The sequence below is a fragment of the Paraburkholderia silvatlantica genome (genome assembly GCF_003096715.1).
Taxonomy (GTDB): Bacteria; Pseudomonadota; Gammaproteobacteria; order Burkholderiales; family Burkholderiaceae; genus Paraburkholderia; species Paraburkholderia silvatlantica.
Window position 1 is genome coordinate 229,893 of sequence record NZ_QEOL01000002.1, and the last position, 54,530, is coordinate 284,422.

Genomic DNA, 54,530 nt, shown 5'->3' on the forward strand with positions numbered 1-54,530 from the left:
CACGAGATTGCGCAGCGTCGGCATCATGTCCTTGATGCGATCGACGATCTCCAGCGTCGACGTGTTGCCGCTCTTGTTGATGGTGAGCAGCGAGGCGCGCTGGCCGTCCACGCGCACGATATTGGTTTGCGGCACGTAGCCGTCGCGCACGTGCGCCACGTCGCGGATGTAGATCGTGCCGCTCGCCGTGGTTTTCACGGGAATGTCGTTCAGGCCCGCTAAGCTGTCGGGGCTCGCATTCATCGTCACCGAATATTCGGTTGCGCCTATTTTGGCCGTCCCCGAAGGCAGGATGAGGTTCTGTGCGCTGATCGCGCTCACCACGTCCATGGGGGAGAGATTGTGCTGCTGCAGCGCGCGCTGGTCGATATCGACCATGATCTGCCGCTGCTTGCCGCCATAGGGCAGCGGCGCGGAGGCGCCCGGCACGGTCGCGAGCTGCGTCTTCAGGAAGTTGTTGCCGTAGTCGAACAGTGCCTGCTCGGTCAGCTGCGGCGAAGAAAGCGACAGGCGCAGGATCGGCACCGTCGAGGCGTTGTAGCGCAGGATGAACGGCGGCTGGATGCCGGGCGGCAGCGAGCGCAACTGCGCCTGTGACAGCGCCGTGACTTCGGCGAGCGCTTCCTGGATATTGGCATGCGGCTGGAAGAAGATCTTCACGACCGCAATGCCGTTAAGCGACGTCGATTCGGTGTGCTCGATATCGTTCACCGCAACGGAAAGGCCGCGCTCGTAGTTGAGCACGATGCGCTTTTCCATCTCGTCTGCGGGCAGACCCGTGTAGGTCCAGATCACCGAGAGCACCGGAATGTCGATGTTCGGGAAGATGTCCGTGGGCGTGCGCAGGATCGTCAGCGGCCCGATGATCAAAAGCAGCAACGCGAGCACGACAAACGTGTACGGGCGCTTGAGCGCGAGTCGAACGATCCACATGGAACGACAGGTTCCTTCGCTGATGGTGGAGTGTGGCTCGCGCGGCTGGTCTGGCCGCGGTGGCGAGCGTTCAGGTTATCGGTATCGCGGCCGGCTGTGGTGGCGCGCGCGAGGGCTTTGCCTGTGCTGCGCCGGGCCTTTGTGGTGCACGGTTGGGACAGGACTATAGCGCCAGACAGCATGCGTCAGCGTACTTTTTCAGGGACTGCCCTGGCAATGCCGCGAAGAATGGGGTTTACCATCTGTTACAGTCAGCCTTTCGTAAGTTGCGCGAACAAGACTGGGCGGGGTTGTGACGGCACGAAGCGGCTTCTGCACGCGCCCGTTGATACACCCCCCTATTTTTTTGCTTTGCTCGCGCGCTCAAACAGGCAACAATGGGGAAGCCAAGGGTCCGGCCGTGCTTGAGCGCGCGGCGAGAGCGGGTCGCCCGAGGCGGGTTTGGATGCGCGCGCAACCGATGGTGCGCATCGGTTTTTTTGTCAGCATGCCGACCGGACTTCCTTCGAGGGAGCCGGCGAAGGTAGCGAGGTAACGGGGAAACATCATGCAAATCGGTTCTATCGTCCGTTCCGTTCATATCGCGGTGCCACAGGGCGCGCGCGGCATTGTGATGCGCATTCTCGGCGACATGGCGATGGTGACGTGGTATGCCGGAGAGCCTGGCTCGTCGGCGCAGCTCAACACCGAGCCCTTTTTTCTCGAAGATCTGATCGATACGGGCGAGCACGTCATGCCCGCCGGCGCGCAGCTCCACTGAGCCTGGGCCCTGTGACACGTTGACGAGGCGCGCAGCGCCTCGTCGCGGGGTTGCGCGCGGCGCACTCGCCGGCACTGCCCGCAAGAGGCACAATTGCGGGTATGAATCACGATCCTTCCTTTATCCCGGGCGAGCCCGGCGATTCCAGCGACCAGCAAGCCGCGCCCTACGCGCGCCTCACGCCCGAATGCGTGCTCGACGCCGTCGACGGCGTGCTGATCCCGGCCGGTCGCCGCACCGATGGGCGCATGCTCGCGCTCAACAGTTACGAGAACCGCGTGTACCAGGTGGGCGTGGAAGACGGCCCGCCGCTCGTCGCCAAGTTCTATCGCCCCGAGCGCTGGAGCGACGAGGCGATCCTCGAAGAGCACGCATTCGTCGCCGAACTCGCCGCGCGCGAGATTCCGGCCGTGCCCGCGCTCGCCTTCGAAGGGCGCACGCTGCACGGGTTCGAGGGGTTTCGCTTCTCGCTGTTCGAGCGGCGCGGCGGCCGCGCGCCCGATCTGGACCGCAGCGACACGCTCGAATGGCTCGGCCGTTTCATCGGCCGCATTCACGCCGTGGGCGCGACGAGGCCGTACGAGGCGCGCCCCACGCTCGACATTCAATCCTACGGCTACGAGCCGCGCGCGTATCTGCTCGAACAGGGCTTCGTGCCGACAGACCTGCGCGAAGCGTGGCAGGCCGCGGTGACGCTCGCGCTCGAAGGCGTGGAGGCGGCCTTCGAGCGTGCGGGCGACGTGCGTTCGCTGCGCCTGCACGGCGACTGCCATCCGAGCAACGTGCTCTGGACCGACGCCGGCCCGCATTTCGTGGACTTCGACGACAGCCGCATGGGTCCCGCTATCCAGGATTTGTGGCTGCTGTTGCCCGGCGATCGCGCGGGCGCTTCGCGCGCGATGGCGGATCTGCTCGCCGGTTATGAGGACTTCTGCGAATTCGAGCCGCGCGAGCTGCATCTCGTCGAAGCGCTGCGCACGCTGCGCCTCATCCACTACTCGGCTTGGCTCGCGCGCCGCTGGCACGACCCCGCGTTTCCGGCCGCCTTCCCGTGGTTCAACACGCAGCGCTACTGGGAAGAGCGCATTCTCGAATTGCGCGAGCAGATCGGCGCGATGCAGGAAGGCCCGCTCTGGCCGGTGTGAACGCCGTGCGCCGGCTCACTGCGCGCTCGCCCGACTCTCCGGCGCGGCGCCCTGGGCCGACGGCTTGACGATCAACTGCGCGCGCAGGTCGCGCGCCATCGTCTCGAACGCGGGGCGCATCTGCGCGAAATCGTCGGCGCTGCATACGTCGCTCGCGAAATGCGTTTGACCCGTGCGCGTGACGCGCAGCACATTCGTTTGGGAATCGAGCGCGTACTGCGAACGGAAATCGATGAAACGGTTGCCGGCGTGCTGCGGCATCGGGACGTCGAGCACGCGCATGCCCGGCGGCAGCACGATGCGCGTGCGCTCGGTCACCACCACGTTGCGGCACACGAAGGGCTGCGTGCGCCGCGATTCGCCGAGCCAGTAGCGCAGATTCGCGTCGAGCCCGCCCACGAAGCTCGTGAGCGTGGGCACGGGCGTGGTCATTTCAGGGTCGACGAAGCCGTCGAAGGTACCCGTGAGCGTGAGCACGAGCGGGCCCGCCGTGGCGTCGAGCGGGCTGGACGCGAGCGCGGCGTTGCCGCGCAGGTTGGCGTTGCGCAGCTCCCATTGCAGCGACTCCTCGCGCTGCGCGGGCGTTTGCAGGCGCAGCACGCTGCGGGTCTGTTCGGCGGACCAGCCCTCTGACTGCAAGCGGTAGATGAAGCGCGCCGAGCCGTCGGGCGCGACCGTGATGTCGAGATCGCTCTCGCGCGTGGTCGTGGCAGTGGGAGGCGTGCGGACCCGCGTGCCGTCGCCGGCGAGCACGGCCTCGCGGTCCATGTCCGTCGACGGCAAATAGCCGAACTCGATATTGCTCGCCGTGGAGTCCGCGAACATCTGCAGATCGGGCAGCCAGGTGATGACGTGATTGATCACGCCGAAGCCCGGCACGCCCGGCAGTGTGTAGACCGTGCCGCTGTTCACGAGCGCCGGCGTGCTGCCGATGCCCACGGCGCCGAGCAGCGCGCCGTAGAGCGCGACGTGGTCCTTGCAGTCGCCGTAGCGGTTCGCGAGCACGTCGGTCGCGCGGTGCGGCACGATCTCGCCGCGGCCGATGTTCATCGCCACGTAGCGGATGTTGCGGCGCACCCAGTCATAGAGCGTTTGCGCCCTGGCGCGCGGGGTGTCGTCGTGCGCCGTGAGCGTCTGCGCAAGGCGCACGATGGCCGGGTCGCGCGCGCCGGGATCCACCGCCGCGTCGCGATAGACCTTCGCGAAGGCCGCATAGTCGGGGAAGGTGGACACCATCAGCCGGTCGCCGTAGCTCACGTAGGCGACCGAGCCATATTCCAGGCGCTCGAAATTCGCCTTGTCGTAGCGGTACTCGTAACGCGTGCGGCCGTTCACCGTGGCGGGCGGCAGCACGGTAAAGCCGCGTGCGTCGGCGTAGAGCGGCACCTTCGCGGGCAGGTCGTAGATCACGCGGAAGTTGTGTGTGGGCGCGAGGTCGGGCGGCGTGAAGTCGCTGAACCAGCCGGGCACGAGCGGTACGCGCTGGATCTTGCGCCACGTGAGATGCACGCGCGCGCCCGGCTCCACGGCCGGGAACACGATCACCTTGTCCTGCACGTCCTGGAACATCGGGGCGTCGAACGAGTGCACTTCCTGCACGTCGCGGATCTGCTCCGGGCGCACGTCGTGACGCCCGCCCCGGGCGTCTTCGGTCCACGCTTCGAGCACGTCCACGTGGGCCATCTCGCGGTTGAACCACACGTAATACTGGCCCGCGCGCGCAATGCCGGCTTCGGTGTTCACGCGCAGCGTGAGCGAGTCGAGCTTGGTGTACGAGCCGTCCGCGTTGACGGTGAAGGTCTGCGTTTCCGATTCGTTGGTGTAGGGCGCCTGGGCGGCGCTGCCTGCCGGATTCAGCGCGCCCGCTTCGAGGGGCACCGGTGTGAGCTGCGCCACGCCCGGGCGCAGGTCGGCGGCGAAGGTTCCCGTGGCGGGGCCGAGCACGGCGAGGCAAAGAGCGAGAGCGAGGCGCATGGGGGGCTCGGCAGGTGGCGGGTCGCGGATGAGCGCTACTTCTGCCACTTAAAAGTCATGCCACCCGCTTGTCAAGCGGATGGCCCGCACACCGCCCGCAGGAACTCCTTTTATCGAGGATCGAATCTACATGCCGGGCCGCGCGACGACATGCCCGCCTGCAACGTACACCGTGGCGTCATACGGCGCTGCCGCCGATTTGCTGCGCACGCAACCATCGGGGAAGCACGGCGCTGTATGGCATATGTATGTTTACCTCATATTGCCAAGGCGGCGCCTGGGGACTAAGGTTCGTGCAGCCGTCAAGCGGCAATTAAGTGTTCTTTGCGTTTGCGCATAAAAAGAGCACATCAGACCACGCCTACCAACAGCCATTTTGGATGGGACCGGAGCGAGCGTTCACCCCGCGCTCTCAACCTCTGGTCGATTCGGGAGATCCCATGAGCAGCGTTGCAGATTCGACGCGCGGTGCGCAAAGCGCACCTTTCTTTTCCAAAGAGGCGACTGTCGCCCCGCCGGGCTTTTCGCGCTGGATGGTGCCGCCCGCGGCGCTGGCCGTGCATCTGTGCATCGGCCAGGCCTACGCGTTTTCCGTGTTCAACGCGCCGCTCACGAAGGTGATCGGCATTACGCAGTCCGCGCCCGATGACTGGTCGCTCACCACGCTTGGCTGGATTTTCTCGCTGGCGATCGTGTTTCTCGGGCTTTCCGCCGCGTTTGGCGGCAAGTGGCTCGAACGCGTGGGCCCGCGCCGCACGATGTTTACCGCCGCGTGCTGCTTTGGCGGCGGTTTCCTCGTTTCCGCGCTCGGCGTGCATCTGCATCAGATCGCGCTGCTCTATCTCGGCTACGGCGTGATCGGCGGCATCGGCCTCGGGCTTGGCTACGTCTCGCCGGTTTCGACGCTGATCCGCTGGTTCCCCGACCGCCGCGGCATGGCGACGGGCCTCGCGATCATGGGCTTCGGCGGCGGCGCGATGATCGCCGCGCCGCTCTCTGTCCTGCTGATGAAGCATTTCGCGAGCGACACGAGCGTGGGCGTCGCCCAGACCTTCGTGGTGCTCGGCGTGGCGTACTTCATCTCGATGACGATCGGCGCCGTCACCATCCGCGTGCCCGCGCCGGACTGGAAGCCCGCGGGCTGGACGCCGCCCGTCGTGGCGAAGAAGCTCGTGTCGAACCAGCATGTGCATATCGACCAGGCGCTCAAGACGCCGCAGTTCTACCTGATCTGGCTCGTGCTGTTCCTCAACGTCACGGCCGGCATCGGCATTCTGGGCCAGGCCTCGGTCATGATCCAGGAGAGCTTCAAGGACACCGTGAGCGCCGGCGCTGCGGCGGGCTTCGTCGGCCTGCTCTCGCTCTTCAACATGGGCGGGCGCTTCGTGTGGGCTTCGGCTTCCGACTGGGTGGGCCGCAAGAACACCTACTTCATCTTCTTCGTGTTCGGCGCGGTGCTCTATTACGCGGTGCCGCAGTTCGCGCAGAGCGGCAACATCGTGTTCTTCGTGCTCGCGTTCTGCCTGATTCTCTCGATGTACGGCGGCGGCTTCTCGACCGTGCCCGCGTATCTCGCCGACATGTTCGGCACGGCGTTCGTGGGCGGCATTCACGGCCGTCTGCTCACCGCGTGGGCCGCGGCAGGCGTGGCGGGCCCGGTGCTCGTGAACTACGTGCGTGCGTACCAGGTCGCGCACGGCGTGGCGAAGGCCGATGCGTACACGATGACCGTGCACATCATGGCTTCGCTGCTCGTGATCGGCTTCATCTGCAATCTGCTCGTGCGCCGCGTGGACGCGAAGCATCACATGAGCGAGACGCAACTCGCCGCCGGTAAATAAGGAGGAACGCGCAATGACTACTCAAGCCGCCCCGAAATCGTCGAACAAGGCGCTGATGGCGATCTTCTGGCTCTACGTGCTGGTGCCGCTGGTGTGGGGCGTGACCAACACGCTCACGCAGGCGATGAAGCTGTTCGGCTGATGCCGTGACGCTCGAGTGAAGCGAGGCGGCGCGAGCCGCCCGCCAGAAACAACGTATTGCGGGCCGCCGGCGTGAGTCGCGGCCCGCCGTTTTTTGGGGGATGGCACGGGCGCTAGCGGGAACGGTGGCGCAAGACGGAGCAGGACGGGCGCTCGCCTCACGCGTGATGGCGGCCGCGAAGCGGCCTCAGACATCGCACATCGACCCTGCTCCCGCTGCCTGTTCCCGCGCGGCTTTTGCGCCTTCCACCTGGAGAATGGTCGGCAGCGAGACGCCGTTCTTCGCCGCCGTGACCTCGGCGAGGATCGACACCGCGATTTCCGGCGGCGTGCGGCTGCCGATGTAAATGCCCACCGGCCCATGCAGCCGCGCGAGTTCCGTCGCGCTCAGGTCGAACTCCTTGAGCCGCTCGCGCCGCGCCGCGTTGTTGCGCCGCGAGCCCAGCGCGCCCACGTAGAACGCGGGCGTCTTGAGAGCCTCCATCAGCGCGAGGTCGTCGAGCTTGGGGTCGTGCGTGAGCGCGATCACGGCGCAGCGTTCGTCGAGCTTCATGTCGAGCACCGTGTCGTCGGGCATGGTGCGCACGAGCGCCGTGCCGGGCACGTCCCAGGTGTCGGTGTATTCCTCGCGCGGGTCGCACACGGTCACCTGGTAATCGAGCCCCACCGCGATCTGGCAGAGATAGCGCGAGAGCTGCCCCGCGCCGATCACCAGCATGCGGTAGCGCGGCCCGTGTATCGTGAGCAGGCGCGCGTCGTCGAAGTCCACGCCATCGGTCGCTTTCGCCGGGCCGAGCGTGGCGCGGCCGGTCGCCATGTCGAGTGTGCGTGCAACGAGCTCGCCGCGCTCGACGGTTGCGAGCAGGTCGCGAATGCCCGAGGCCTCGGAGAGCGGTTCGAGCACGAGCTGGATCGTGCCGCCGCATGGCAGTCCGAAACGATGCGCCTCTTCCGCCGTGATGCCGTACTTGACGGCTTCGGGCTTCACGATCGTCACGCCTTCGCGGTGCACGCGGTCGATGAGATCGTCCTCGATGCAGCCGCCCGACACGGAGCCGACCACGAGGCCGTCGCCGCGCACCACGAGCATCGCGCCCTCGGGACGCGGCGACGAGCCCCACGTTTTCACCACTGTCACCAGCAGCGCGCGGTGCCCTGCGTCGAGCCATCGCACGCTGGATTTCAGGACTTCGAGATCCACGCTGTCCATGATCGTTTCCTCTTCGGTGTTTCCTCTGCGCCCTCGGCTTGCGGCTCGCCTTCTGCGTCGCTCGCGGCAGATTGCGCCGCCTCGTCGGTATTTTGCTGCGCGTCGCCACCCAGCTGTTCCCCGAAACGCCTGAAAAACTCGCCGGCGATCTTGCGCGCCGCGCCGTCCACGAGCCGCGAGCCGATCTGTGCGAGCTTGCCGCCCACCTGGGCGTTCGCAGTGTACGCGAGCGTGGTCGATTCGTCGCCGGCGGCTTCGAGTTTCACGTGCGCGTCGCCCTTGCCGAAGCCCGCTGCCCCGCCCTGGCCCTCGAAGACGATCGTGTAGCTGTTCGGGGCGTCGATATCGGCGAGCTGCATGCGGCCCTTGAAGCGCGCCTTCACCGGACCCACCGCGGCGGTCAGCGCGACGGTGTAAGCGTTCTCGCCGTCGGCTTCGATGCTTTCGCAGCCCGGTATGCACGCCTTGAGGATCGCCGTGTCGTTGAGCGCTTCCCAGGCGCGCTGTTGCGGCACCGGCAGCGTGTGGCTTTCGGTCAGCTCCATCGTGTTTCTCCTTGTGACGCTCGCGCCTGCACGCTGTGCAATGCGCGTGCCGCACGGGGCATATGCCCGGCCGGCGCGGCTTCGCACAGGCTGCGCGCGAACGCTTCGAGGCTGTCGAGATTGTGGACGGGGTAGTGCGCGTCGACGTGGGGCAGCATCGCCTGCACGCCGCGCGCCTTCGGCGCGAAATCGCGGTAACGCAGGAGCGGATTGAGCCAGATCACGCGATGTGCGAAGCGGTGCAGGCGCGCCATCTCCTCGCTGAGCAGGCCGCACTCATCGTGATCGAGCCCGTCCGTGACGATCAGCACCGTCGCGCGAGCGCCGAGCATGCGGCGCGCCCAGCGGCGGTTGAACTCCGCGAGCGTGGCGCCGATGCGCGTGCCGCCGGACCAGTCCGCGACCTGGCTGGCAAGCTGTGCGAGCGAGACGTCGGGATCGCGTTCGCGCAGCGCACGCGTGGCGTGCGTCAGGCGCGTGCCGAACAGGAATACCTGCAGCCGTTCGCGCGATTGCAGCAACGCGTGGCAGAAGTAGAGCACCGCGCGCGAGTAGCTGCTCATCGAGCCGGAAATGTCGAGCAGCAGCACGAGCGGCAGCTTGCGGTCCACGGGCGCGCGATATTTCCATACGGTCCAGTCGCCGCCCGCCCGCACCGCGTGGCGCGCGCTCGCGCGCAGATCGGCGTGCGTGCCGCGCGACGATGCCTTCAGGCGCCGCGTGCGAACCGTTGCGAGCGGCAGGCGGCGCGCGCGGATCAGGTGGCGCAGCGTGCGCCATTCGTCGGCGGTGAGCGTGTCGAAGTCGCGCTGGCGCAGGCGTTCTTCGGCGCTGAACGTGGCATGGGCGCGCAATTCGTGTTGTTCGTGCGAGGGCGGCGGCCTCGCGCCCGGGCGCTGGGCAGGGCGCGCCGCGAGCGCGTCGGCGAGACGGTTGTTGCGGCGCGGCGGCGGCACGCCGCCTTGCACCTTCGGCAGCAGGAGCGCGCGCAGCTTGCCTTCGAAATCCGGATCGCGCCAGAAGAGGGCGAATGCGGCGTCGAAGATTTCGCGCTCGTCGGGCGCGCTCGTGAGGAGCGCGGCGAGCGCGGCATGCACATCGTCGCGGCGGCCAAGGTCGATGTGGCGCAGCGCTTCGATTGCGTCGACGGCGCGCGTAGGCGACATCGGCAGGCCCGCGCCGCGCAGCACGCGCACGAAATGCACGACGTTGCGCGCGAATACGGGCGCGAGCGTGGGCATGACGGCGGGCGAGGCAGGCGGCGTAGTGCGGGTTCCGGGCGGCAGGGACGATGAGGCGCAGGCCATCGTGCTCACTCCGCGAGCGCGAGCGTTTGCGCGATGCGTTGCGCGTCGAGCTGCGCGAGGTCGTCCTGGTACTTCAGCAGCACGCCTAGCGTGTCCTGCACCGACTGCGGATCGAGTTCCGTCACGGCGAGCGCGCCAAGCGCCCGGCACCAGTCGATCGTTTCCGCAATGCCGGGCGCCTTGAAGAGATCCATCGTGCGCAACTGGTGCACGAACGCCACGGCGCGATGCTGCAATGCCGGCGCGGTTTGCGGCGCGCGCGCGGCCACGATCGCGAGCTCGCGCGCACGGTCCGGATAGCCGAGCCATTGATAAAGACAGCGCCGCTTGAGCGCGTCGTGCACTTCGCGCGTGCGGTTCGACGTGATCACGACGAGCGGCGGCGTGCTCGCGCGCACGGTGCCGTATTCGGGAATCGATACCTGGAAATCCGAAAGGAGTTCGAGCAGGAAGGCTTCGAACGGTTCGTCGGCGCGGTCGATTTCGTCGATCAGCAGCACGCGGCGCGCGGCGGGGTTGTTCGGGTCGAGTTGCAGCGCCTGCAACAAGGGCCGCTTGAGCAGGAACTCGTCGCGATAGAGCGTGTCGTTGCGCGGCTTTTCGCCGGCGGCTTCGGCAAGCCGCAGCGCCATGATCTGGCGCGGATAGTCCCACTCGTAGAGCGCGCTTGCCGTATCGAGCCCCTCGTAGCATTGCAGGCGCAGGAGCGTCGTGCCGAGCATGGCCGCGGCGGCCTTGGCCAGCTCGGTCTTGCCCACGCCCGGCTCGCCTTCGAGAAACAGCGGGCGTTCCATGCGCAGCGCAAGAAAGAGCGCCGTGGCGAGTTCGCGGCTCGCGAAATAGCCGCGCGCTTCGAGTTGTGCGAGGGTGTCGTCGATCGAGGCGGATTGCATTCGGGATTCTGGCAACGCGAATCAAAGGCGGCGAGCGCTTCCACGTCCGCCTGGAAGCGCTCGCCCTCGGGACAAGCCTAGCCGTTGGCCTTCGCCACCGCGCGCGCCGCGAGCACCGGTATGAGGTGCGCGCGATAGGCCGCGCTCGCGTGCAGGTCGGTGTTGAGGTCGTCGGCGGGGAGCTTCACCGCGCGTGCGGCTTCGGGCGCGAAGTTCGTCTTCAGTGCGCTTTCCAGCGCGCCCGCGCGAAATACCGAAGGCCCGGCCCCCGTGACCGCCACGCGCGCCTCCCCACCGTACTTCGCGACGAACACGCCGGCGAGCGCGAAGTGCGAGGCCGGATTGGGAAACTTCTCGTAGGCCGCGCGTTCGGGCACCTGGAATTCGACGGATACGATCAGTTCGTCGGGTTCGAGCGCCGTTTCGTACATGCCGAGGAAGAAGTCGTCCGCTGCGATGCGCCGCCGGTCCGTCACCACCGTCGCGTTCAGCGCGAGCACCGCCGCCGGATAGTCGGCGGCCGGATCGTCGTTGGCGAGCGAGCCGCCCAGCGTGCCGAGCGCGCGCACCTGGCGATCGCCGATCATGCCCGCGAGGTCCGCGAGCGCCGGCAGCGTGTTGCGGATCTGCGCGTTTTCGGCGACATCGGCATGGCACACGGCCGCGCCCACCTTCACCACCTGGCCGTCCACCTGCACGGCTTTCAGCTCGGGAATGCGCGTGACGTCCACGAGCGTGCTGGGCTGGGCGAGCCGCAGCTTCATCGCCGCGAGCAGGCTCTGGCCGCCGCCCAGGAATTTGGCGTCGGCGTCGGCCGCGAGGGCTTTCACGGCACCTTGCGCGTCGCTTGCGCGCTGATAGTCGAATGCGTACATGGAGCGCCTCCGCTCAAGGTTGTGAAGAGGCCTGCGCGGCCTGGATCGCTTGCCATACACGATGCGGCGTGGCCGGCATCTGGAGGTCCTTCACGCCCAGGGGGCCGAGCGCGTCCAGAATCGCGTTGATGACGGCAGGCGGCGAGCCGATCGCACCGGCTTCGCCGCAGCCCTTCACGCCAAGCGGATTGTGCGTGCACGGCGTGCCTTTCGCGGTTTCGACCGTGTACGAAGGCACATCCGACGCGTGCGGCATCGCGTAGTCCATGTACGAGCCCGAGAGCAACTGGCCGCTCTCGTGGTCGTACACGCACTGTTCGAGCATCGCCTGGCCGATGCCCTGGCCGAGACCCCCGTGCACCTGGCCCTCGACGATCATCGGGTTGATGACGTTGCCGAAATCGTCCACCGCGGTGAAGCGCTCGATACGCGTCTCGCCCGTCTCGGGATCGACTTCGACTTCGCAGAGGTACGCGCCCGACGGATAGGTGAAGTTGGTCGGGTCGTAGAATGCGCTTTCGTCCAGGCCCGGTTCGAGCGTCTCCAGCGGATAGTTGTGCGGCACGTACGCGGCGAGCGAGATTTCGGCGAAGGTCTTCGTGCGGTCGGTGCCCGCCACGCGGAACACGCCGTCGGCGAACTCGATGTCCTCCACGCCCGCTTCGAGCATGTGCGCGGCGATCTTCTTCGCCTTCGCTTCGATCTTGTCGAGCGCCTTCATGATCGCCGAGCCGCCCACCGAGATCGAGCGCGAGCCGTAGGTGCCCATGCCGAACGGAATGCGGCCCGTGTCGCCGTGCACGATCTCGACCTGCTCGATCGGCACGCCCAGGCGATCGGCCACGACTTGCGCGAAGGTCGTTTCGTGGCCCTGGCCGTGGCTGTGCGAGCCCGTGAACACGGTGACGGAGCCGGTCGGGTTCACGCGGACCTCGCCGGCTTCGAAGAGGCCTGCGCGCGCGCCGAGCGCACCCGCGATGTTCGACGGCGCGAGCCCGCACGCCTCGATGTAGCACGAGTAGCCGAGGCCGCGCAGTTTTCCCTGCGCCTTCGATGCGTCGCGCCGCGTGGCGAAGCCCTTCACGTCGGCGAGTTCCAGCGCGCGGCCAAGGCACGCTTCGTAATCGCCCGTGTCGTAGGTGAGGCCCACGGGCGTGGCATACGGGAACGTCGTGATGAAGTTGCGGCGGCGGATTTCGGCCGGGTCGATGTTCATCTCGCGCGCGGCTGTTTCCACGAGACGCTCGACCACGTAGGTCGCTTCCGGGCGGCCCGCGCCGCGGTACGCATCCACGGGCACCGTGTTCGTGAACACGGCCTTCACCTCGGCGTAGATCGCGGGCGTGGTGTACTGGCCCGCGAGCAGCGTGGCGTAGAGGATGGTCGGCACGCTCGAGGCGAACGTCGAGAGATACGCGCCCATGTTCGCCGTGGTGTGCACGCGCATGGCGAGGAACTTGCCGTCCTTGTCGAGCGCGAGTTCGGCTTTCGTCACGTGGTCGCGGCCGTGCGCATCGGAAACGAAGGACTCCGATCGTTCGGCGGTCCACTTCACCGGGCGGCGGATTTTCTTCGCGGCCCACGTGAGCGCGACATCTTCGGCATACAGAAAGATCTTCGAGCCGAAGCCGCCGCCCACGTCGGGCGCGACGACGCGCAGCTTCGTTTCCGGCAGCCCGAGCACGAACGCGGCCATCAGCAGGCGCTCGACGTGCGGATTCTGGTTCGCCACGTACACCGTATAGCTGTCGTCGTACGGCGAGTAGCTCGCGTTCACGGCGCGCGGCTCGATGGCGTTCGGCACGAGCCGGTTGTTGACGATGTCGAGGGTGGTCACGTGCGCGGCCTGCGCGAAGGCGGCGTCGGTCGCGGCCTTGTCGCCGTGGCCCCACGTGTAGCAGGTGTTGTTCGGCACGCCGTCGTGCACGAGCGGCTGGCCGGCGTCGGCGGCGTGCGCCGTGTCGACGGCGGCAGGCAGTTCTTCGTAATCGACCTCGACGAGTTCGGCGGCATCTTTTGCGGCCTTGACCGAATCGGCGATCACGAGCGCGACCTGGTCGCCCACGTGGCGCGCTTTCTCATGCACGATCACGGGATGCGGCGGCTCGTTCATGGGCGTGCCGTCGATGCTGTGAATGAGCCAGCCGCACGGCAGGCCGCCCACGTTTTCCGCCGCGAGATCCGCGCCGGTGAAGACGGCCACGACGCCGGGCGAGGCCTTCGCCGCGTTCGTGTCGATGCTCCTGATGCGCGCATGCGCGTGCGGCGAGCGCACGAACACGGCAAAGGTCTGCGCGGGCAGCACGACGTCGTCGGTGTACTGGCCGGCGCCGGTGAGGAAGCGGTAGTCTTCCTTGCGCTTGACGCTCGCGCCGATCATGCGATTGGGTTCGGGTGCGTTCATGGCGGCCTCCCGGTTCACGCGCTCGTGGCGGCAGCGGGGGCGCCCGCGCGCATTGCCTGCGCACCGGCGGCCACGGCCTTCACGATGTTGTGATAGCCCGTACAGCGGCAGAAGTTGCCGTCGAGCCCTTCGCGAATGTCGCTTTCCGTGAGGTCAGGGTTGGCGGCGGCGAGCGCGGTCGCGCACATCACCATGCCGGGCGTGCAGAAGCCGCATTGCAGGCCATGGCATTCGCGGAACGCGGCCTGCATGGGATGCAGCTCGCCATTTTTCGCGAGGCCTTCGATCGTCGTCACCTCCATGCCGTCGCACTGCACGGCGAGCTGGTTGCACGACTTGATCGCGCGGCCGTTCAGGTGGACGGTGCAGGCCCCGCATTGCGCGGTGTCGCAGCCGACGTGCGTGCCGGTGAGACGCTGCTGTTCGCGCAGGAACTGGACGAGGAGCGTGTGGGGTTCGACCTCGGCGGTCACGGGCGCGCCGTTGACCGTGAGGCTAATTCTGATCGCCATTGATGTGTCTCCAATGTCGACCGGAGCACGGCGCTGCGTGTGGCTCCGGTCCCATACCAGATGATGGGATAGAGACCTGCCTGGGCCCGTTCTTTTTTGCACTGAATCGACCGCCCTGACCGCCCGCAGGAAAACTCGCCCCTCCAACACATTGCGCCTCTTCGCGCGCGCAACTCACCGCGCCACGCCAACAACGCGGGGCGCTTCGGGCGGATCGAACCAATACGGGTGGAGCGGAATCTGGGTCCGGCTGGTGCCTTGCTGTTCAGTGAAGCCTGGGGTGACGCCCGGACAGTAAAGCACAATTTGCCGAATTTCGCTGCGCGGGTTTTACCTTCCAGAATGCCTGCAGCGTGCGAAAAGAAACGGCCCGCCTCGATGGCTCGGGGCGGGCCGTTGCGTTGCAGTGCAGCGATTAAAGGCGATCCGGACGCAAGCGAAGCGTCGCGAGATCACCCGCTAATCAATCGTGATGCACGCGCTCGTGCGGTGCGTGCGCGAGACGCGAATGGCGGCGCGAATAGCCGAAGTAGACGATGAGGCCGAACCCGGTCCAGACGAGGAACGCGGCCCACGTGAGCGGCTGGAGGTTGATCATGAGGAACAGGCACGAACCCACAGCGAGAATCGGCACCACGGGCACGCCCGGGCAGCGGAACGCGCGCGGCAGGTGCGGGTGCGTACGGCGCAGCACGAGCACGGCGATCGACACCATCGAGAAGGCGGCGAGCGTGCCGATGTTGATGAGTTCGGCGAGCACGTTCAGCGGCACGAGCGCGCCGATCAGGCCGAAGAAAATGCCGACGAGCCAGGTCGTGAAGAACGGCGTGGCGAAGCGCGGATGCACTTTCGAGAGTTTGGCGGGCAGGAGACCGTCGCGCGACATCGCGTAGATGATGCGGGTCTGGCCGTAGCTCATCACGAGGATCACGGTGAGCATGCCGAGCACGGCGCCCAGATCGATGAAGCCCGCGACCCAGTTTTCGCCCGCCACCTGGAGCGCGAACGAAACCGGGTGGCCGATATGGGCGAAGCGCGGCGAGGGTACGACGCCGGTCACGACCGCCGCCACGGCGACGTAGAGCACCGCGCACACGGCGAGCGAGGCGATGATGCCGATGGGCAGGTCGCGCCTGGGGTTCTTCACTTCCTCGGCGGCGGAAGACACCGAGTCGAAGCCGATGAACGCGAAGAACATCACGGCCGCGGCGCCGAACACGCCGCGCCAGCCGTTGGGCATGAACGGATGCCAGTTCGCGGGGGTGACATGGAACACGCCCACGGCGATCACGAGCAGCACCACGGTCACCTTGATCGCCACCATGATGTTGTTGATGCGCGTGGATTCGCGCACGCCCACGGAAAGCAGCGCCGTGATGGCCATCATCACGAGGAAGGCGGGCAGATTGAACAGCGTGTGCACGCCGGGGATGGCGCCGGGCGCTGCCGAGAACGCGGCGGGCAGCGTGAGGCCGAAGCCGGAAAGCAGCGACTGCAGGTAGCCCGACCAGCCAACCGAGACCGCGGATGTGGCGAGCCCGTACTCGAGCATCAGGTCCCAGCCGATCACCCACGCGGCCAGTTCGCCGAGCGTGGCATACGAATAGGTGTAGATCGAGCCGGCCACGGGAATGGTCGAGGCGAACTCGGCGTAGGCAAGCGCGGCGAAGCCGCAAGCCACCGCCGCGATCAGGAACGAGATCATGAGCGCCGGGCCGGCCTGCACGGCGCCCGTGCCGGTCAGCACGAAAATGCCGGTGCCGATGATCGCGCCGATGCCGAGAAAGGTGAGGTCGAGTGCGCCGAGTGCTTTTTTCAGGCCGGCGCCCTGGGCGCTCGCCTGCAACATGTGCTCGACGTTCTTTTTGCGAAAGAGGGACATTGGGCGGGGAACTCCACGTAAAACGCGCGAAGGCGGGCAGCCGCAGCCGTGGTTGACCCACGCCCGCCTGCGCCGGCTTCGCGTGCCGGATGTCTTTGGGGGAAACCCTAAATTTTAGCGGAAGTCGTGCGCGAGACCGCTCGATCAGGGGCGGAAACGCTCGTGTGACGCGGACGATTCCGCCGCAATCCGGCGCGCCCGAGCGCGATCCTTGCCGGGACCCGCGCAAACGGCGCAATTCATTTCCGGATCAACGGGTTGTGGCGAGAAGGCCGCCTTGATGCCGCAGGGGCGCCGCAGTCTCAGGCGCTGACCGTGGGCGAAAGGTCGACGAGCCGGTTGCTCATCACATAGAAGGTCAGCTCGGCGTTGTTGGTGAGCTTCATCTTTTCGAGCAGGCGCGTGCGGTAGACGCTCACCGTCTTCACTGAAAGCGAGAGCGTGTGCGCGATGTCGGTGAGACGCTTGCCCGAGGCAAGCATGCACAGCGTCTGGTATTCGCGGTCGGAGAGCTTCTCGTGGGGCAGCTGTTCGCCGTCCACCAGCACGTAGTCGGCGAGCGCTTCGGCCATGGCCGGGCTCACGTACTTGCGGCCCGCGGCAACCTGCTGGATCGCGGCGATCATCTGCGCGGCGTCCACCGTCTTCGAGAGATAGCCGGCCGCGCCCGCCTTCAGCGCGCGCACCGCGTATTGATCCTCGCGGTACATCGAGAACATCAGCACCGGCACGCGCGGCGCCTTTTTCTTCGCACGCTTGAGTACCTCCACGCCGTTCATGTCCGGCAGCGAAATGTCGAGCAGGACCACGTCGCACACATGCTTCGCGATCGCGGCGAGCGCCTCGGCGCCCGTTTGCGCCTCGATCACCTCGGCGGCAACGCCACGGTCGAGCAACAGCTGGCGAACGCCCTGGCGCACGACGGCATGATCGTCGACGAGCAGGATGCGATGGGTCATGAGCGGGCGCCTTCTTTGATGAGGAGGGGCGAGGCGCAATGGGAGCCGGCGAGCAGCGCGTCCCACGCGAAGCGTGCGCGCACGGTCGTGCCGCACGGGGCGGCTTCCTGCTGTGCGTCGTCGTGATGCGTGCGCGCGATGCCGCCCTTGACGGCGCGCAGCGAGCCGCCGAAGGCGGCGCAGCGCTCGCGCATGCCGGCGAGGCCGTAGTGGCCGGAGTAGCAGCTCTCGCGCCTTGCTGCGTCGTCAGCGCCGTGAGCGCTCGCCGGGCTGCGGCGCGTGCGGCTTGCGCTGTGCGCGAGGCCGATGCCGTCGTCGGCGATGGTGAGCGTGAGGTGGCGCGTCGTGCTTTCGAGCCGCACCTCGGCGCATGTGGCCTGCGCGTGGCGCGCCACGTTGGCGAGCGCTTCCTGGGCGACGCGGAACACCGCGAGCGCGGCCTCGGCGGGCAGGCGGGCGAGGCGCGCGTCATCGCTCGCGCCGGCTACGCGGGCGGCGAGACCGGTGCGCGCCGCGAAGCCGCACACCCAGTTCGAGAGCGCGGGAGCGAGGCCCGCATCGAGATGCGGCGCGTGCAGGCCGTCCAGCACGTGGCGCATCGCGCCGGTGGCGGCTTCGAGCGAGCGGGCGACGAGCGCGAGCGCCTCGGCGCACTGCGGCGGGGCGTTGGCGGGCAGCCAGGTGTGGACGTTGGCGAGCGCGAAGTGCGTGGCGGCGAGTTCCGCGCCCACGCTGTCGTGCAAATCGCGGGCGAGCTGGTGGCGGACGGCTTCGTCGGCGTGAATGGATTGGGCGGCGCTGCCGTGGGCAAGCGCCCGGCTCGCGCGCCGGCGTGCGCCGCGCGCCGGCGCGGCAATCTGCCGATGCGCGCGCTCGAGATTTTCGAGCGCAGCCACCGTGGCCGCCTCGTCGGCGGCGGCGGACCACGCGAGGAAAGCGAGGCCGTCGACGCCATGAGCGGCGCGCGGCGCATCGCCGGCTGGCGTGCGCGCGTTCGGCGCGGCGTATCTCGACGTATCCATCATTCCCCCGTTCAGGAACCGGTTCCTGCTGTCAGACGTCCGTCAGGATTTGGCCTCACCGACGTGACGGCGAACAGCACGGCGCAGCGTAACGAAATTTACAAACCGTAACAACCTGGCTGTGCCCCTGGACACGTTTCAGTGTGTCCAATGTTGCGCTGCGATAATATCTCAAAAAAATAAAAACTTCAGGCTGGACAAGGGTTAGCGGCCAAACTTCAGGTGCAGCATGAGGTCGCGGGGCTTTGTCATGTAGGAAAAATACTGACAGGAAAGGTATCGCATTTGTGTGACAACTGTAACGGCGTCATGGGCAAGCTCGCGACAAAATAAAGGGCCAAATAAAAATACGCAGGCGAAAAAAAACCGGAGCGCGGAGCTCCGGTTCTTCGGGTCGCGAGCGACCTGGCGCGGGCGCCTAACCGACGAACGCCTTTTCCACCACGTAGTGACCCGGCTGGTTGTTGCTGCCTTCCGTGAGGCCCGCCTTTTCGAGCAGCTCGACGGTGTCGCGCAGCATGTGCGTGCTGCCGCAGAGCATGATGCGGTCGCGCTCGGGCGAGAACGGCGGCAGATCGAGGTCTTCGAACAGCTTCTTCGTGTCGATCAGCTCGGTGATACGGCCGCGGTTGTCGAACACTTCGCGCGTGACGGTCGGGTAGTACACCAGCTTCTCGCGCACGATTTCGCCGAGGTATTCATGCTCGCGCAGTTCTTCGGTGATGAAGTCCTTGTACGCAAGTTCGTCGACGAAACGGCAGGTGTGCGTGAGCACGATCTTGTCGAAGCGGTCGTAGATGTCCGGGTCCTTGATGATCGACATGAACGGGGCGAGGCCCGTGCCGGTCGAGAGCAGCCACAGCACCTTGCCGGGCAGCAGGTTGTCGGCCACCAGCGTGCCGACGGGCTTCTTGCCGATCAGCACCTTGTCGCCGATCTTCAGGTGCTGCAGGCGCGACGTGAGCGGACCGTCCGGCACCTTGATGCTGAGAAACTCCAGATGCTCTTCGTAGTTCGCGCTCGCGAGCGAGTACGCGCGCATCAGCGGCTTGCCATCCACTTCGAGGCCGACCATGGTGAACTGGCCGTTGTCGAAACGCAGGGCCTGGTCGCGCGTGCAGGTAAAGCTGAAAAGCGTGTCGGTCCAGTGATGGACGCTCAGAACGGTTTCTTCGGTGAATTTGCTCATGGTTCCTGAAGTGCGAAACAAGCGCCGCCTGACTGCGGCGATCCTGCCGGCCTGCTGTCCAGTACAGCGTAGCTTTGACGATATGCCCGGGACCCGGCGGCCAGGCTTTACGCCACGGCAGGCAAGTCCCTGCGGTTTTCCTTGTCTTTTCCCTGTTGCTTAGCCAGATCGCCCCGCTGCGAACGAGGCGCAATTCGCCATTTTACCGCGCTCGGGCCACAAGGACCCGGTCGGTCCTGCTTGTCGAACTGCCTGGACCGGGTTGGGTCCCCTTGCACGGCAAGGGAACATGGCTCGCTGCGGCGGTGTGCTGGCATCCGCGCATGGGCGCAACACGCTTCGGCGGGAGGCTGCCAGCGACGGCAAAAGGGGGCGGCGGGTTAACTTCGCCCGGCCTCGCGGGCCGGAGCGGACCTTGCCAGGACCCGCGAGAGCGGGATCTCCTGCCGCTGGCGACACGCGCCAGACCGCGAAAGCGTGATCGGCGCGTGCGAATTTTCGGCTAAATGATACCGGAAGGTCTGACAGTCCGCAGCATTGACCCTGCTGGCGGGGCAGTTTCGCCGCGGCGTTTAGGCGCCGATGCATGCGTAATGACGCCATTTTCGACGCTGCAACGGTGGTGCGGCGGTGCGCCGCGCCGCGCGAGGTGCATGAGGTGCATGAGGCACGGATGCTTCGGGTGAGCCGTGCGCCGCCGCCCGGCGCGTCAGTCTTCGAGCCGCAGGCGCGCCATGTACGGCAGGTGATCGGAGAGCCAGGCGGTCTCTTGCGCGGGCTGGATCAGCTCGACGGGCTTGAGGCCCCGTACGAACATCTTGTCGAGCGCGAGCGCCGGCGAGAAGGCCGGAAAGGTGCGCGCCGGCTCGCCGAGCAGTGTCGCGACTTCCTGCAGCCCATGCTCCGCAAAGAGCGGCACGGAGTCGTTGCGCCAGTCGTTGAAGTCGCCCGCCAGCACGAGCGGCCCCCGGGGCGCTTCCTTCACGATCCAGTGCGCGATCCAGTTCATCTGCCGTAGCCGCGCGCTGCGCGTGAGCGCGAGGTGCGCGCACAGCAGCGTGACGGACTGCCCGGCTACGCTTGCGCGCGCAACGAGCAGCCCGCGCCGTTCGAAGCGGTGCGCGGAGATGTCCCAGCGTCCGCCCAGATCGAGCGGATGCGGCGAGAGAATCGCGTTGCCGTGCCGCCATGAAGGCTTGAACACGTTGGGCCCGAGGGCGATCTGCAATTCGAGCGCGGTGGCGATTTCGGTGGCCTGGCAGTGCCAGACGTCGTCGAGCGGGTCGCCCAGCTGCGCGCCGAAGGCCGAGGCGAGCACCGGTTGCGGCAAGCGGCGGGCCATCGCTTCCTGGAGAAACCAGGCGTCGGCATGAGTGGACTGCACCCAGCGCCGCATCGCCTCCCAGGCCTCGAAGCCCAGTGGCGAGCGGCCCTTGTGCAGATTCCAGCTCACGGCGACGAAGTCTTTGCTCAGAGAGGTGTCGATGAGCGGTTGTTCGGGATTTCGCATGCGTTTTTATCTGACGGATTGGGTCACGCCGGGTTATGCATGAGGCGCGGTCACTGTGCGGACGGCGGCGCCAGCGTGGCGCGCACCCGATACGCAAGCGAGGGGTTCTGGTCGACGATCTGCCAGGTCACCCACTGCCCGTCGGGCACGATCAGGCCCGGATGGCTCGCGTTCACCTGGCGCGGCTGCGGCGGCAGCCGGCACCCTTCGGGCGTAGTCGGCGCGGCGTCGTTTTCGAGCGTTTCCTGCGCGTCGATCGACAGAACGACTAGGTTCGCGCGCACCTGCAGCGGAGAAACGGTGATCGTGCGCGACAGATCGATGCTGCCTGCCGGCTGATCCTTGCAGCCCACGTTGTGCGAGACGACCTTGTGATGCGTGTCGGTGTGCGCCTGGCCGATCGAGGTCGTGCCGTTGAACGCGTCGATTTGCTGGCCGTCGCGCATCACCTGCAATTCCCACTGCACGGCGCCTTGCGTGACAGGCGCCGTCGCGGGCGCCACGGCGGCCGCGGCGGGGGCCGCGGGCGGCGGCGGGGGCGTCACGGCGCGTGAGGTCGGAGGCGAGGGAGGCGGAGGTGGCGAAGGCTGCGCCGGCGCTTGCGTGCCCGGCAGGATGGGCGGTTCCGCAGCCTGCGCATACGCCGGCTGCCCCGTTGCTTGCGCCAGCGCGCACGCACTCGTTCCCGCGAGGGCGGCGGACAGCATCAGGGCAAGACAATGTTTCCACAACTTCATATGGGTGGCTCCGTGCACGGCGCCGCGCGAGGCGACAGTGTCGGCAACGCTACGGCGGGGCGGATACGTTCTGACCATCGATCCTATACCGGGTTCGCAAACGCCGGACCGCAGCGGCTCATTAGAGATGGGGACGCGGCAGGCGCGCTTCAACCGTCGTGCGCTGTGTGATTGGTTATTGAAGTGCAACAGACATAAATCACCTAGGGTGATATGAAGGAGATTGTTGTTCTGACTGCAACGCTGACTTGTTGCTTATCGGGATGGTTTTTCGATAGCCCGTGTTTACACTGGCTTCGACGTGTCCAGCACGTTGTCCGGGATTCCGCCGGCCGGCCAGCATGGATTGCGAAGCTTGCTGGGCATCCCCTCGAAGGAGCATCGCCATGAAGAAGTCCGCTACGTTTGCCGCGCTGCTGGTCAGCGCCGCCACCGCCCTCGTTACCGCGCCCGCATTCGCCGGCGCCGATGCGACTACCCCGGCGGTTCAATCGCTGCCTGTCGCGGCGGTCGCCACGAACGGCCCGAAGACGCGCGCCGAAGTGAGGGCCGAACTGGCCAGCGCCCGTGCTCACGGCGAACTGAGTCTGGACCCGAATTCGCCGGCTTATCCGCAGCAATACGCGATGGGCGGCTATACCGCGCCTCGCGAGCAGGCCGGGAGTTTCTTCCGCGCTCGCAACGTCGCCAACTGACGCTTCGGCGGATCTGCGGCAACAGCGCTGCTCCCTGCTCTGTTCCTTTCCGCTCTTTCCTTGCGAGAGTCTGGCGTAGCCTCCCTGCCGGGCGGCGTACAATTTTTGTCATGCGGCGGCGCGCCTCGCGCGGCCGCCCCCATGGCAGAGAGGATCGCGGTGCGGCTGGCTTGCCTGGCGGCGCTGCGAAGGCGGGACGCAGGGACATGGACCAGATCGAATGCGTGGTGATCGGCGCGGGCGTGGTCGGCCTCGCCGTGGCGCGTGCACTTGCCGCGCGCGGGCGCGAGGTGATCGTGCTCGAAGCCGCCGAGGCCATCGGCACCAGCACCAGTTCGCGCAACAGCGAGGTCATTCACGCCGGGCTCTACTACCCGCGCGGCTCGCTCAAGGCCACCTTGTGCGTGCGCGGGCGAGAAATGCTCTACGAGTACTGCGCGTCGCGCAACGTCACGCACGCGCGCTGCGGCAAATTGCTCGTCGCCACGGCGGCGAACCAGATTCCGCAACTCGAGGCGATTCGCGCGCGCGGCAAGGAAAACGGCGTGTTCGACCTCACGCGTATCAGCGGCAGCGAGGCGCTCGCGCTCGAACCGGCGCTCGAATGCGTCGCGGCCGTGTACTCGCCGCAAACCGGCATCGTCGACAGCCATCAGCTCATGCTCGCGCTGCAAGGCGACGCCGAGCGCGACGGCGCCGTGATCGCGCTGAAGTCGCCGGTCGAGTCGATCGATGCGCTGGGCAGCGGCTTCACGGTGCGAACGGGCGGCGATGCGCCGATCGACATCCGTGCCGCGTGCGTCGTCAATAGCGCAGGCCTGTACGCGACGAAGCTCGCCAAACGCATTCGCGGGCTCGACGCGCGCCACGTGCCGCCGTTCTATCTGGCGCGCGGCAATTACTTCAGCGTCTCGGGTCGCGTGCCGTTCTCCCGTCTCATCTACCCGATGCCCAACGACGCGGGCCTCGGCGTGCATCTCACGCTCGATCTGGGCGGCCAGGCGCGCTTCGGTCCCGACGTGGAGTGGATCGATGCGCTCGATTACGACGTCGATCCCCGCCGCGCCGATTCCTTCTACGCCCAGATCCGCACCTACTGGCCCGCGCTGCCCGACGGCGCACTGCAGCCGGCCTACGCGGGCATCCGCCCGAAGCTCTCCGGGCCGGGCGAACCCGCCGCCGACTTCATGATCCAGGGCGCGGCGTCGCACGGCGTGCGCGGCCTCGTGAACCTGTTCGGCATCGAGTCGCCGGGGCTCACGGCTTCGCTTGCGATCGCGCAGCGCGTGTGCGAGATGGCTTCGTTCGATTGACCCGCGCTTGCGCCAGTCTTGCGCCCTTGTTCCGCTGGGCGGCATCATGCCGCTCACTTATCTCCGGCATTGCAGCGCCACCTGGGCCTGCATCGTTGTTAAGCTTCTTCGCGACGCCGCCACCAGAGCGGCTCGGAACGAATTGCCACAATACCGGAGTGAGTCATATGAAATCGTCCCGCCGCAGCTTTCTGATCACGAGCATCGGCGTCGCTTCGACGCTCGCGCTTTCGCGCCAGGCCTTCGCCGACGCGCCCAAGGCTGCCGAATCCGATCCCACCGCCCAGGCGCTCGGCTACAAGCTCGACGCGACCAAGGTCGACAAGGCCAGGTTCGCGAAGTACGCCGCCGGCCAGGATTGCAGCAACTGCACGTTCTACCAGGGCAAGGCCACCGACGCGTTCGCGCCGTGCCCGATGTTCGGCGGCAAGCAGGTCGCGGGCAAGGGCTGGTGCAGCGCCTATAACAAGAAGGCGTGATGAAACGGCGCAGGCGCGCTAGAGCCGCGCCTGCAGCAACGGCGGCCGCCGGTTGAACCACGGGCGCGCCGCCTCCAGTTGCGCCGCGAGGCGCAGCAACAACGCGTCGTTGCCCTCGCGTGCGGCGAACTGAATGCCGATCGGCAGCCCACGCGCATTCCACGCAAGCGGCACCGACATCGACGGCTGGCCCGTCAGGTTGAAAAGCTCCGTGCAGCCCGCCCACGCGAACGCCTTATTCGAGGCCTCGGTCAGCAGCTTTCTCATCAGCACTTCCACCGGCATGGCCGTGACCGCGCGCATCTGGATGCGCTCGCTCTGGTTCGGCTTCAGTTCGCCGATCTTCACCGGCGGCGCCGCGAGCGTCGGGCACAGGAGCACGTCGTAGCGCTTCATGAGGCCGGCGAGCTGCGCCGTGACGCGCTGCTGCACGTCGAGCGCCGCGGGCAACTCGCGCTCGCCGAGCTTCTGGCCGATGTGCGCCATGGCCCACGTTGCGATCTCGAACTCCCGGCGGCGCGGCTTCGTGCCCGTGATGTCGTCGGCGTGCAGCACGTACTGTTCGGCCACCACCGACCACAGCATCAGGAACGCCTCGCGCGCCTGCGCGTAATCCACGGGCAGCGAATACGGCTCCACGCGATGGCCGAGCGAGGTGAGCAGTTCGGCGGCATCGTCGAGCGCGCCGCGCACTTCGGGCGAGAGCGTGTCCGCGAACATCGGCTCGGTCAGCAGCGCGATGGCGAGCGGCCTCGAGCCGTCGAGCGGCGTGCGCGCGGCGTCGAGGAAAGTGCCGGGCGCGCCGGCAGGCAGCGCGGGGTCGCCGGCGATCAGGTCGAGCATGAGCGCGCTGTCACGCACGCTGCGCGACACCGCGAGATCGACGCCGAGCGCGCCGGGCGGCGGCGGCACGTCGGACGCCGGCTGAAACGCGCGCGACGGCTTGAAGCCGAAGAGCCCGCAGCACGACGCCGGAATGCGGATCGACCCGCCGCCGTCGGACGCGTGCGCGAGCGGCACGATGCCCGCTGCGACCGAGGCGGCCGCGCCGCCGCTCGAGCCGCCGGGCGTGTGATCGAGGCTCCACGGGTTGCGGCAGGGGCCGAACAGCTCGGGTTCGGTGTAGGGCATCTGCCCGAGTTCCGAGGCGCTCGTCTTGCCGAAGATGTTCAGGCCCGCGGCGCGAAAACGCGCGACCACGGGCGCGTCGGCGGTGGGAATGTAGTGGCGGTAATGGCGGCTGCCGAACGTCATGCGCAGCCCGGCTACCGCAGCGCCGAGGTCCTTGACGAGAAACGGCACGCCCGCGAGCGGCCCGACGCTAAGCGCGCTCACGCCGTTACCGGACGCCTCGATGCGCCGCGCGCGCTCGCGCGCCGCTTCATAGTCCTTGAGGACGATGGCGTTGATCGCGGGATTGGTGGCTTCCGCGCGGGCGATGGCGGTGTCGAGCAGCTCGCGCGCACTCACCTCGCGGCGGCGCACGAGGTCGGCGAGGCCGATGGCGTCGTATTCCAGATAGTCGGACTGCAAGGCGCACACTCCTCGTCGTCGGGTTGGGGCCGGGCTTGAGCGATACGGGCTACGCAAGGAGTGTAAGCGGGCGGCGCGCTTGCCGGGTTTGTCGTTGCGCGCGCATCGATGCATCGGGACGTACGCAACGACAGAAGGGCGGCGGCGAGGCATCGACGCAGCAAGCGCCGCCGCCCGTCAGACCAGGGTATTACAGATGCCCGGCGAGGAAGCTCAGCGTGCGGCCGTGCGCGAGCGCCGAAGCGTGCTGGTTGTACGAGGCGCGTACCGAGCAGTTGAAGCCGTGATCGGCGTTCGGGTACAGGTGGAACTCGGCGTTCGGGCGGCCCGCGAAGCGCTCCTTCACCTGGCCCACCGCCGACAGCGGAATGCCGTGATCGAGTTCGGCGTAGTGGAACAGAATCGGCCTGGTGACCTTGTCGGCGAGATCGAGCTGATTCTGGATGCCGCCGCCGTAGTAGGACACGGCTGCATCCACCGAGCCGCTGGCGGCCGCAAGGTAGGCAAGACGCCCGCCGAAGCAGTAGCCGATCGCCGCGACCTTGCCCGTGCACTCGGGCAGCGCGCGCAGCGCGGCCGCCGTCGCGGCGATGTCCTCGACCACGAGGTTGACGTCCGTTTTCTGCATCAGCGCGATGCCGCGATCGCGGTCCGCGCCCACGTAGTCGAGCTCGACGCGCGGGGCCGCGCGCCAGAACACGTCGGGGGCGATGGCCACGTAGCCGTCGAGCGCGTATTGCTCGACGATGTCGCGGATGTGCCCGTTCACGCCAAAGATCTCCTGCAGGATGACGATGCCCGGACCCTTGCCGCCCTTGGGCAGCGCGAGGTACGCGCCGAAGCTGTCATTGCCGGCGGGAATGTCGATCCATCTGGTCGAAACGCTCATGTTGTTTCTCCGTCTTCATCAATGAGTCATGCGACGCGCAGCAGCCGCCCGTGGCGCATCGCGAAATCGGGGAGCCAGTTTGCCATAGGCCCTTGAACCTCTGCAGCGCCGGTCATTCTCGCAAGCGGATCGTAATGATCTCGATTATTCATTTTTCGGGCCGGCGGCCCCCGGCTAGAGTCGGTAGCGGTTTGCATCGTCATCGGTCATTCGGTCATTCAGCCATACAAGGATCGCCTCATGAGTTCTGCTCCCTCGCTGCACGCTTCGCCCGACCTTTCGACCCCGTTCAGCCGCCGATTCGGTTTGCGCCTGCCGCTCGTACAGGGCCCGATGGCGGGCGGACCGACCACGCCTGCTCTCGTCGCGGCGGTGTCGAATGCGGGCGGGCTCGGCTTTCTCGCCGGGGCGGCGCTTGCGCCCGAGAAGATCGCGAGCGAAGTCGCCGCGATTCGCGCGCTCACGGACAAGCCCTTCGGCGTGAATCTGTTCGTGCTCGACCCCGCGAATCCCGGCGAAGCCACCGTGCGTCGTGCGCTCGAAGCGATCGATCCGGTGGCGGCGCAGTTCGGCCTGCCGCCGGGCGTTGCGCTCGCGCGTTACGCGCCCGACTTTCGCACGCAGCTCGACGTGGTGATTGCGCTGCGCGTGCCGGTAGTGAGCTTCACCTTCGGTCTTTTGCCCCAGGCCGACGTTGCCCGCCTGCACGCGGCGGGCAGCTTTGTGATGGGCACGGCGACGCACGTGGCCGAAGCCCTCGCGTGGCGCGAAGCGGGCGCGGATGCGATCGTCGCGCAAGGCGCCGAAGCGGGTGGCCACCGCGGCACGTTTATCGGCGAGGCGCCGCACGCGCTCATTGGCACGATGGCGCTGGTGCCGCAACTCGTCGATGCAGTCAGTGCGGTCGATGCGCGCGGTGCAAGCGGCCTGCCGGTGCTGGCGGCGGGCGGCATCATGGACGGGCGCGGCATCGTCGCGGCGCTCGCGCTGGGTGCGCAAGGCGTACAGATGGGCACCGCGTTTCTAGGCTGCGAAGAAAGTGCGATTCCCGCCGACTGGAAGGCGCGGCTGCGTGCGTCGGCGGATACCGCGACCTCGGTCACGCGCGCGATCACCGGGCGCCACGCACGCGGCATTCGCAATCCGCTCATGCAGCAACTCGAGGCTCGGCCCGAAACGGTCGCGCCGTACCCCGTGCAGAACGCGCTCACGCAGCCGTTGCGCCAGCGCGCGGCGCGCGAGAACGACGGCGATTATCTTTCGCTGTGGTCGGGGCAGGGCGCACCGCTTTCGCGCAGGCGCGAGGCAGGTCTCGGCGCAAGGCAAATCGTCGAAGCACTCGATGCCGAATGGCGCACGCTTCTCGGCAAACTACCTGGCAACGTCAGCGGCAACCCCAGTCACGAGTCGTGAGGCACGTAGCCGCACGAGATGGGCGTCGGCCGCGCATCGGCATCCAAAATTAATCGAATGCTTACTTGAACGGGCACGCGCAAAAAAACGCGCGCCCGACTGCCGCTGGCCTCGCAAACGTTACCGCGAAGGCGAGGGATTTTCATATGGTCGCAACGCACCCTGGTGGATTCCCGGAACGCATGCGCCAACACACCAATAACTCCCGTCAAATAATCTCAAAAACGATACGCGCGGCGGCTCCTCAGAGAATCTCCCAGGCATTGGATCCAAAGTCGGGCTGCCGCATTACATAACGCTTTCAGTCGATTGATCAAGGTTTCGAACTGTTCTTGCAGTACGCATATTGGTACTCGCACCAATATCTGAAAAAAGTCCCCCAAATTAATTTGATCACCTACACTTGCGCGCAAGTATGGATGGGCGGCCCGCCATGAACGGGCCATTCGCCATGCTGGCCAGGTGCATCAAGGATGCATCCTGCGTGGTCGTCCGCACGGGGAGCGACACGTTCGGGGCGCGGGAGCACTGGGCGATTACGTAGATTTTGGGTTCGAAACTGGAGACTTACATGACTATCAAGGTTCACAAGCTGTTGCCGATCAGCGCTGCGGCCATTATGTTCGCGTCGTTCGCAACGGCAGCGAGCGCAGACGTTACGGTCAAGATTGGCCACGTCGCGCCGCTTACGGGTGGGATTGCGCACCTCGGTAAAGACAACGAAAACGGCGCACGTCTCGCAGTCGAAGAGATCAACGCGAAGGGCCTCGTGATCGGCGGCCAGAAGGTCACGCTCGCGCTCGACGCACAAGACGACGCAGCTGACCCGCGCACGGCCACCCAGGTCGCGCAGAAGCTCGTCGACGACAAGGTCGTTGCCGTCGTCGGCCATCTGAACTCGGGCACGTCGATCCCGGCATCGAAGATCTACAGCGATGCAGGCATCGTGCAGATCTCGCCGTCGGCCACGAACCCGGCCTATACGCAGCAAGGCTTCAAGACGACCTACCGTGTCGTGGCGACCGACGCCCAGCAAGGTCCGGCGCTCGCGAACTACGCGGCGAAGGCCCTGAAGGTCAAGACCGTTGCCGTGGTCGACGACTCGACGGCTTATGGCCAGGGTCTCGCGAACGAATTCGAGAAGACCGCCAAGTCGCTCGGCATGAACGTGCTGTCGCATGACGCGACAAACGACAAGGCCGTGGACTTCCGCGCCATTCTGACGAAGATCAAGGGCGAAAACCCCGACGCGATCATGTACGGCGGCATGGACGCCACCGGCGGCCCGTTCGCCAAGCAAGCCAAGCAGCTTGGCCTGCGCGCGAAGGTGCTCGCGGGCGACGGCGTCTGTACCGACAAGCTGGCCGACCTGGCCGGCGACGCGACCGACAACATCGTGTGTTCGGAAGCGGGCATGGCGCTCGAAAAGATGCCGGGCGGCAAGGAATTCGAAGCCAAGTTCGAGAAGCGCTTCGGCCAGCCGATCCAGATCTACGCACCGTTCACGTATGACGCTGTGTACATCATCGTCGACGCAATGAAGCGTGCGAACTCGACGGATCCGGCAAAGATCCTCGCCGAAATGCCGAGCACGGACTACAAGGGCGTGATTGGCGAGACGACCTTCGATTCGAAGGGCGACCTCAAGCACGGCGTGATCTCGCTGTACAACTACAAGTCGGGCAAGAAGTCGCTGCTCGACGTCGTGAAGATGTAAATCGCGTTTAGCGATTTCGCTCACGCGATTGGAAAAGCCCGCGGGTCTTCGGACTCGCGGGCTTTTTTTGCTTGGGGTTTCGCATGACGCGCCAGGCGATGCGCTGTCAGATCCCCAACCGCCGCAACACCTTCGGCCCCGCAAACGCCACGAGCGCCGCGCACAACGCCACGACGGCCAGCCCGACCGTGAGGTTGGTCACCTGGGTAATCCCGCCGATCACGACCGGCCCGAACAGCAAGCCGAAATACGCGATGCCCGCCACATGCGCGAGCCCTTCGGCCGCGTGGATGCCCTTCACGCGCGCGGCGGCCGCGAACAGCACCGGCATCATGTTCGCAAGGCCCAGACCCATCAGCGTGAAACCGGTGAGCGCGGTGAACGGAAACGGCAGCAGCAGCGCGCCGATCATGCCCGCGCACGCGAGCGAGGCGCTCGCCATCACGAGCTGCGGCGCGCCGAAGCGCGCGCGCACGGCGTCGCCGGCGAAGCGCGCCGCGGCCATGCCGCCGGAGAACGCCGCGTAGGCCGCGCTGGCGAGCGCGGGCGTGGAGAGCACCACGTCGCGCATGTAGACCGTGGCCCAGTCGTACATCGCGCCTTCGGCGATCAGGGCGATCAGCGCGATGGCGCCGAGCGCCCAGAGCGCGGGCGTGCGCCAGCGGTTGCCGGTTTTCGCGTGCTCGCCGTGCGTGGCGTGAGGCACATGCGGCAGGACGGCCGGGCACGAGACGAAGAGCACGAGCGCCGCCAGCGCCGAAGCGAGAAATAGATGCAGCGCCGGCGCCATGCCGCGCGCGAGCAGCGCGCCGCCGATCGCCGCGCCGGCCATGCCGCCCAGGCTGAACATGCCGTGCAGCCCCGACATGATCGGTTTGGCGACGGCCTCTTCCACGGCGCTCGCTTCGGCGTTCATGGCGACGTCGAGCGTGGCCATGCCCACGCCGAAAAAGGCGAGCACGACGATCAGCATCCAGTAATAAGGGACAACCAGGATCAGCGCGCCGCACACGGACATCGTCAGGCCGCCGGTGAGGCAGGCGCGGCGCGAGCCCGCGCGCGCGATCCAGCCGCCGATGGTCGTCATCGCGGCGATCGAGCCGCCCGCGACCGCGAAGAGCGCGTAGGAAAGCAGCGCCGGGCTCAGATGGAACTTGTCGCGCACGGTGGGCACGTGCACGCCCCACGACGCGTACATCATGCCGGCGATGAAAAAGAGCGCCATGGTCGCGATCCGCGCGCGATGACGCGTGGCGGCGGGCAGCGCGCGATGCTGGGCGGCGGGGCTCGCAACGGCGAGGGGGGGATCGGACGGTCGGTCGGACACGGGAATTCCGGCTGGAAGAGAGAAGGTGGGAGAGGAAGGCGCCTGAAAGCAAACGACGATTCTAACGAAGGTGCGCCTGGCCTGTCGGAGCGCGTTTGCCGAGCCAGCTGCTCTAATATCGGGGCATCCATCGTGCGAGGACGCACCCTTGAAGATTCCCGCTCACGCGCCGCTGCATCTGCTGCACCAGGCGCCCACCGCCACGCTCGCCACGCACTCGCGCGAGCCGCGCGGCTTCCCGTACCCCACGCTGCTGCCGTTCGCGCCCGACGCCAGGCACCGTCCGGTGATCCTGGTGAGCCGGCTGGCCGAGCACACGCGCAATCTGCTCGACGACCCGCGCGCGGGCTTTCTCGTCGCGCACGCCAGCGACGCCGACGTGCTGAACGCGCCGCGCGCCACGCTGCTCGGCCGCTTCGAACCGGTCGAGGCGGCCGCCCACGAGGCGAGCGAGGCGCTGGCGCGGCGCTACGTGCGCTATCACCCGGACGCCGGGCGTTATCTCGCACTCGGCGACTTCACCTTCTGGGTCATGCACGTGGAGCGGCTGCGCTATATCGGCGGCTTTGGCGCGATGGGCTGGATGGACGGCGCCGACCTCGACACGCTGGCGCCGCTCGCGCCCACCGAAGAAACCACGCTGATCCGCTTTTTCGAAACGCACCCCGCGCGCCGTGCCGGACTGGAACTCGCAGGCGTGGATCGCTACGGCGCCGATCTCGTGATCGACGGCGCCCGCACGCGCTTCGTTTTCGATGCGCCGCAGCTTGATTTGCAATCCTTGCATGCGGTGCTAGCAGACTGCATCGAGCGCCATGCGCAATGACGTTTTTTCCGCCCACGCGGGCGTCATCCGCCGTCGCCTATGGCGTGTGGTCTCATGCCGCTTCGCAACAGCCCATTTCTGTCCCCGTCGACTGGCGCGAAGTTGTCATGCGATGAAATGTTTGCCCTATTTCAACGTATTTAATTTTCATCCGCTGCTAATTATGAGATGTGGATTTATCTGGCAAAAGCGGGATTTAGTAAAAATGCTGATTTGCACGAAATGACAGTGAGTTAGCACCTTGCGGGAAGGTGGTGGATTGAAATCTGGCTTTAATTATTTTTATTGCTTACATGCATCCCGGCATTCAATTTTGTGTTAATCTCGCCACCGATTTCCGAGGCACGCATCTGTCAATCGGCATACTGGCGCGAGATCAGTAGCCATTAAAGATCAAACCACAAGGGCACCTATGTCTTCCTACAAGGAACTTCTCGCTCAGCGAGAAAAGCTGGAAAAGCAGATTGAAGAGGCGAAGGCTCGCGAATATGCCGAAGTCCTCGACGAGATCAAGCAAAAAATGGCCGACTACGGTATTACCCTGGCAGAACTCGGCGGCGGCCGCGGCAGCGCCAAAGCCGCGAAGGCCGCCAGCCGTTCGCGTGCGAGCGTCGCGCCGAAATACCGCGATCCCGACAGCGGCAGCACGTGGTCGGGCCGCGGCAAGCCGCCGCGCTGGATCGCCGGTCAAGACCGCGATCGTTTTCTGATCCAGAAGTAAATCAACGTGTCGGCGGCGCGTTTGAACGCGCTGCGCATGAGTGAACGCAGCAGCCGAGTCAGGCCGGGCATCGCCTGATTCTCGAAAACAAGAAGCCGCGCAGTCTTGGGACGCGCGGCTTTTTGATTTTCCGCGCTGCACCAGGTTGCAAGCGGCAGTATCGCCGGCGTGAATGAGAATGCTTCCCGGTCTTGTAGGCATCTGATTTAAAAGAGATTTTTAGGGATATCCATAAAATCGACGCAGATGGCCGTTACAATCGCGGTTATTCCCTAATTTGCTCTCCCGCCGCACATGACTTCTTCCGCCTCCCCGCCGCTGTCAGATAAACACGAGGTCGCGCGCCGCACGACGTGGGTCAGCGTTGCTGTCAATAGCGTGCTGGTGGTCCTGCAAATCGTCATTGGCGTGCTTGCGCATTCGCAGGCTTTGATCGCCGACGGCGTTCATTCACTGGCCGATATCGTTTCCGACTTCGTCGTGCTGCTGGCCAACCGGCATAGCGGCGCAAAGCCGGACGCCGATCATAACTACGGCCACAGCCGTTATGAGACGGTCGCGTCGTTATTCCTCGGCGCATTATTGATTGCGGTGGGCGTCGGCATGCTGGTGCGCGCCGGCACGCGCATCATGAATCTCGGCGATATTCCGGCGCTGCACGTGAGCGCGCTGGTCGTCGCGCTCCTCGTGCTGGTTTCCAAGGAGGGGCTCTTTCGCTACATGCTGCGCGAGGCGCAGCGCGTGCGTTCGGCCATGCTGATCGCCAATGCGTGGCATGCGCGCTCGGACGCGGCGTCGTCGCTCGTCGTGGCGATCGGCATCGTGGGCAGCCTCGCGGGCGTGCGGCTGCTCGATCCGATCGCAGCGGCGATTGTCGGCTTCATGGTCGCGCGCATGGGCTGGGTATTCGGCTGGGACGCGCTGCAGGACCTCTCCGACCGCGCGCTCGACGAAGCCGCCGCCGCGGACCTGCGCGCGCTGCTGATGGGCACCCCGGGCGTGCTCGATGTGCACGAGATGCGCACGCGCAAGACCGGCGACCTCGCGCTCGTGGATGCGCACATCCTCGTCGATCCGCTGATTTCGGTTTCGGAAGGGCACTACATCGCGGAGACGGCGCGCGCCCGTCTGCTCACCGATGCACGCGTGCTCGACGCGCTGATTCACGTCGATCCCGAAGACGACATGCACGTGCGCTCCGTGGCCAACCTGCCTGCGCGCGACGACGTAGCGGCAGGCCTGCGAAACGCGCTGGCGGAGCATGACGTGCATGTCGAAGCCGTCACGCTGCACTACCTGAGCACGGGCCTGGAGATTCAGGTGGTGCTGGCCGCGGCAGACGATGCGCGCCGCGCGGCTGACGTGGACCTGGAAGCGCTGTGCGCGCGCCTCGGCGCGAGCAAGCTCGAGGTCGTGCAGCCGCTCGATGCGCACGGCGTGCTGGCCGCGCACGGCAAACCGCGCGAGGCGCATTGAAGCGCGCGAGGAACGCAGGCGGCGCGACAGGGAAGCCGTCGCGCCTTCGCCCATTCAAAGCGGCAATTGCGTATCGAACTTGATTTCCCGCAGCACGACGCTCGTGCGCACCTGCGCCACGGCGGGAATGCGGAAGATACGCTCGTGCAGGAAGGCGTCGTAGGCCTTGATATCGGGCGCGACGATCTTGAGGATGTAGTCCGATTCGCCCGTGGTGCTGTAACACTCGGTGACTTCGGGGCAGGTGGCGATCTCGCGCTCGAACGCTTCGACGCCGCCTTCGGTGTGGCGCGTGAGATGGATATGCGCGAGTGCGCAGACGTGCAGGCCAAGCTTTTCGCGATCGAGCAGCGCCGTGTAGCGCTGGATCACGCCCGACTGTTCCATGTCCTTGATACGGCGCCAGCACGGCGTGCTGGAAAGTCCCACCTGGTCGGAGATTTCCTGCACCGAGCGGCGCGCGTCCAGCTGCAGCAGGCGCAGGATCTTCTGAGAGAACGTATCGAGTGTCAACTGCGCCTCCATTGCGTCGCTGTGTTCCTGAATGTTAGAGGCCAGGAGAATAGAACGCAATGTTAAGCGCGGATGATGAGGGAGATTACCTAATTTGCCGGAGTGCTCGCGGCATTTTGCCCTGAGTCGTCCCCATCAGCGGCGAGCGCGGCTTGCTGCGCCCGCAGGTCGGCCAGCATGTTGCAGAAGAGGGCGCCTTGCTCGATCGCGTCGTCGAGCGCGACATGCGTGTGCGGATGATCGTCGAACCAGTGCTTCGGAAAGCGCGGCTTGATGCACTTGCGGTACGGCAGGCCCGTCATCGCGAAGGCGAGCGTCTTGATGTCGAGCGCCGACCACGAGAACGGGCAACGCCCGGCGAAGCGCATCATGTACCAGAACATGAAGGTGAAGTCGAAGCCCGCCGGCATCGCCACGAACACCGGCTTGCCGGGCAGCGCCTCCACCCATTCGACATAGGCGACGAGCGCCGCCGCCGGGTTTTGCAGATCCTTGCGGCACGCGGCCCAGGCCTCGGGCTGCGTCTCCCACCAGGCGGCCTGCACCGGATGCGGCGCCGCGCCTTCGAGCATCTCGAGATTGGCCGAGAACGTGGCGATCAAACGCTTGTCGGCGGTGTATGCCGCCGAAGCGAAACTCAACATCGAATGCGGGCCGGGAATGGGACCATCGGCCTCGACATCGGTGCTGACGTAAATCTCCTCAATAGCGGCTTGATTCATCGTACTTTTCACTCTCATCCGGGTACGCCATCTGCGACGTAGGGGTTGGAGCGGCGCTCCTCGCCGAAAGTCGAAACCGGGCCATGGCCCGGCACGAACGTGACGTCGTCGCCGAGCGGCCAGAGCTTTTCGCGGATCGACCGGATCAGGTCCGCATGATTGCCGCGCGGAAAGTCCGTTCGGCCGATCGAACCCGCGAACAGCACGTCGCCGACCGTGGCGACCCGGTGCTTGCGGCTGAAGAAGATCACGTGACCCGGCGTGTGTCCGGGGCAGTGATAGACCTCGAGTTCCTCGCTGCCGAAGCGCACCGTGTCGCCGTCGTGAAGCCAGCGCGTGGGCTCGAACGCCTCGGCGTGACCGAAGCCGAAGCGCACGCTCTGCTGCGGCAACTGGTCGATCCAGAAGCGCTCGTCTTCCTGCGGGCCTTCGATCGGCACGCCGAACTTCGTGGCGAGCGCCTTCGCGCCCGCGCAATGGTCGAGGTGGCCATGGGTAAGCAGCACCTTTTCCAGCTGCACGCCCTGACGCTCGATCTCGGCTTCGATGCGTTCGAGGTCGCCGCCCGGATCGACGACGGCGGCGCGGTTCGTCGTTTCGTCGACGAGCAGCGAGCAGTTTTGCTGGAACGGCGTGACGGGAATCAGCGTGACTTTCATGCGGGAATCGTGGGCGGGTTGGTGCGGTTCGGTCTCGCGGGGCGGGCGCAGCAACGCTTCGAAAGCGGCGATGCGCGCCGGCAGGCCCCAGCCAAAGGATCGATTGTACCGGGGTGCAGGAAGCGCCGCCGACGCGGCTCGCGGCACGCGGAATCCCTTGTCTGACAAGGGATGCGGCGGCGCAAGGCGAACGGCTTTGTTACATCAATAGTGAAAAATCATGGAGATTTGTGAGGCACAGGCGTGACAGGAATAACTTTTGGGTATAATGCGACCCATCACGCACGAAATTCGTGCTCTCAAAGGGCGGTGTGACCTTCGCAAAAAAAGAGGTCGCATACATCGCCGTCAAGCAGTGCTGTCGTTCGAGGCGGGCCGAAAGAGGCTGCCTTACAAGATAGCAAATCAGGTGTCGATCCGTTCGACGCCGCACGTCTTGCCCAGCCAGGTGCCACGCGCCTGCAACGGCCTACATGCCGTGACGCTGGGTGGGGCCTACGCCGCCGTTCCTGTGCGCCGGGAGTTTCCGGTGTGCCTGAACGAGCTTCATCGTTCGATGGCGGCATGTGGGGTCTGGTCAGGCTGCCGGGGACAGGTTGCGCCAGACGTGAAAGATAACTAGCGGTTAGCGGCTTATTGGGGCTGCATCCGGGCATTGGCACGCGTTCGCCTTTTTCATTCCAGGCGAGCGATGGCGAAGCTTTGCCCGCGACCGCCGAAGCCTTCCGGGAACGCGCACACATGGCGCGGGACAGGCTTCGAAAACGTGATGGCAATGTTATGAACCTTAGACTGACTCGACGACGACTCGGGAGTCTCGCAGCCGTGTCCATTCTGGCCGGTTGCGCCATGCCGCCTGGCCCGCAGGACCAGTCGGCCAGCGACGCCCTTCGCACGAAGGACGCCGCTTTCACCGCGCCGCAGGGCTACGGCTCCGCGCTCGCCGCGCTGCCTGCATCGGGCACCGCGAAGGACAACTCGCTCGCGAACGCCGAGGCGATCGACGAAGATAGCCCCGACGTCCACTCGTTCCACCAGACCGGCCGCGCTTCGTGGTACGGCCGCGCGTTCCACGGCCGCCGCACCGCAAGCGGCGAGCGCTTCAACATGAAGGCGCTCACGGCTGCGCACCGCACGCTGCCGCTCGGCTCGTATGTGCGCGTGAGCGTGCCCGGCACGTCGAAGTGGGTGGTGGTGAAGATCAACGACCGTGGCCCGTACGCACGTGGCCGGGTACTCGACCTCTCGTATGCCGCAGCCAGGCTCCTTGGCGTGCAGCACGCGGGCACGGCGAAGGTCGACATCGAAGGCCTCACGCGCCAGGAAGCGAAGGCCGCACAAGCCGAAATGGTTGCCGCGAACTCGAACGTCGATCACTAAGCGCTTTCGTTTGGGCGTGGCGCTGAGTGCGCCGCGACGCGCCCGAAGCTGAACCGCTTGTTGCACGTCCGGTACCGTTTGGATGCATACGCGAAGGGCCGCCTTGTTGGGCGGCCCTTCGGCTTTTACGGCTCGTGCATTTGACGGCCGGCGGCTCAGTCGTTCTCTTCTTCCTCGCCTTCGCCCTTCAGTTCCAGTGCCCGCGCGTAAAGCGCATTGCGCGACGCGCCCGTGAGCGCCGCCGCGATCTTCGCCGCGCCCTTGACCGGCACTTCCTGAAGCAGCACGCGCAAGAGCGCATCGTGATCGGCCTCGCCCTCCGCCTGGCCGCTCGCGCCTTCCACCACCAGTACGAACTCGCCGCGCTGACGGTTCGCATCCGCAGCGAGCCACGTTGGCGCTTCGGCCAGGGTGCCGCTCCAGAGCGACTCATGTAGCTTCGTCAATTCGCGGGCGATGAGGATGCGGCGCGCGGGGCCGAACGCATCGGCGAGCGACTGCACGGTTTCGACGATGCGATGCGGAGCTTCGTAAAACACCATCGCGTGCGTATGCGCGGCAAGCGGCTGCACTGCGGCCGCGCGTTGCCTGGCCTTGGACGGCAGAAAACCGAGGAACGTGAACGTCGAGACCCAGTCGCCGGCAGCGGAAAGCGCTGTGGCGAGCGCGTTCGCGCCGGGCAGCGGCACGACGTTGAGGCCGGCGGCGCGCACGGCATCCACTAGCTTGGCGCCCGGGTCGGAAATGCCTGGCGTGCCCGCGTCGGAAACACACGCCACGCGCTCGCCCGCGCGCAGAAATTCGATCACGCGTTGCGCAGCCTCGCGCTCGTTGTGCTCGTGCACGGCGACGAGCGGCTTCGAAATGCCGTAGCGCGCGAGGAGCTGGCCGGTGTTGCGCGTGTCCTCGGCGGCGATGCGATCGACGAGACCGAGCAGGTGCAGCGCGCGCAAGGTGATGTCGGCGGCATTGCCGATGGGCGTGGCCACGACGTACAGCGTGGCGGCAGGATACTGCTGGGTCTGTGCGAGTTCGAAGGGGGACGAGAGGGACGTCATGACACGCAACGCGCGAATGCAGGAAAAGAGGCCGACATTGTGCCATGCGCCCGCGAGCGCACCCGAGGGAAGCGGCGCGAACGAATGTGCACGCGTAGACAACTTTTGCGCGCGAGCGCAGTCGAATGCCCAACGCCGCGCGACAGGCGCGCGTTTCGAAGCGCACGCACTGGCGTTTTTGCGGCGCGAGGGCCTGGAGCTGGTCGCGCGCAACGTGAGTTGCCGCGGCGGCGAAATCGATCTCGTGATGCGCGAGCGCGACGGCACGCTGGTTTTCGTGGAAGTGCGCGCACGTGCGCGTCCGGAATTCGGCGGCGCTGCGGCTAGCGTGGGGTGGCGCAAACAGCAGCGCGTGCTGCGCGCGGCACGTTACTTTCTCGCGACGTGGCGCGTCGGCGGTGCGAACGGCGAAGCTCACACGCAGGCGCGCACGCCGCCTGCGTGCCGCTTCGACGTGATCGCGTTCGAGAGCGGCCGGCTCGTGTGGCTGCGCGACGCGTTTCGACCGGAAGCCCACGAGAGCTAAAACAGAGGCTCATAAAAAGAAGGGTGAAAATGAAGACCCTCGAGTGCGCTAAACTTGCGGCACGCCGCACCACGCGGAAAATTTGCGATACCCGCAGTACAGATTAGAGAGTCGATGTCCGTCGAACGCATTCAACAGCACTTCCGCGATAGCGCAGCCATCACGCTCGCGGCCATGGAAACCCTGGCGGTCCCGATTGCCGCCGCGGTCGATACGATGTTCGCCGCGCTTGCGAACAGCAACAAGATTCTCGCGTGCGGTAACGGCGGATCCGCCGCCACCGCCCAGCAACTCGCTGCCGAACTGATCGGCCGGTTCGAGCGCGAACGCCCGGGCCTGCCCGCGCTCGCGCTGACCACCGACGCCTCGGTGCTCACCGCCGTTGCCAACGACTACGCGTACGAGCAGGTATTCGCGAAGCAGGTGCGCGCGCTCGGCCAGCCCGGCGACGTGCTGCTCGCCATCACGACCTCGGGCAACTCCGTGAACGTGCTGGCCGCCATCCAGGAAGCGCACGAACGCGAAATGGTCGTGATCGCGCTGACCGGCAAGGGCGGCGGCGACGTGAACAGCGTGCTCGCCGATACCGACATCCAGCTGTGCGTGCCGAGCGAGCGGACGGCGCGTATTCAGGAAGTGCATCAGTTAATTATTCACTGCCTGTGCGACGGCATCGACGCGATGCTGCTGGGCGAAGACTGACACCGTAAGACGAAGAGAGGGGAAGTTGATGAGCAGATACGGCATGACGCGCGCGCTGGCACGGACCACGCTGACGATCGGCTTCGCAGCCTCGCTCTGCGCAAGCTTGCAGGGCTGCTTCCTGGCGCTGGCGGGCGCGGCGGGCGGCACGGCGCTGGTGGCAACCGACCGACGCACGGTGGGATCGCAAACCGAAGACCGCGAGATCCAGGTGAAGGCGCTGGCCGATCTCGGCAAGCAACTGCCCGATACGGCGCACGTGAACGTGGCGGTGTTCAACCAGCGCGTGCTGATCACCGGGGAAGTACCCGACGACGCCTCGAAGCAGAAGGCCGAGAGCATCGTGCGAGGCGTGACGAACGTCGCTTCGATCGTCAACGAACTGGCGGTGCAGCCGGCCAGCTCGTTCTCCTCGCGCGCGAACGACTCGTACCTCGAAGGACGCGTGAAGGCGGAGCTGATTGCCTATAAGGACATTTCCGCGAACAACTTCAAGGTGGTGAGCGAGCGCGGCACGATCTATCTGATGGGGCTGGTTACGCCGCAGGAAGGCAATATCGCCGCCAACGCGACGGCCGGGGTGATGGGCGTGGCGCAGGTAGTGAAGTGCTATCAGTACATCGATGCGCAGCAGGCGGCGGTGGCGACGGCGGCTGCGGCGACTAGTGCGCCGGCGGCGGCGCCTGCTGCCGAAGCGCCGATGGTGGGCGCGGTGCCGGATTCGGGCGTGACCTCGCAGCCGATTGACCACCAACCGCCCGCGCCGGTGACGAATTCGTCGGCGACAAGGCCGGGGAATACGGGGGCTTTGTGATGCGGCGGTTTATGGGTGGGGTTGTGGTTGCTGGAGCGCTCGTTGGGTTCGCTTTGCCGGCTTTTGCTGCTGTGCCGGATGGGTTGAAGGTGGCTCAGGCGAATGCCTGCATGGGGTGCCATGCGGTGGATCGCAAGCTTGTTGGACCCTCGTTCAAGGATGTCGCTGCGAAGTACAAGGGCGATGGTGCTGCCGAGGCCAGGCTGGAGAAGAAGGTGCGCGACGGCGGGGTTGGGGTTTGGGGGGCTATTCCCATGCCCTCTCACCCCGCGATGAGCGCCGCCGATATTCATTCCGTGGTGGGCTGGGTACTCGCTGGAGCGCCTTCGAAGTAGTTTTGCTTGGGGTCAAATTTGACGCTTGGCAAAACGGATTTCGTGTGTGTAGAATCGGTGATTCATTGGGGCGGTAGCTCAGCTGGGAGAGCGTCGCGTTCGCAATGCGAAGGTCGGGAGTTCGATCCTCCTCCGCTCCACCAATAAAATCAAAGGGTTACAGGTGATTTGCCTGTAACCCTTTTCTGTTTCTGTGGCCCGTGTAACCGCCATGTAACCGGATTTGGTCCAACAGAATCTACATAGATCCCTCTGCCGAGCCAGCTGTGGGACCGCTTATGGTTCGGGCGGATCAGATGGCGTGCCCCATCGCCAGTGCGGTCAAAACGGCGGCACTGCCGAAGTTCCCTGTTGCTCCGCTCACGAGCAGAGTCTCCGCGGCCTTCAAGTTCATCGCTAGCAGCCCGCCATAGGTTATGAGCAAGGCATTGAGCGCGCACCAGCGTCCCGCCTCGCCGAGTCGAGCATCGGCCTACGCAGCGGGCGCAACCGACGCGCCGGTGATCTTGTGCCGATCGAGTGCCTGAGCGACGAACCCGGACGCCTTCGCTTCCTCGACAAAGGCCCGCAACGTCTCGGCTGCCGCTGCACCTCGGCTCTTCGGCAAACCCATCGCCTGACGAATCACCATGAATCGCTCGTCGAGCAAACGCAGGCCAGGGGCTTGACGTGCGTCTGCCTCGAGCTGTTGCTTGACACCGGCGGCGACTTCCAGGCCCTCATCGAGGAACGTTCGGACGACGGTCGGAGATGAGGGTGCCCGCACGATCCGCGCATGCTTCAACTCGCGCGTCAGGAACAAATCGTAAGCGCTTCCCTCGCCAACTGCGACGCGGATCGACGGCTGGTCGACATCGTCATTCTCGCGAATCGATGATCCGTCTCGCACCATGTAATAGCCTTCGATCAAAACGTACGGATCGGTAAACGCGATGGTCTCACCTCGTCGTGGATCGATGGCGAAGAAGCCAATGTCCGCCCGCTCATCGCTGACCGCCTGAACGGACTTGCCCGCTGTATCGAACACCACCAGTTCAAGTGCCACGCCGAGCGTTGCGGCAAAGGCGCGCGCCAGATCCACCGAAACACCGGTCGGGGCGCCGGACAGGTCCTTGCCTGCGAGAATGGGATTCCCGAGATTGATCGATGCCCGCAGCTTGCCGGCAGGTGTGAATGCGCGAATGACGGATGGGGCGGGTTTCATGTTGATAGCGTGAAGAACAGAAATTCATGGGTGGGCACGGGCCTTCAGCCACAGACCCGTGCATCTCTCGACTTGCGTCGCGCGAGCGCTCGGGGCCTCAGCAGTATCGCGACGGCCAGCACGCTGGCGAGTGCAATACCACCCGCGAGAAAGAACGCGCTGAAGAATGTATGGCTTTCCTGCACGAGAAAGCCGGTTGCAGCCGGGCCGACGATGCCCGCGCAGTTGGCGATTGCGTGTACGCATCCGCCGACACTGCCGAGTTTCGGACCGGGGATCGTGTCCTGAATCAGTGCCCAATAGGCGCTGCCGCTCAGATAAAGCGCAAACACGGCAATGGTCATCAACAGCAGCGCACCGAGTGTCGTGGTCACGGCGCCGGCCAGCGTGACGCACACGCCTGCCGTGCCGAGACAGGCGATCAATACCCGCTTGCGCGCAAGCAGTGCGTTGCCCGTGCGGCGAAAGATCAGATCGGACAGCACGCCGCTCAGTCCGTAGCCGATGAACCCCAGCAGCCAAGGCAGCACCGTCGCGAGACTCATGCTTTTCAGGCTCAGATGACGGTCCATCGTCAGAAAGGTCGGGAACCAGGTGAGAAAGAAAAACAGGATGTAGCTGTAACCGAAGTACGAAATCATCGCCGCGAGAATCGCGGGCTGCTTGAGGTAGAAGCCGAGGGGCCGCAGGTCCGCAGGGCTTTCCGGGACGCTTCGGTCGGATTCGATCAGCCGGCGTTCGTCATCGGATACGCGTGCATGCTGGTGCGGCTTGTCCGTCGCCATGAGCACCCAGAACACCAGCCAGAGCAAGCCGAAACACGCGATTCCGGCGAACGCCACGCGCCAGCCGTAAGCGGCCGTCAGCAGGCCGACTACCGGCCCTGCAACCGCGCCGCCCAGCGGCAGGCCGCAATTCGCGAAGCCGAATGCGGTCGCCGATTCCTTGTGCGGAAACCAGTTGTTCACGATCTTGTTGATCGTCGTCGCGAGCGGACCTTCGGCCATGCCGAACAGGGTGCGGACTGCCAGCAGCGATCCGAAGCCGCTGGCAAGGCCGGTTGCACCGCATAGCAACGACCACGTCAGGACTGCCCCGGAGAAGACGCGCTTGCCGCCCCAGCGATCCGCCGCCCATCCGCCGATGAAATTGAATGCCGCGTAGCCGATGAAGAACGTCGAGAACAACAGCCCGAGGCTGCTCGGCGACATATGCAGTTCCCGCATGACGGCGGGGGCGGCGACGGACAGCGCCGCACGGTCGAGATAATTGATGAAGCCTGCGATGAACAGCAGCAGGACGATGCGCCATCGAATGTTTGTCACCTGTCGCTCCTTGGAGCTTGTTATGTGCTTGACGGCCGGGCGCTCGAACGCGCTGCCCGGTCCGTCGCTTGTCGGTCTGCTGCCGCGCCGTGCGTTCGGAGCGGCCGAGCGTGGCGGGCCACGCTCGCGAACGAGGCGTTCAGCGCCGCGGACGGGCGGTCGCTTCCAGCATCGCGAGCTGTGCCGCGCCGATATCGATGCCTTCCACCATCTGGCGTTCCAGGCGACCGAGTTCGATCTCGCCGGGCACGATCACGGGCGCCTCCGGATCGGCGGGTTTGGAGCCGTGCAGGATCGCCGCGTAATCGGCCATATGCGTGGCGAGCCACTCGGTGCTGCCGAGCCGGGTCGTATCGATGAGAATGAAGAAGTGGCCGAGATTCTGCGGTTGTTCAGGGTCGTCCTCCCACGACTTGACGTGCGTGAGATACGCCGCTCCGGAAAGCAGTCCCGCGAACAGGTCGACCACCAGTGCGAGGCCGTAGCCCTTGTGGCCGCCGATCGGCAGCAGAAAGCCATCGAGCGCGGCTTTCGGGTCGGTGGTCGGTTTGCCTTGCGCGTCGGTTGCCCAATTGCCGGGAATCGGTTCGCCGCGCTTGAGCGCATTGCGAATCTTTGCCCGTGCAGCGACGCTGATCGCCATGTCGAGAATAAACGGATGACCATTCGGGTTCGGGACGCCAAAGCCGACGGGACTGTTGCCCAGGCGCGCGTCGGTGCCACCCCACGGCGCAATCGTCGTTGTCGCGTTACTGCCGATGATGCTGGCGAACCCCTGCATTGCGGCGAGGTACGAATACGGTGATACAGGGCCGAAATGATTGCTGCCGCGCACGAACACACAGGCAATGCCATGTTCGCGTGCGGCTGTCATTGCCAGATCGAGTGCGCGGTGGCCGACGAGCGGGCCGATGCCGTTGTCGCCGTCGAGGCGGTGAAGCGCCGGCGCCACCTGTTCGACGGTGATCGAAGGCGTGGGATTGATGCCGCCGATGCTGAGGCGAGCGCCGTACGATTCGATACGGCTCGTGCCGTGCGTACGCAAACCGAACAGGTCGGCAAGCACGAGGATCGTGGCGGTGTCCGTCGCGTCGGCGCGAGTCAGGCCGAGCGTGCAGAGTGCCTCGATGGTCAGCTCGGTCAGGTGTGCCTTGCTGACGATGCCATGGGTTGGGGTGGGCTGTGTCATGAAATGCGTTGTCTCCTTCGATTTGAAAACCGTGCTGTTCAAGCGGCTGCGAATAGCGCGACGCTTGCGTTTCGCACATGATCGTGCAGGAGCGGTTCACGCAACAAACGCATATTTTCGTTCGATTGGTGCGTCGTGCGCACGAATCAAGCCCAACTGCCGGATGCCCACGAAGGCTTTGCCGTGCCGCCTGAAGCCGGGGGCGGAGCTTGGCTTATGCGGCAGCGCTTGCGGGCGGCACATCGGGCGCACGCATCTCCGTCAACAACTGAAGGAAGAAGCGGCCTGCGGAGGACAAACCGCGGCCGCGACGCTGGAGTACACCCAGCGTTCGCCGGATCGGCGGATCGACGAGCGCAACGCTGGCAAGTGCCTTGTGCGGGCCGCGGGGCATGGCGAGCCGAGGCACGACACCGACGCCAAGGCCAGCTTCGATCAGACTCACGAGCGCCGGCACATGGCGTACCTCGCAGAACCATTTGGGCCGGTCGGCGACGCCGGCCAGCGCTTCGTCTATGACCGCGCGATTGCCGCTGCCCTGTGCGATGGCCAAATACTCGAGGTTGGCGAGTTCCGCCCAGGCGACGGATTTGCGTTTTGCGAGCGGATGACTGCGCGGGCAAGCGAGAACGAAAGGGTCATCGAGCAGCGGTGTGAATTCGATGTCCGGCTCTTGAGTGCCGACATAAGTGAGGCCAAAATCGGCTTCCCCACGCGCGACAGCCAGAAAAACCATCGACGACGGTTCGTCAATGAGACGAAGGCGAATGCCCGGGTAACGCTGATGATAGGTCGCAATGGTTTCCGGCAGGAAGTAGCGCACCGCCGACGGCACGCACGCGACCGTGAGTTCGCCGGTCATCTTGCGTGCAAGATCGTCGAACTCGAGCATCGAGTTGTCGACCTCGTTGAGGATGCGGTGAGCGCGCTCAAGAAATCCGCGACCGACAATCGTCAGGTCCATCTTCCGCGTCGTTCGCTCGAACAGTCTGACGCCAAGCACCTCCTCGAGTTTTTCTATCCGGCGCGATAGCGCGGATGCCGATAGATGCAACGTGTCGGCCGCGGCGCGAAAGCTGCCCAGGTCGGCCGTCGCGACAAAGGCCCGCAAGTCCGATATCTCGAAATTCATTCCGATGGTCACCGCGGAAGAAAGATGCGCCTAGTTTCGGTATACCGACTGGGTGCTGTCAATTCGTGCATACGACACACGAATCGGTTGACGCAACCTTCCTGCGCAGGTGGTTTGCGGCTCGGGCGTGAGCTGATGGAGGCGGAGAGCCCTCATCTCGTTCGGCCCGGCCGTGGATCGTTCGAGCATCCCTTACCGGGTGATGAGCGCATTGCCTTCGGTCTGAGATCCGAAGATCCGCTCTGGCTTTAATTGCGCAATGCGGTTGCGACGAGGCTCTCCAACGGAGTCGTGGGTCGACTGATCAGTCTCGCGAGGGCACCGCCATCGTCGAACAGAGCACCGCGTGAGGCGGCCACGTCGGCATCGGCCAGGAGGCTGGCAAGCTCGGGTGGCAATCCGATGCTCGTCAGTACATCGGCATAAGCGTCCTGCGCAAGATCGTTGTAGACAACGGTCTTTCCGGACTGCCTCGAAATCTCTGCAGCCAGTTGCGCTAGCGTGAACGCATGGTCTGCCGCCAGTTCATACGTTTTGCCTGCATGGCCATCCGTCGTCAGTACCACAGCTGCGGCCGCGGCATAGTCCTTCCGCGCGGCGGAAGAGAAGCGCCCCTCCTTCGCGGCCCCGATGAAGGCGCCGTGCTCGAGCGCCGAGGGGAGGGCCATCAGATGATTCTCGGCGTACCAGCCATTGCGAAGGATGACGGCGGGGAGGCCCGAGGTCGCGATGACTTCTTCCGTCTGCCGATGTTCGATCGCGAGTCTGGCGGGTGATGTGTTGGCGTGCAGCATGCTCGTATAGGCGAGCAACGAAACTCCAGCCCGCCCGGCTGCGTCGATCACCGCGCGGTGCAATGGCAGGCGGCCGGTGACTTCGGTCGACGAGATCAGCAGGAGTTTGTCGACACCAACGAATGCGGTTGCGAGCGTTTCAGGCCGCTTATAGTCGGCCTCGCGCACCACCACGCCACGCTCTTCAAGGTCGCGTGCCTTTGCGGGATTCCTGACCGCCGCGACAATACGGTTGGCCGGAACGGTTTCAAGCAATGCGTCGATCACAAGGCGCCCGAGTTGCCCGGATGCTCCCGTTATTGCATACATGTTCATTCTCTCCGTGAATCGGTAGGTGAGGCTCCAAGTGTAGGGGCGAAGGTTTCCCTTGGAAACCATCTATCTATTGGTTACCATCATTTTCAAGTAACCAATTGGAAACCATTCCTGGGACGACGATGGGCTTGAGAATGCGAAAGAAGGTGGAGCCGCTTCCCGGCTGCCCGATGTCGAAATGCATGGCGTTGATTGGTGGCCTTTGGACGCCCGAACTGATCTGGTGCCTGAGTAATGGCCCGCGTCGGTTTTCGGAGTTGCGGCGCGATAACCCGACTATCACCGCGAAGGTACTGACCGGCAGGCTGCGAGACCTCGAGGAGCGGGGCGTGATCCGGCGAAGTGTATTGGCGACGTCACCGCCGTCCGTGGAATACGAGTTGACATCGTTGGGACAAGAACTGCTGCCGGCGATTACGTCTATCGTGGAGGTCGGGTCGCGCCTGCTGCTTCGTGACCGGCCTCGCTAGCGGTGCGCGGAATAGCGGGCAACAAGTACTCGTTGGAGGTGCTCCGTTAGATCGCCTCCCGGTGCAGCCGGCCGATCCTCATTTGCCCTCGGGCAACGACCTTCAGCATGCGCGGACGTCGGTGCCTATTGTCGAAGCGTTCCGCCATTGAGGCTTGCTGAGCGAACCGGTAGCTCGTTGAACACCGTGAGCCAGAACTTGGCCCCATGGTCTGTATGATCCAGAGGCCCGGCATGTCGCGCTGGCTCTCTGCATGAATGCCCAAGACCGCCTTGTTGCTGATCACGCCGTCGTCACGGATCGCTTCCGGCCGCTTCGCCATGATCGACGACGGCCTCGGCTCCCGACTCGTGCCGTCGACCCCGTGGCTTGATACGCAGCTCGGCCGACATGTCTTCGGCGTTACCCGCGATGGCGGTGACGTTGACCGAGGCTTCGGGCGCAATAGGGCAATGGGCCCATAAATAGAAAAACGGCCTTGGAAAGCGGACGATTCAAGGTTCCGAGTTGCCAGTGGGCCCTATTAAAAGACGGCTTGAAAACAGGTGGAGACCATTCGACGGTATCTCCTCAATTCGAAACGTTCGCAGCGGCGTCATAGTCCCTTCTCGCTTGCTCCATAGCCGGCCAGTTTTCCTTGATCCATCCTGTGAAGACTTCTATCGGATGGAGCATGCTTTTACCCATGGAGGTCAGTTGATACTCGACGCGGGGGGGAACTTCTGGAAAATAATGCCTTGATACAAGCCCATTCCGTTCGAGGATCCGTAGAGTCAGGGTCAGCATGCGCTGAGAAATGCCAAGCACTCCATATTTGATCTCTGAGAACCTTGCGCGGTTTTCCGGCGCTTGAGCGAGCATCGATAAGACGAGAATCGTCCATTTATCGCCCAGGTGAGTGAGCACATCATGCGGCGCGCACGAAACGACGGGCTCCTCATCTGCTCGAGACTGTCTATTTGCGGTCGGCCGCATCGGTTCTCTCCTTGTAACTGAAGCACAAAAACGTGCCGTCTTGTGGAAAGCTCATGGTAGCAGTATACCTTCGTAACTATCGAGGGTTATGAAGGGGAACTAGCATGAAGCAAATCGGCATTGTCGGCGCAGGCCCTGTTGGACACGCCTTGGCCAAGCGACTGGTCGAGCTCGGATATGTCGTCCGGATTGCAAATTCGCGAGGTCCAGCGAGCCTTCAGGAGTTCGCAAAAAGCACGGGCTCCAAGCCCGTTGACGTTACGGATATATCCGCGGGCGTCGAGGTCCTTATCCTTGCTATCCCGTTCGGGCGTGTTCCTGACCTGCCAAAGTCGGTCATCACTTCGCTTCCTGGTGACGCGATCGTTGTCGATGCAGGTAACTACTATCCGCGACGTGATGGGGTGATCACCGAGATCGACCAAGGCCTACCGGAGTCTCAATGGGTGTCCCAACAACTCGGCGTACCGGTGGTTAAAGCGTTCAACAGCATCATTGCATCCAGGCTGGCCGATCAAGGTAAGCCCGCAGGAGACGGGCGCCGCATTGCACTTCCGGTCGCTGGCGATGATCTGGCGGGCCGCAGAGCCATCATGAGGCTCGTCGAGGCGCTTGGGTTCGACGCGTTCGACGCCGGCTCACTTGCAGAATCGTGGCGTCTACAGCCAGGACAGCCTGCCTACTGCACTGATGCGACAACGGCGGAACTGCGCTCGCTGCTTGCGCGCGCCGATCGAGAAATGGCGAAGCGCAACCGGGATAAGGCAACGGAAATTCTCGCTAAACTACCGTCGGATTATCCGGCGGATCAACTCGTCCGCGCGTCGAGAATTATGGTGGGGCTGGACAAGCTACGGCCGGCGAGCTGGTTTGCCGTGTTGCGCTTGGCGGCTACCGTCTATCTTCGGAAGCAACAGAAAAGGGACGCGGCGCCGGACAGATTCTCTACACCACAGTGATAGGCTGCTGATTTTGCGTCCGCACTTTCGATATTTACAGAACGTGGTCGTAAGAGAGCGCATCTGCCTGTGGTAGATCTGGTCCGAACGTGCACGATTGGAAAAGCGTGATGACGCATCGCGCTGCGTTACGCGGGGTGGTTCAGCATCGGAATCTGTGTTTTAACCCGCCTCACACACGAAATTCCGAATACCTCCCATCAAGGTCACACACCCACATCAACATTGCTCGTTCCCGCTTTTCGCTGTCGACTGTATTGGCGTGGAGAACAGTTCATCACTCGTTTGAACGCTGTGCTAAAGGACTTCTCGGACTCGTAGCCAAGGGCGAGACTGACTTCCGAAACCGAATCGCGGGAATGGGTTAATCGGTCTGCGGCCAGCATCATTCTCCAGCGCGTCAAATACTCCATGGGCGAGAGACCAACCGTTTCCTTGAATCGGAAGGCGAACGTCGTGCGCGACATCGCCGCCTGCTCGGCCATGGTCTGCACGGTCCACCTGCGGCCCGGCGAGGGCACTGTCAAGTTGACGAGCATAGGCTACGTGTCTGGTTTAAGAGTAGTTATCCTTATCAGCTAACTTGATCAGCTGCGGCTGGGACAGTCAAGCCATACCATGTGGAGAGGCGTTCTTTCAGTATGGAGAGGTGACATTCCGCGTTCATCCGATTTCTGGGTAACGCGAAGTGCTGCCGGATCGGGCCGGAGCATGACAGAAACGCCTGCGTGCGACGCGCGTCGCGAAAGCCGCACATTTGGCGCTCGCGCCTGCGGGTTGGCTGATGGATATTTTCCGCGCGGTTGTTTACTCGTGCGGCTGCTTTGACGAAAACGTGCTTTACCTTCACGAGTTCAGGGATATCAGCCTTCGCTGCCGGATAACTGCGCAGTTGATCCGTAACAATCTTCCGCGGTACCGGGTTTGATCGCAGCACTCGTTGAAAGAAGCGCTTGGCCGCGGCCTTGTCGCGCCGCTTCTGTACCAGCACGTCGAGTTCTGCGCCATGCTCGTCGACGGCACGCCACAACAGATACGGCTCGCCGCGCAGTGTCACGAACATCTCGTCAAGGTGCCACGTGCGGCCAGGCTTGCGCCGCACCGCCCTGGCGCACCTGGCGAATCCAGCACCGAATTTGTCACACCAGCAACGGATCGTTCGTACGTGACCACGACGCCGCGCTCGAGCAACAACTCTTCGATGTCGCGCAAGCTCAGGCTGAACCGGAAATACCACCGAACCGCGCAGCTGATAACGACAGCAGGGAAGCGATGGCCGTGATAAAGCGATTTCGTTTTGTTCATCGCTTCATTCCACCGCCGCCTGTCCACCAACCTGACACAGCCGCTTCGACGGCACCGTCGCAGGGTGGCACCGTCGGCATGGAGCATGCGTTGCGGGGCCGCTATCGTGCTGCCTTCCCCTTGTTCTCGTCTCAAATCGCCAGTGGTCGCAGGTATTGCACTCTCATGCTTCTGATGGGGAGTCTGGCACGAGCGAAGCGCAACCGTATACTCCGAACATTAGAAGGGTTGATATTACATCTGTAACGGCAATCAATAATACGGAATACGAATCAACAAGGGTGAACTTGCGACCATAAAATCTTTACCGATGCAGGGCGAATTTTCCCTATTTGAGGGTATCGACTGCCTCACACCGAAGCACGGGTCTGGGCTGTGGCGGGTTCCCCTGCGGCTGCTCAAGTCGTACCAGAAATTCGAAGTTCGGATCCGTGAGCTTTTCGAGTGCCTCCTTCGTGGCACCCAGCGCGATGAGACATTGCACGTCCCAGTTGTGGCCGACGAGTAGCTGTCCGGTGATGTTATTGCATTCGGTCAGCAGGATGGCACCTACAGGGCTGTACCGCTCGGCAAATCGTTCGACACGGCGCTCGATGAAGCCAATGTCCTCGTATGCAAGCATTCCGCCGATCCGCAGTGAAATGGTTTGCGCGATGCTGTCATAGACAAGATAGACTTCGGCGATTCCGTTGAGGTGCCGACGCATGGTTTCAATGTCGTCGGGCTCGAACTCGTCCGATACGGGCATGGCGCCGGACAGGGCGTAGCGGAATTTTTCAGGCATGATTGGCTCCGGTCTGTGTTGAGGGAAGTGGTGGCTCGTCGTCGGTACACTCGCGCAACTCGTCCTGTATCCGGCAACGAACGTACTGTGTGTGCTCGTCTTCGCTAGCTTGCCGGATGCGCTCGCTGTCCAGTTCGGCGAGCAGCTTGACGTGGGCAGGCAGCCCGAGCGGGAAGAAAGACACTTCGCCCATGCATTGGCGATAGAAGATGGCACCAGCGGCGGCCCACTTCTGAGCGAAGCGCACGAGCGTGTCTTCGACTTCGGGGCTATCTGTGTAAGGGCAGCGCACACGAATGAGGCAAGTCTGGGTGACGCTGTCCGTCGAGAAATACGCAGTGGATGGGTCGGGCAAGCTGTCCACGAACTCATTTCCATGGGCACGCCGGAAATTAGCCCGGACAGGCAGTGCTCCGCGGATTTCATAGCCGAATGCGCTACATTTTTCGTAATGCAATGACATCATCGCCTCCCTCGAACCGGTCATGGACGGGTGCCGGGGTTTGTATGCTCTGTGCGATACCATAGACATTTGACGCAGGCGACAGGGGCAGCAAGACACGTGAAGCCCCGCTGTCGCAACGATCGCGCATATCCTGGCAGTCCGCGTTTGGCGCGGGTGTTTGATATTCGCCGCGCACATATGTATCGCGCTGTGGAACGCGGTGAACACTCCTGTCGAACCGTCTGCCCTCGTCAGCCGGTTTCGCGGCGGTCACAGCGATCTGTCGCGTGCAAGTGGGCAACTGCCTGTACGCGATGAGCCTCAGAGCCAGAGCATGCGATGTCCGCGATAGCGAAGACTAGATGCCGGGTCATTCGGCTCTATCAATTGAATGGCAATGATGGACAGTTTAGGTTCTATTGATACATTGTCAAGAGGAAAATCTGTCAAATGGATGTGTTCGGGGAACGACTGAAGGAAGAGCGATCAAGACGGGGTCTTAGCCAGTCGGAGTTTGCGGCCTTGGGAGGCGTGAAACAGCATGCTCAATTCCAGTACGAAAAAGGCATGCGGCGGCCGAACTCCGATTATCTGAGTGCACTTGCGGGCGAGGGTGTGGATGTCTGGTACCTGCTCACAGGGGAGAAGGGGGCCCGGTTGGAGAACAGTGATGAGCAACAGATTGTTGCGGGGTTCCGCAAGCTGGTCGGTCGCAAGCGCGAAGCGCTGCTTGCTCTCGTCGAGGCGTTTGCTGAGCAGACGGAAAAATGATTGGTGTGGCGCGCGCAGTGCCTACAACCGTACTCGGTTCATCGACGATCGCATCGCGATGATGCAGGCGTGAGCCGATTACTAGACCGGTAGGCCGGGGCGAAGGTGGGGCCGATTCGGCCAATGGGAGCTTGATGCCGAGCGATTGATTTCCCCCAACAGATCGCCTACCCTAATACAAGGTAATACCTATGGATACCACTTGATATGGCAACCTCGATTAAACTGGATGCGACCCTGCAGGACCGGGTACGCCACTTGGCCGAGCTGCGCCGCCGCACGCCACACTGGATCATGCGCGAAGCGATCGCGCAGTATGTCGAGCGTGAAGAAAGGCGCGAGTCGTTCAAGCAAGAAGCAATGCAGGCATGGGAGGACTACCAGGCGACCGGCCTGCACGTCACCCACGGGGAAATGGACGCTTACCTTGCCAAGCTCGAAGCCGGTGAAGACGTGGAGCCGCCCGCGTGCCACGACTGATCTGGACCCGGACTGCCCAACAAGCGATCACTCGCCTCCACCGTTTCCTTGCCGACCAGGACGCTGCCGCAGCGAGGCGTGCGATCCAGTCGATTCGTGCCGGCGTCAACGTGCTGGTTCGACAGCCCCGGCTCGGGCGCCCTGTTGACGATCTCGATCCAGCCTTTCGTGAATGGCTGATCGATTTCGGCGACAGTGGCTATGTGGTCCTGTACCGGGTCGATAATGACGCAGTGACGATCTTGACCATTCGGCATCAACGCGAAGCTGGATATTGAAATAGCGCAAGCCGTTACAGTCTTCTGTCCGCGATTTGTCATTTCCAGACTGTCGGGGCGCGAATTATTCGACTCGGTTTCTGTTGCCTTCGCGCTCAAATATTCTCCGTGTCCGGCCGGATCTCGAAGCTGAACTGGTCGTGATGGACCGTCGATCCAGGTTTGCGCTCGCTTCCCGGCTCCGTCTGCGACGTGCGGTTGGTTGGGGTTGGCTGACTGGTTGCGCGTGTTGCCGGCTGAGACGTATTTGTTTTGCCGAGGAGCTTGGATGTTTCAGCCATTCGATGGGTGGTAGCTCGTCGACGTGCTGCAAACTTGGCTTCGACTTCGGCGACCGGCACCATATTGCCGGCGTCGGCTGAGGCCTTCGTTGCACTTTGGCACGCAACCATGCGTCATATTCCGCCGCTTCCTGCTGCTGTTTCACATAGTCTCGCATGAAGTCGCGCAAGAGTTGTGCGCCGGTGCGGTTGTGGGCCTTCGCGGCTGTGGAGAATTCGTTTTTCAGAGCCTCATCGACCCTCGTGTGCTACATCACAAGTGCAACGTAGCACATCGCTGAGCGTGCTGAAATAGCCCTGTTTGTATATCGGATGCCGCGATAGCCGCGAGCGCGGTGCAGTGCGTGGTCGAACCCGGCTCGACTGGCATAGGCGGCGACTGTTTCGCGCCCTATTCGCGCGGCGGCACGGACGACGTGATCGCCTGTGACGGTTCCGGCTGGGCCCCCCTGCAGCGAGCGTCGAGCGTCTGCGCGCCATGGGCGTGGAAACATTGCGTGCCATTCGCCGCACACCGTCACGGTGCCGGGCGCCGTGGACGCATGGACCTTCGCTCCATCGCGATCACGGCCGCTTGCCGCTGCGCGACGTCCTCGCCCCGGCGATCCGTTTTGCGGAAGAAGGCTGCGCCGTCGCGCCGCGAGCGGGAACGATGCATCGTCAGCCGCGCCTCGCGAACACGCTGCGCGCCATCGCCGAAACGGGCCGCGACGCGTTCTACCGAGGCGCTATCGCGGCCGATCTCGTCGCGCAGCTTCAGGCGCACGGCGGCTTGCACACGCTGGAAGATTTCGCCGAATTCCGCGGCGAATACGTCACGCCGATTCGCGCGAAATTCCGAGGCTACGACGTGATCGAATGCCCACCGGCGGGGCAGGGCGTCATC

The 54,530-nt window shown here is 64.8% G+C and carries 55 protein-coding genes, 1 tRNA gene and 4 pseudogenes (2 of these 60 cut by a window edge); 26 read left to right on the forward strand and 34 right to left on the reverse strand.

What is annotated here, in order from left to right; translation table 11 throughout:
• On the reverse strand, positions 1–933 hold the 5' portion of the coding sequence (locus C7411_RS03320; protein ID WP_110383142.1) for an efflux RND transporter permease subunit. 2,250 nt of this gene lie to the left of the window's left edge; the window shows 933 of its 3,183 coding nt (coding positions 1–933); its start codon is at positions 931–933; the stop codon falls past the left edge of the window.
• Between the two features lie 547 nt (positions 934–1,480).
• On the opposite strand from C7411_RS03320, the gene C7411_RS03325 reads away from it, so the two are divergent.
• Both C7411_RS03325 and C7411_RS03330 read left to right on the forward strand, forming a co-directional pair.
• Positions 1,481–1,693, forward strand: a complete 213-nt coding sequence (locus C7411_RS03325) for a hypothetical protein (protein WP_042265489.1) — start codon at positions 1,481–1,483, stop codon at positions 1,691–1,693.
• 101 nt (positions 1,694–1,794) lie between these two features.
• Positions 1,795–2,838 carry a serine/threonine protein kinase gene (locus C7411_RS03330; RefSeq protein WP_110383141.1) on the forward strand — a complete coding sequence of 348 codons (1,044 nt, stop codon included), beginning with the start codon at positions 1,795–1,797 and terminating at the stop codon, positions 2,836–2,838.
• A gap of 15 nt (positions 2,839–2,853) precedes the next feature.
• Here C7411_RS03330 and C7411_RS03335 read toward each other — a convergent pair whose 3' ends face one another.
• Positions 2,854–4,812 (reverse strand): DUF3857 domain-containing transglutaminase family protein, encoded by a 1,959-nt coding sequence (locus C7411_RS03335; RefSeq protein WP_110383140.1) that lies wholly within the window; start codon positions 4,810–4,812, stop codon positions 2,854–2,856.
• A 440-nt stretch (positions 4,813–5,252) separates the two neighbouring features.
• On the opposite strand from C7411_RS03335, the gene C7411_RS03340 reads away from it, so the two are divergent.
• Both C7411_RS03340 and C7411_RS03345 read left to right on the forward strand, forming a co-directional pair.
• Positions 5,253–6,653 carry an L-lactate MFS transporter gene (locus tag C7411_RS03340; protein ID WP_110383139.1) on the forward strand — a complete coding sequence of 467 codons (1,401 nt, stop codon included), beginning with the start codon at positions 5,253–5,255 and terminating at the stop codon, positions 6,651–6,653.
• A 13-nt stretch (positions 6,654–6,666) separates the two neighbouring features.
• On the forward strand, positions 6,667–6,795 hold the full coding sequence (locus tag C7411_RS03345; protein WP_110383138.1) for an MFS transporter small subunit: 129 nt from the start codon (positions 6,667–6,669) through the stop codon (positions 6,793–6,795).
• Between the two features lie 186 nt (positions 6,796–6,981).
• Here C7411_RS03345 and C7411_RS03350 read toward each other — a convergent pair whose 3' ends face one another.
• From C7411_RS03350 to C7411_RS03410, 13 genes are all read right to left on the reverse strand, one after another.
• Positions 6,982–8,004 (reverse strand): XdhC family protein, encoded by a 1,023-nt coding sequence (locus C7411_RS03350; protein ID WP_110383137.1) that lies wholly within the window; start codon positions 8,002–8,004, stop codon positions 6,982–6,984.
• Positions 7,977–8,549 carry an SRPBCC family protein gene (locus C7411_RS03355; protein ID WP_110383136.1) on the reverse strand — a complete coding sequence of 191 codons (573 nt, stop codon included), beginning with the start codon at positions 8,547–8,549 and terminating at the stop codon, positions 7,977–7,979. The genes C7411_RS03350 and C7411_RS03355 overlap by 28 nt, the downstream gene beginning before the upstream one ends.
• Complete coding sequence (locus C7411_RS03360) at positions 8,540–9,790, reverse strand: vWA domain-containing protein (protein WP_110383135.1); 1,251 nt, start codon at positions 9,788–9,790, stop codon at positions 8,540–8,542. The genes C7411_RS03355 and C7411_RS03360 overlap by 10 nt, the downstream gene beginning before the upstream one ends.
• 71 nt (positions 9,791–9,861) lie before the next feature.
• On the reverse strand, positions 9,862–10,749 hold the full coding sequence (locus C7411_RS03365; protein ID WP_110383134.1) for an AAA family ATPase: 888 nt from the start codon (positions 10,747–10,749) through the stop codon (positions 9,862–9,864).
• Positions 10,750–10,826: 77 nt separating this feature from the next.
• The gene (locus tag C7411_RS03370; protein WP_110383133.1) at positions 10,827–11,624 is read right to left on the reverse strand and encodes an FAD binding domain-containing protein; all 798 of its coding nucleotides are present in this window, start codon (positions 11,622–11,624) and stop codon (positions 10,827–10,829) included.
• Between the two features lie 13 nt (positions 11,625–11,637).
• On the reverse strand, positions 11,638–14,028 hold the full coding sequence (locus C7411_RS03375) for a xanthine dehydrogenase family protein molybdopterin-binding subunit (RefSeq protein WP_110383132.1): 2,391 nt from the start codon (positions 14,026–14,028) through the stop codon (positions 11,638–11,640).
• 14 nt (positions 14,029–14,042) lie between these two features.
• On the reverse strand, positions 14,043–14,540 hold the full coding sequence (locus C7411_RS03380; RefSeq protein WP_110383131.1) for a (2Fe-2S)-binding protein: 498 nt from the start codon (positions 14,538–14,540) through the stop codon (positions 14,043–14,045).
• A 463-nt stretch (positions 14,541–15,003) separates the two neighbouring features.
• On the reverse strand, positions 15,004–16,422 hold the full coding sequence (gene bcaP / locus C7411_RS03385; RefSeq protein ID WP_110383130.1) for a branched-chain amino acid transporter BcaP: 1,419 nt from the start codon (positions 16,420–16,422) through the stop codon (positions 15,004–15,006).
• 302 nt (positions 16,423–16,724) lie between these two features.
• Positions 16,725–17,381, reverse strand: coding sequence for a response regulator transcription factor RqpR (rqpR, locus tag C7411_RS03390; protein WP_110383129.1), 657 nt, complete (start codon positions 17,379–17,381; stop codon positions 16,725–16,727).
• Positions 17,378–18,403 carry a sensor histidine kinase gene (locus tag C7411_RS03395; RefSeq protein ID WP_110383310.1) on the reverse strand — a complete coding sequence of 342 codons (1,026 nt, stop codon included), beginning with the start codon at positions 18,401–18,403 and terminating at the stop codon, positions 17,378–17,380. Before C7411_RS03395 ends, rqpR begins: the two co-directional genes overlap by 4 nt.
• A 418-nt stretch (positions 18,404–18,821) precedes the next feature.
• Positions 18,822–19,592, reverse strand: coding sequence for a ferredoxin--NADP reductase (locus C7411_RS03400; RefSeq protein WP_042265508.1), 771 nt, complete (start codon positions 19,590–19,592; stop codon positions 18,822–18,824).
• A gap of 709 nt (positions 19,593–20,301) precedes the next feature.
• Positions 20,302–21,102: an endonuclease/exonuclease/phosphatase family protein gene (locus tag C7411_RS03405; protein ID WP_110383128.1), complete on the reverse strand. Its 801-nt coding sequence runs from the start codon at positions 21,100–21,102 to the stop codon at positions 20,302–20,304.
• A 50-nt stretch (positions 21,103–21,152) separates the two neighbouring features.
• Positions 21,153–21,605, reverse strand: a complete 453-nt coding sequence (locus C7411_RS03410; protein ID WP_373682564.1) for a hypothetical protein — start codon at positions 21,603–21,605, stop codon at positions 21,153–21,155.
• A 620-nt stretch (positions 21,606–22,225) separates the two neighbouring features.
• On the opposite strand from C7411_RS03410, the gene C7411_RS03415 reads away from it, so the two are divergent.
• From C7411_RS03415 to C7411_RS03425, 3 genes are all read left to right on the forward strand, one after another.
• Entirely contained in the window at positions 22,226–22,534 is a 309-nt protein-coding gene (locus C7411_RS03415; RefSeq protein ID WP_110383127.1) for a DUF4148 domain-containing protein, read from the forward strand.
• 206 nt (positions 22,535–22,740) lie between these two features.
• Positions 22,741–23,847, forward strand: a complete 1,107-nt coding sequence (locus C7411_RS03420; RefSeq protein WP_110383126.1) for an NAD(P)/FAD-dependent oxidoreductase — start codon at positions 22,741–22,743, stop codon at positions 23,845–23,847.
• Between the two features lie 167 nt (positions 23,848–24,014).
• Positions 24,015–24,326 (forward strand): high-potential iron-sulfur protein, encoded by a 312-nt coding sequence (locus C7411_RS03425; RefSeq protein WP_042265518.1) that lies wholly within the window; start codon positions 24,015–24,017, stop codon positions 24,324–24,326.
• An 18-nt stretch (positions 24,327–24,344) separates the two neighbouring features.
• Here the strand turns inward: C7411_RS03425 and C7411_RS03430 are convergent, their stop codons facing one another.
• Together C7411_RS03430 and C7411_RS03435 are read right to left on the reverse strand one after the other, a co-directional pair.
• On the reverse strand, positions 24,345–25,859 hold the full coding sequence (locus C7411_RS03430; protein ID WP_181431303.1) for an amidase: 1,515 nt from the start codon (positions 25,857–25,859) through the stop codon (positions 24,345–24,347).
• Positions 25,860–26,049: 190 nt separating this feature from the next.
• Complete coding sequence (locus C7411_RS03435; RefSeq protein ID WP_110383124.1) at positions 26,050–26,748, reverse strand: dienelactone hydrolase family protein; 699 nt, start codon at positions 26,746–26,748, stop codon at positions 26,050–26,052.
• 240 nt (positions 26,749–26,988) lie between these two features.
• Here C7411_RS03435 and C7411_RS03440 point away from each other — a divergent pair, with 240 nt between their 5' ends.
• Both C7411_RS03440 and C7411_RS03445 read left to right on the forward strand, forming a co-directional pair.
• Complete coding sequence (locus tag C7411_RS03440; protein WP_110383123.1) at positions 26,989–28,161, forward strand: NAD(P)H-dependent flavin oxidoreductase; 1,173 nt, start codon at positions 26,989–26,991, stop codon at positions 28,159–28,161.
• Positions 28,162–28,732: 571 nt separating this feature from the next.
• A complete protein-coding gene (locus C7411_RS03445; protein WP_110383122.1) occupies positions 28,733–29,878 on the forward strand; it encodes a branched-chain amino acid ABC transporter substrate-binding protein in 1,146 nt (381 codons plus the stop codon).
• A 106-nt stretch (positions 29,879–29,984) separates the two neighbouring features.
• Here the strand turns inward: C7411_RS03445 and C7411_RS03450 are convergent, their stop codons facing one another.
• Positions 29,985–31,205: an MFS transporter gene (locus C7411_RS03450; RefSeq protein WP_110383121.1), complete on the reverse strand. Its 1,221-nt coding sequence runs from the start codon at positions 31,203–31,205 to the stop codon at positions 29,985–29,987.
• A gap of 148 nt (positions 31,206–31,353) precedes the next feature.
• Here C7411_RS03450 and C7411_RS03455 point away from each other — a divergent pair, with 148 nt between their 5' ends.
• The 3 genes from C7411_RS03455 to C7411_RS03465 all read left to right on the forward strand — a co-directional run bounded on the left by C7411_RS03455 (position 31,354) and on the right by C7411_RS03465 (position 34,228).
• Positions 31,354–32,031 carry a HugZ family pyridoxamine 5'-phosphate oxidase gene (locus tag C7411_RS03455; protein WP_110383120.1) on the forward strand — a complete coding sequence of 226 codons (678 nt, stop codon included), beginning with the start codon at positions 31,354–31,356 and terminating at the stop codon, positions 32,029–32,031.
• Between the two features lie 412 nt (positions 32,032–32,443).
• On the forward strand, positions 32,444–32,752 hold the full coding sequence (locus C7411_RS03460) for an H-NS histone family protein (RefSeq protein ID WP_110383119.1): 309 nt from the start codon (positions 32,444–32,446) through the stop codon (positions 32,750–32,752).
• Between the two features lie 294 nt (positions 32,753–33,046).
• Positions 33,047–34,228: a cation diffusion facilitator family transporter gene (locus C7411_RS03465; RefSeq protein WP_110383118.1), complete on the forward strand. Its 1,182-nt coding sequence runs from the start codon at positions 33,047–33,049 to the stop codon at positions 34,226–34,228.
• Between the two features lie 54 nt (positions 34,229–34,282).
• On the opposite strand, the gene C7411_RS03470 is transcribed toward C7411_RS03465, so the two are convergent.
• The 3 genes from C7411_RS03470 to C7411_RS03480 form a co-directional block, all read right to left on the reverse strand.
• The gene (locus tag C7411_RS03470; protein WP_174479506.1) at positions 34,283–34,753 is read right to left on the reverse strand and encodes an Lrp/AsnC family transcriptional regulator; all 471 of its coding nucleotides are present in this window, start codon (positions 34,751–34,753) and stop codon (positions 34,283–34,285) included.
• Positions 34,754–34,830: 77 nt separating this feature from the next.
• Positions 34,831–35,463, reverse strand: a complete 633-nt coding sequence (locus tag C7411_RS03475; RefSeq protein ID WP_110383117.1) for a 3'-5' exonuclease family protein — start codon at positions 35,461–35,463, stop codon at positions 34,831–34,833.
• A gap of 14 nt (positions 35,464–35,477) precedes the next feature.
• The gene (locus tag C7411_RS03480; protein WP_110383116.1) at positions 35,478–36,122 is read right to left on the reverse strand and encodes an MBL fold metallo-hydrolase; all 645 of its coding nucleotides are present in this window, start codon (positions 36,120–36,122) and stop codon (positions 35,478–35,480) included.
• A 780-nt stretch (positions 36,123–36,902) separates the two neighbouring features.
• On the opposite strand from C7411_RS03480, the gene C7411_RS03485 reads away from it, so the two are divergent.
• Positions 36,903–37,502: a septal ring lytic transglycosylase RlpA family protein gene (locus tag C7411_RS03485; protein ID WP_110383115.1), complete on the forward strand. Its 600-nt coding sequence runs from the start codon at positions 36,903–36,905 to the stop codon at positions 37,500–37,502.
• A 155-nt stretch (positions 37,503–37,657) separates the two neighbouring features.
• Here the strand turns inward: C7411_RS03485 and rsmI are convergent, their stop codons facing one another.
• Complete coding sequence (gene rsmI, locus C7411_RS03490) at positions 37,658–38,560, reverse strand: 16S rRNA (cytidine(1402)-2'-O)-methyltransferase (protein WP_110383114.1); 903 nt, start codon at positions 38,558–38,560, stop codon at positions 37,658–37,660.
• On the opposite strand from rsmI, the gene C7411_RS03495 reads away from it, so the two are divergent.
• The 5 genes from C7411_RS03495 to C7411_RS03515 all read left to right on the forward strand — a co-directional run bounded on the left by C7411_RS03495 (position 38,559) and on the right by C7411_RS03515 (position 41,080).
• Positions 38,559–39,086, forward strand: coding sequence for a YraN family protein (locus C7411_RS03495; RefSeq protein ID WP_110383113.1), 528 nt, complete (start codon positions 38,559–38,561; stop codon positions 39,084–39,086). The genes rsmI and C7411_RS03495 overlap by 2 nt on opposite strands.
• A 114-nt stretch (positions 39,087–39,200) precedes the next feature.
• Entirely contained in the window at positions 39,201–39,788 is a 588-nt protein-coding gene (locus C7411_RS03500; RefSeq protein WP_110383112.1) for a phosphoheptose isomerase, read from the forward strand.
• 28 nt (positions 39,789–39,816) lie between these two features.
• Complete coding sequence (locus C7411_RS03505; protein WP_110383111.1) at positions 39,817–40,602, forward strand: BON domain-containing protein; 786 nt, start codon at positions 39,817–39,819, stop codon at positions 40,600–40,602.
• Entirely contained in the window at positions 40,602–40,937 is a 336-nt protein-coding gene (locus tag C7411_RS03510; RefSeq protein ID WP_110383110.1) for a c-type cytochrome, read from the forward strand. Before C7411_RS03505 ends, C7411_RS03510 begins: the two co-directional genes overlap by 1 nt.
• Before the next feature lie 67 nt (positions 40,938–41,004).
• A tRNA-Ala gene (locus C7411_RS03515) sits at positions 41,005–41,080 on the forward strand.
• Positions 41,081–41,409: 329 nt separating this feature from the next.
• On the opposite strand, the gene C7411_RS03525 is transcribed toward C7411_RS03515, so the two are convergent.
• The 5 genes from C7411_RS03525 to C7411_RS03545 form a co-directional block, all read right to left on the reverse strand.
• Entirely contained in the window at positions 41,410–42,141 is a 732-nt protein-coding gene (locus C7411_RS03525; protein WP_110383109.1) for an ABC transporter substrate-binding protein, read from the reverse strand.
• Between the two features lie 44 nt (positions 42,142–42,185).
• Positions 42,186–43,466: an MFS transporter gene (locus C7411_RS03530; protein ID WP_110383108.1), complete on the reverse strand. Its 1,281-nt coding sequence runs from the start codon at positions 43,464–43,466 to the stop codon at positions 42,186–42,188.
• Positions 43,467–43,605: 139 nt separating this feature from the next.
• Positions 43,606–44,655 (reverse strand): Ldh family oxidoreductase, encoded by a 1,050-nt coding sequence (locus C7411_RS03535; protein ID WP_110383309.1) that lies wholly within the window; start codon positions 44,653–44,655, stop codon positions 43,606–43,608.
• Positions 44,656–44,869: 214 nt separating this feature from the next.
• Positions 44,870–45,787: a LysR family transcriptional regulator gene (locus C7411_RS03540; RefSeq protein ID WP_110383107.1), complete on the reverse strand. Its 918-nt coding sequence runs from the start codon at positions 45,785–45,787 to the stop codon at positions 44,870–44,872.
• 248 nt (positions 45,788–46,035) lie between these two features.
• Positions 46,036–46,890 (reverse strand): SDR family oxidoreductase, encoded by an 855-nt coding sequence (locus tag C7411_RS03545; protein WP_110383308.1) that lies wholly within the window; start codon positions 46,888–46,890, stop codon positions 46,036–46,038.
• A gap of 104 nt (positions 46,891–46,994) precedes the next feature.
• On the opposite strand from C7411_RS03545, the gene C7411_RS03550 reads away from it, so the two are divergent.
• Positions 46,995–47,366 (forward strand): winged helix-turn-helix transcriptional regulator, encoded by a 372-nt coding sequence (locus C7411_RS03550; RefSeq protein WP_243413028.1) that lies wholly within the window; start codon positions 46,995–46,997, stop codon positions 47,364–47,366.
• Between the two features lie 161 nt (positions 47,367–47,527).
• Here C7411_RS03550 and C7411_RS37795 read toward each other — a convergent pair.
• Positions 47,528–47,667 (reverse strand): annotated as a pseudogene (locus tag C7411_RS37795) (transposase); the annotation flags it as partial.
• 19 nt (positions 47,668–47,686) lie between these two features.
• Between C7411_RS37795 and C7411_RS03555 the strand changes: the two are divergent.
• Complete coding sequence (locus tag C7411_RS03555) at positions 47,687–47,830, forward strand: hypothetical protein (protein WP_207786523.1); 144 nt, start codon at positions 47,687–47,689, stop codon at positions 47,828–47,830.
• Between the two features lie 106 nt (positions 47,831–47,936).
• Here the strand turns inward: C7411_RS03555 and C7411_RS03560 are convergent, their stop codons facing one another.
• Positions 47,937–48,341: a winged helix-turn-helix transcriptional regulator gene (locus C7411_RS03560; RefSeq protein ID WP_110383106.1), complete on the reverse strand. Its 405-nt coding sequence runs from the start codon at positions 48,339–48,341 to the stop codon at positions 47,937–47,939.
• 104 nt (positions 48,342–48,445) lie between these two features.
• Between C7411_RS03560 and C7411_RS03565 the strand changes: the two genes are divergently transcribed.
• Positions 48,446–49,300: an NADPH-dependent F420 reductase gene (locus tag C7411_RS03565; protein WP_110383105.1), complete on the forward strand. Its 855-nt coding sequence runs from the start codon at positions 48,446–48,448 to the stop codon at positions 49,298–49,300.
• Positions 49,301–49,506: 206 nt separating this feature from the next.
• Here the strand turns inward: C7411_RS03565 and C7411_RS03570 are convergent, their stop codons facing one another.
• The 4 genes and pseudogenes from C7411_RS03570 to C7411_RS03585 all read right to left on the reverse strand — a co-directional run bounded on the left by C7411_RS03570 (position 49,507) and on the right by C7411_RS03585 (position 51,876).
• Positions 49,507–49,794 carry a helix-turn-helix domain-containing protein gene (locus C7411_RS03570; protein WP_258365407.1) on the reverse strand — a complete coding sequence of 96 codons (288 nt, stop codon included), beginning with the start codon at positions 49,792–49,794 and terminating at the stop codon, positions 49,507–49,509.
• 80 nt (positions 49,795–49,874) lie between these two features.
• Positions 49,875–50,605 (reverse strand): annotated as a pseudogene (locus C7411_RS03575) (IS6 family transposase).
• Between the two features lie 328 nt (positions 50,606–50,933).
• Entirely contained in the window at positions 50,934–51,389 is a 456-nt protein-coding gene (locus C7411_RS03580; protein WP_110383104.1) for a hypothetical protein, read from the reverse strand.
• Positions 51,382–51,876, reverse strand: coding sequence for a hypothetical protein (locus C7411_RS03585; RefSeq protein ID WP_110383103.1), 495 nt, complete (start codon positions 51,874–51,876; stop codon positions 51,382–51,384). The genes C7411_RS03580 and C7411_RS03585 overlap by 8 nt, the downstream gene beginning before the upstream one ends.
• Positions 51,877–52,284: 408 nt before the next feature.
• Here C7411_RS03585 and C7411_RS03590 point away from each other — a divergent pair, with 408 nt between their 5' ends.
• From C7411_RS03590 to C7411_RS03600, 3 genes are all read left to right on the forward strand, one after another.
• Positions 52,285–52,605: a helix-turn-helix domain-containing protein gene (locus C7411_RS03590; protein WP_110383102.1), complete on the forward strand. Its 321-nt coding sequence runs from the start codon at positions 52,285–52,287 to the stop codon at positions 52,603–52,605.
• Positions 52,606–52,812: 207 nt separating this feature from the next.
• On the forward strand, positions 52,813–53,085 hold the full coding sequence (locus tag C7411_RS03595) for a CopG family ribbon-helix-helix protein (protein WP_110383101.1): 273 nt from the start codon (positions 52,813–52,815) through the stop codon (positions 53,083–53,085).
• The gene (locus C7411_RS03600; protein WP_110383100.1) at positions 53,073–53,363 is read left to right on the forward strand and encodes a type II toxin-antitoxin system RelE/ParE family toxin; all 291 of its coding nucleotides are present in this window, start codon (positions 53,073–53,075) and stop codon (positions 53,361–53,363) included. The genes C7411_RS03595 and C7411_RS03600 overlap by 13 nt, the downstream gene beginning before the upstream one ends.
• A gap of 278 nt (positions 53,364–53,641) precedes the next feature.
• On the opposite strand, the pseudogene C7411_RS38045 reads toward C7411_RS03600, so the two are convergent.
• Positions 53,642–53,871, reverse strand: a pseudogene (locus C7411_RS38045) (hypothetical protein); the annotation flags it as partial.
• A 117-nt stretch (positions 53,872–53,988) separates the two neighbouring features.
• Between C7411_RS38045 and C7411_RS38835 the strand changes: the two are divergent.
• Together C7411_RS38835 and C7411_RS37800 are read left to right on the forward strand one after the other, a co-directional pair.
• Positions 53,989–54,042 (forward strand): annotated as a pseudogene (locus C7411_RS38835) (hypothetical protein); the annotation flags it as partial.
• Between the two features lie 254 nt (positions 54,043–54,296).
• A protein-coding gene (locus tag C7411_RS37800; RefSeq protein ID WP_373682559.1) for a gamma-glutamyltransferase family protein crosses the window boundary here: on the forward strand, positions 54,297–54,530 show its beginning. The gene runs 804 nt beyond the window's last position; only the first 234 of its 1,038 coding nucleotides appear in the window; its start codon is at positions 54,297–54,299; the stop codon falls past the right edge of the window.

What these genes read in the sequence shown, in the direction of transcription:
- rqpR (WP_110383129.1), bottom strand. Translation starts at nt 17,381, where the DNA reads ATGACCCATCGCATCCTGCTCGTCGACGATCATGCCGTCGTGCGCCAG.
- C7411_RS03335 (WP_110383140.1), bottom strand. Translation starts at nt 4,812, where the DNA reads ATGCGCCTCGCTCTCGCTCTTTGCCTCGCCGTGCTCGGCCCCGCCACG.
- C7411_RS03445 (WP_110383122.1), top strand. Translation starts at nt 28,733, where the DNA reads ATGACTATCAAGGTTCACAAGCTGTTGCCGATCAGCGCTGCGGCCATT.
- C7411_RS03340 (WP_110383139.1), top strand. Translation starts at nt 5,253, where the DNA reads ATGAGCAGCGTTGCAGATTCGACGCGCGGTGCGCAAAGCGCACCTTTC.
- C7411_RS03425 (WP_042265518.1), top strand. Translation starts at nt 24,015, where the DNA reads ATGAAATCGTCCCGCCGCAGCTTTCTGATCACGAGCATCGGCGTCGCT.
- C7411_RS03500 (WP_110383112.1), top strand. Translation starts at nt 39,201, where the DNA reads ATGTCCGTCGAACGCATTCAACAGCACTTCCGCGATAGCGCAGCCATC.
- C7411_RS03355 (WP_110383136.1), bottom strand. Translation starts at nt 8,549, where the DNA reads ATGGAGCTGACCGAAAGCCACACGCTGCCGGTGCCGCAACAGCGCGCC.
- C7411_RS03325 (WP_042265489.1), top strand. Translation starts at nt 1,481, where the DNA reads ATGCAAATCGGTTCTATCGTCCGTTCCGTTCATATCGCGGTGCCACAG.
- C7411_RS03545 (WP_110383308.1), bottom strand. Translation starts at nt 46,890, where the DNA reads ATGTATGCAATAACGGGAGCATCCGGGCAACTCGGGCGCCTTGTGATC.
- C7411_RS03480 (WP_110383116.1), bottom strand. Translation starts at nt 36,122, where the DNA reads ATGAAAGTCACGCTGATTCCCGTCACGCCGTTCCAGCAAAACTGCTCG.
- C7411_RS03485 (WP_110383115.1), top strand. Translation starts at nt 36,903, where the DNA reads ATGAACCTTAGACTGACTCGACGACGACTCGGGAGTCTCGCAGCCGTG.
- C7411_RS03435 (WP_110383124.1), bottom strand. Translation starts at nt 26,748, where the DNA reads ATGAGCGTTTCGACCAGATGGATCGACATTCCCGCCGGCAATGACAGC.
- C7411_RS03555 (WP_207786523.1), top strand. Translation starts at nt 47,687, where the DNA reads ATGATCGACGACGGCCTCGGCTCCCGACTCGTGCCGTCGACCCCGTGG.
- C7411_RS03420 (WP_110383126.1), top strand. Translation starts at nt 22,741, where the DNA reads ATGGACCAGATCGAATGCGTGGTGATCGGCGCGGGCGTGGTCGGCCTC.
- C7411_RS03535 (WP_110383309.1), bottom strand. Translation starts at nt 44,655, where the DNA reads ATGACACAGCCCACCCCAACCCATGGCATCGTCAGCAAGGCACACCTG.
- C7411_RS03400 (WP_042265508.1), bottom strand. Translation starts at nt 19,592, where the DNA reads ATGAGCAAATTCACCGAAGAAACCGTTCTGAGCGTCCATCACTGGACC.
- C7411_RS03460 (WP_110383119.1), top strand. Translation starts at nt 32,444, where the DNA reads ATGTCTTCCTACAAGGAACTTCTCGCTCAGCGAGAAAAGCTGGAAAAG.
- C7411_RS03565 (WP_110383105.1), top strand. Translation starts at nt 48,446, where the DNA reads ATGAAGCAAATCGGCATTGTCGGCGCAGGCCCTGTTGGACACGCCTTG.
- C7411_RS03540 (WP_110383107.1), bottom strand. Translation starts at nt 45,787, where the DNA reads ATGAATTTCGAGATATCGGACTTGCGGGCCTTTGTCGCGACGGCCGAC.
- C7411_RS03345 (WP_110383138.1), top strand. Translation starts at nt 6,667, where the DNA reads ATGACTACTCAAGCCGCCCCGAAATCGTCGAACAAGGCGCTGATGGCG.
- C7411_RS03505 (WP_110383111.1), top strand. Translation starts at nt 39,817, where the DNA reads ATGAGCAGATACGGCATGACGCGCGCGCTGGCACGGACCACGCTGACG.
- C7411_RS03440 (WP_110383123.1), top strand. Translation starts at nt 26,989, where the DNA reads ATGAGTTCTGCTCCCTCGCTGCACGCTTCGCCCGACCTTTCGACCCCG.
- rsmI (WP_110383114.1), bottom strand. Translation starts at nt 38,560, where the DNA reads ATGACGTCCCTCTCGTCCCCCTTCGAACTCGCACAGACCCAGCAGTAT.
- C7411_RS03330 (WP_110383141.1), top strand. Translation starts at nt 1,795, where the DNA reads ATGAATCACGATCCTTCCTTTATCCCGGGCGAGCCCGGCGATTCCAGC.
- C7411_RS03380 (WP_110383131.1), bottom strand. Translation starts at nt 14,540, where the DNA reads ATGGCGATCAGAATTAGCCTCACGGTCAACGGCGCGCCCGTGACCGCC.
- C7411_RS03360 (WP_110383135.1), bottom strand. Translation starts at nt 9,790, where the DNA reads ATGCCCACGCTCGCGCCCGTATTCGCGCGCAACGTCGTGCATTTCGTG.
- C7411_RS03470 (WP_174479506.1), bottom strand. Translation starts at nt 34,753, where the DNA reads ATGGAGGCGCAGTTGACACTCGATACGTTCTCTCAGAAGATCCTGCGC.
- C7411_RS03370 (WP_110383133.1), bottom strand. Translation starts at nt 11,624, where the DNA reads ATGTACGCATTCGACTATCAGCGCGCAAGCGACGCGCAAGGTGCCGTG.
- C7411_RS03595 (WP_110383101.1), top strand. Translation starts at nt 52,813, where the DNA reads ATGGCAACCTCGATTAAACTGGATGCGACCCTGCAGGACCGGGTACGC.
- C7411_RS03495 (WP_110383113.1), top strand. Translation starts at nt 38,559, where the DNA reads ATGACACGCAACGCGCGAATGCAGGAAAAGAGGCCGACATTGTGCCAT.
- C7411_RS03375 (WP_110383132.1), bottom strand. Translation starts at nt 14,028, where the DNA reads ATGAACGCACCCGAACCCAATCGCATGATCGGCGCGAGCGTCAAGCGC.
- C7411_RS03580 (WP_110383104.1), bottom strand. Translation starts at nt 51,389, where the DNA reads ATGCCTGAAAAATTCCGCTACGCCCTGTCCGGCGCCATGCCCGTATCG.
- C7411_RS03365 (WP_110383134.1), bottom strand. Translation starts at nt 10,749, where the DNA reads ATGCAATCCGCCTCGATCGACGACACCCTCGCACAACTCGAAGCGCGC.
- C7411_RS03510 (WP_110383110.1), top strand. Translation starts at nt 40,602, where the DNA reads ATGCGGCGGTTTATGGGTGGGGTTGTGGTTGCTGGAGCGCTCGTTGGG.
- C7411_RS03590 (WP_110383102.1), top strand. Translation starts at nt 52,285, where the DNA reads ATGGATGTGTTCGGGGAACGACTGAAGGAAGAGCGATCAAGACGGGGT.
- C7411_RS03465 (WP_110383118.1), top strand. Translation starts at nt 33,047, where the DNA reads ATGACTTCTTCCGCCTCCCCGCCGCTGTCAGATAAACACGAGGTCGCG.
- C7411_RS03585 (WP_110383103.1), bottom strand. Translation starts at nt 51,876, where the DNA reads ATGACCGGTTCGAGGGAGGCGATGATGTCATTGCATTACGAAAAATGT.
- C7411_RS03560 (WP_110383106.1), bottom strand. Translation starts at nt 48,341, where the DNA reads ATGCGGCCGACCGCAAATAGACAGTCTCGAGCAGATGAGGAGCCCGTC.
- C7411_RS03475 (WP_110383117.1), bottom strand. Translation starts at nt 35,463, where the DNA reads ATGAATCAAGCCGCTATTGAGGAGATTTACGTCAGCACCGATGTCGAG.
- C7411_RS03405 (WP_110383128.1), bottom strand. Translation starts at nt 21,102, where the DNA reads ATGCGAAATCCCGAACAACCGCTCATCGACACCTCTCTGAGCAAAGAC.
- bcaP (WP_110383130.1), bottom strand. Translation starts at nt 16,422, where the DNA reads ATGTCCCTCTTTCGCAAAAAGAACGTCGAGCACATGTTGCAGGCGAGC.
- C7411_RS03395 (WP_110383310.1), bottom strand. Translation starts at nt 18,403, where the DNA reads ATGGATACGTCGAGATACGCCGCGCCGAACGCGCGCACGCCAGCCGGC.
- C7411_RS03525 (WP_110383109.1), bottom strand. Translation starts at nt 42,141, where the DNA reads ATGAAACCCGCCCCATCCGTCATTCGCGCATTCACACCTGCCGGCAAG.
- C7411_RS03350 (WP_110383137.1), bottom strand. Translation starts at nt 8,004, where the DNA reads ATGGACAGCGTGGATCTCGAAGTCCTGAAATCCAGCGTGCGATGGCTC.
- C7411_RS03415 (WP_110383127.1), top strand. Translation starts at nt 22,226, where the DNA reads ATGAAGAAGTCCGCTACGTTTGCCGCGCTGCTGGTCAGCGCCGCCACC.